The sequence below is a fragment of the Acinetobacter nematophilus genome, assembly GCF_026344175.1.
In the GTDB taxonomy this organism is placed as follows: Bacteria; Pseudomonadota; Gammaproteobacteria; order Pseudomonadales; family Moraxellaceae; genus Acinetobacter; species Acinetobacter nematophilus.
The window spans coordinates 57672-115342 of sequence record NZ_JAPKMY010000006.1 but is presented as its reverse complement, the minus strand read 5'-3'; the positions used below and the strand labels follow the sequence as shown (position 1 = coordinate 115342).

Here is a 57671-nt window from a genome sequence, read left to right as displayed (position 1 = left end):
TTACATCCTTCCAATATCCATGACAACGCCTATGCAATCGGTGCAATAGACTTCACTGGAGATATGCCAATTATCTTGGGACCTGATGGTCCAAGTTTAGGCGGGTTTGTATGTCCCGCAGTCGTGATTCATTCTGAACTTTGGAAAATTGGTCAATTAAAAGCAGGCGATAAAGTAAAATTCATACCTGTAAGTTATGCGCAGGCAAAAATTCTCGATCAAAAATATCATCAAAGTTTAATCGATACAGACACAGCGACTGTTAATTTTAATCCTCTGATTCAGCCTGAGCATGATACTTTAAGCAATGCTGTACTTGCGAAAATAGAAGGGCGAGGCAAGTCACCGAGTGTCTGCTATAGACCCGCAGGCAACAGTTATTTACTGATTGAATATGGTGAACTGGTTTTAGACTTAAATTTACGTTTCCGTATCCATGCTTTGATGCAATGGGTAAAAGCACAAGAAATTCGAGGTATTATTGATCTTACACCGGGTATTCGTTCTTTACAGATCCATTTTGATTCAATTCAAATTGATCAACTTGAATTGTTAAAAAAATTGCAAAGTGCAGAAGCTGAACTCACCGATATTGATCAGATGCAAGTTCCGTCAAGAACAGTTTATTTACCTTTGGCTTGGGAAGATTCACAGACGCAGTTGGCGACTGAACGCTATACCCAAATTGTGCGTCCAGATGCACCTTGGTGTCCTGATAACGTCGAGTTTATCCGTCGTATCAATGGCCTACCGTCCAAGCAGGCAGTGAAGGATGTGGTCTACAGTGCGCACTATTTGGTGATGGGCTTAGGGGATGTATATCTGGGTGCGCCCGTAGCAACGCCACTTGATCCACGTCAGCGTTTGGTCACGACCAAATATAATCCTGCTCGAACTTGGACACCTGAAAATGCAGTAGGGATCGGCGGCGCATACATGTGTGTCTATGGTATGGAAGGTCCGGGTGGGTATCAGTTCGTTGGGCGTACTACCCAAATGTGGAGCCGTTACCGTCAGAATGCTAATTTTGAAGCGGGCAAGCCATGGCTATTGCGTTTCTTCGATCAGGTGAAATTTTACGAAGTTTCGGAGTCTGAACTGCTGAAAATGCGAGAGGACTTTAAAGCAGGCCGTTTACAGCTTAGAATTGAACAAGGCGTGCTGAATCTTAAACAATACAATGATTTCTTAACCGAAAATCAAGACAGTATCCAGGCATTTAAACACACACAACAGACCAATTTTGAAGCCGAACGTCGTCGCTGGCATGCTGCTGGTTTACAAGAATATGTTTCTGAAAGTCTGGATGCTGTTGAAGATGCAGAAGCGGTCATTATTCCCCGAGGTGGTTGCGCAGTTGAATCACATATGCCTGGTTCAATCTGGAAAATTGAATGTGCTTCGGGTGACATTGTGGAGCAAGGCGCGACACTTGCAGTGATTGAAGCCATGAAAATTGAAATTCCAATCATTGCACCCGAGCGAATGAAAGTTGAAACAATTACCATCGAAAAAGGACAGACAGTCAAAACAGGACAAGTATTGTTTACGTTAGCGCCTGTGGCTTGAAAATAAATAGTGCATACAGAACCGCCTTTCAGGGCGGTTTTTATTTAACATTTACTTTAAAATGAGTAGAATTACAAAAATTAACATTTTGTATTTTGGTAAAGAAAAGAGAAAATAATGATTAATCAAATTGATGTAAAGATTTTAGCGGGTTTGAGAAATTGTCAAAAGAGAAGTATTGAAGTAATCGATAAATATATACGCTCACACTCAACTGGATCATGTTTAGTTAGTTTACCCACTGGGGCAGGTAAAAGTGGAGTAATCTGTACGGTTGGACATTATGTTAGTTTAGATAAGATTCTAATCATCACTCATAGGCGCGCAGTATGTGATCAACTATATAAACAGTTAAAAGGTAAATTTTTTGAAAAGATATTATCTGAAAAAACTAATTTAAAACCATATTTAATAAAAAAAGTTTTCAAAGATATAGCTGATCCTTCTGAAAAAGGAATTTATTGCACTACCTTTCAAATGTTAATGAAGTTAAAAGAAAATGAACTTGAGGCATTAAAAAATAATTTTAATTTAATTCTTATTGATGAGGGGCATGCTGAACCTTCACCTAAATGGGGAGCTACAGTAAGGGAATTAAAGGCAAAAAAAGTAATCATAACTGCTACCCCTTATAGAAATGATTTATTCAGTTTTGATATAGATGTAAATCATAGCTATATTTATACATATAAATTTGCGATTTCGGATAAAGTAATTGTTTCTCCAAAGTTTGAAAAAATCAGAGAAGAAGAAGTATTTGCAACACTAGATTTAGTTAAAAAGAATCAACCTAATTCTAAATGTATTATAAAATGTAAAGAATTTAGTGATATTGAAAAATACTTTAAGATTTTTAGTGAAAAATTCAAAACGATAGCTATACATCAACAATTTGAAAAGAAGAATTTAGAACATCGGTTTAGTGATGTACCTTCAAAATTAGCTGAATTAGATTATGAAGTATTGATTCATCAAAGAAAATTAGATGAAGGCATTGATATACCAGAAGCTAAAATACTGATATTAACTTATCCAGTAGGGAGTGGTAAGGAGCTTGTTCAGACTATTGGGAGAGTTGTACGCATTTATGATAATTATGAACCGACAGTTATTGAGTTTGATGGAACGAATAACAAGAACCTATGGAAAAATTATCAGGAATTTGATGAATATATTTCAAATTCACAGTCAGCAAAAAGGTTTTTAAATACATTAAATACGTCTAGTTTAATAGAAAGCTATTTGGAAGCTTTTCCTGAGCATAGTTACTTTGAATCAGGTTATCGTAAAAAGTTTAACTTCCAACAATTTGATCCTTTGGAGTCTTTAGAAATTCCCTTAGCTTCTGTATGTTTTTATTATAAGTTGGATGGATTTAATATTTATGACTGTTTAGATAAATTGAATTGGGAGCTAATGAGAGAGGGAGCTTTAAGTAAAATATCAGAAGACCTTGGTGTAATCACTGCAGTTTGTTTTAATAATTCAAAATTCTTAAAAGATAGCTTATTCTTTGAACCATCGTTAGAAATAATGATAGTTAAAGAGCTAAATGATATTATAGCTATCTATGATAGTCGGGGGAGAAAATTTAATGCTAGAGATGATCTAAAAATTGGACGTGCTATTGATGTTGATAAACTATTTTCAGTAGTATCAAGTAGTAATAATACAGTAGTGACTAAACAGGCAAATACGAGAGCATTACAGTATAGTCCATTAAAAGCAGATGGGGTGCTACTTAAAGGGATAAACTTAGAAAAAATAAACCAAGCACAATCTAATTCATCTTATGCTGTAACAACCGCAGTAGTTTCAGGGGTTGGACAAGATGATAAAGTTAAATGTTCTTATTATTTAGGTGTTGCATCAGGACGCATTTGCGACCAAAAGCATCCACCATTTAGTTATCAACAATTTATTGATTGGTTAGATATTATTAATCTAGCCCTGAATTCTAATCAAAAAACAACAAGCAATTTCTTAAATTCATTTGCACAGGTTATTGATATAGTTCCATCAGATGACCCTATTGCATGTCAATTGGACTTTTCTAATAAAGATTTAGAAAATATAGAAATTCATATTGAGAATGTAGTATATAAAATTGATGATGAAATAATTTATCGAAAATATTATAACAGTGGATTGATGCTTCAAACAGGCTATTGTCCAACTAATCATAATAAAATTTTTCGTATGAATTCCAATTTTTTAATAAAATTTACTTTTGATAAAACAATGAATCTTATCCCCATTATGAATCCTAACGTTAAATTTATGTGTAATGGGATTTATAAGAAGAAAGAGGAAATATTTAATAGTAATACAGTAATATTACTTTATAAAAATGGTACTACATATATGAATGGCAATTTTTATAAAGTTCAAATTCCAACTGACACACAAAAATTAAATCCAAATATCGTAAAAAATTTAATCAGTTTGTCATGTTTGCAACATATTGATTTAGATGAAAAAGATGAGGAAAACTTAACACAGACATATTTTGGTCAGAACTCAATTTTTTATTTGATTGATCAGTTATCGAATATTCATAAATCTAATGTCATTGCCGATCTAGGTGATTTTTATTCTTATATCCCTGACATTGATTTAATTTTATGCACTGATATGGATACTGAACCTGCGGATTTTATTCTTTCATCTCCTTCAAAAGTTGTTTTCGTTCATGTCAAATGTGGAGATGCGAAGGTACAACCTTATTCATCTGCTGGCGCTATATGTGAAGTAGGTGGACAAGCATTAAAAAACTTACATTGGTTAATTCACTCGGGAAGATCAAAATATGCAAATACTGCATATTTGAATCAGCAATGGCCTCGAAAAAGTGGTAGTAAGCCAAATAAAATCCATTTAAATACACGTATTCGTTTGTTTGATAAAAAATTTGACTTAAATCATAACTTAGATGATGTAATTAAAATTATTGATGAAAGAAGATTAAATCCACTTGTAGATAAAGAGATTTGGATAGTAGTTGGAAATGCTTTTTCTAAAGAGCATTTTGTTAATCAGTTTCAAAAAGGTATTACCCCATCTCCAGAATCTGTCCAAGCCTATCAGCTTTTAGATACTTGGTTTAATCAAGCTAGTTCTAATAATGTTGATTTGAGGGTTTTTGTGTCAAAATAATAAACTTAATTTCGCCCCATCACTGCGCATGGGGCATTTTTTTGCCCACAAAATAGTCACAAATTTTGATCAATCGCAGTAAAAGCACGCTTAGAAATTGGCACATTTTCTGCATCTCTATAGGCGTAATACAAAAACTTAATTTGGTAATACTGGGGTCTGTTGACTGTGCAGCTATGTTTGAAAATAGCGAACGGTCATCAGACCATCAAATAGGAGTGGTGCGATGAATCATGTAAAAACAGCAGACAAAAAAGCACATCCGCTCAAAACATTTTTTGTCGAATTATTCAGTGTTCGTGCTGGTCTGTATATCAAACAAACCAACTCAGTTCATAAACCAAAAGGATAGCACTGTGCCTAAACAAAAGTTGGCTAGGATCAGTATTACTGTACCTGAAGCGACACTCAATGCACTTGACCAGAAAATTGTTGATCAACACTATGAAAGTCGATCACAGGCAATCGTGGATATGATCAATAAACATTTGATTGCAGAGCAGGTTCAAGCCAATGAAGTGATGGTGGGGACATTAACCATTCTTTATGATGCAGGGCAGATGCCACTGAGAAATCAATTGATTGATTTACAACAACAGTTTTTAACACAAGTGATCAGTTCACTACATATTCAACTTGATCAGCAAAAAATCTTACAGGTGATGCTGATGCAAGGTGCAAGCTCTGAGCTCAAGCAGATTAGTCAGCAATTTATTGCACTCAAGGGCGTGATCAAAGGGCATTTAGAACTCATGGATGCAGTGATGCCTCCGATTCTACAAAATGATTAAATCAGGAGTATGGTCATGCAAGACTTATGGACAATCCAAGACTGGAAAAATGCCTATTCAAATCAGCAAATCACGATTGATGGTTTAATCGACTATGTTAAAACCATAAAAAATGATGATCATGCTTGGATTGAAATCGCATCTTCAGCACAAATACAGGCACAAATTGACTTTTTAAAAACACAAAATAGCGATGATCTCCCTCTCTTTGGTGTGCCTTTCGCAGTCAAAGACAATATTGATGTCGCCGGTTTTCATACTACTGCTGCGTGTAAAGATGCCGCATACTTGGCAAATAATGATGCTGTTGTTATTGCTAAGCTTAAAAAAGCAGGTGCAGTCGTTGTTGGAAAAACCAATTTAGATCAATTTGCAACGGGGTTGGTGGGGGTGCGTTCACCCTTTGGTGCAGTCAAAAATAGTTTTAACCCGGCATATATCAGTGGTGGTTCTAGTTCTGGGTCATCTGTGACCGTAGCGAATGGAATTGTACCTTTTAGTCTTGGGACCGATACGGCTGGCTCAGGTCGAGTTCCAGCAGGTCATAACAATATAGTTGGACTGAAACCTACAAAGGGATGGTTTTCGACCACAGGTTTGATGCCTGCGTGTAGAACACTGGATGTGATTTCAATTTTTGCACTGACCAGTGATGACGCTTGGTTGGTTGCAACATTGATGCAGGGTGATGATAAAACCGATGCTTATTCGCGTTGTCATCCTGCCAATGTTGCAACGCAATTTTCTAAAGGAAAAATTGCGATACCTGCCCAACTCGAGTTTTATGGGGATGTTGAAACTGAGAAAGCATTTAAAATTGCAGTCGAACGTGTTCAGACACTTGGCTATGAGGTTGAATCTATTGATTTTACGGATTTCAATCTCTTGGCGAAAGCGCTTTATAACGACGCTTGGGTTGCAGAGCGAACGGTTGCTGTCGAAGCGCGAGTCTCGCGGGAACAAGCACATCCTGTGATTGCTGAAATCATCGCACAGGCAGATCAGTTTAAAGCTAAAGATACATTTCAAGCTGAATACCAACGAGCTGAACTCGCACAAAAAATCAATCTTCGTCTACAAGCCTATGATGCCTTGATGGTACCGACTTCACCGACGATTTATCAGATCAGTGAAGTTGAAGCAGATCCTTTCAATAAAAATTCACATATGGGGGCGTATACCAACTTTGTAAATTTTGCTGATCTGTCTGCGATTGCCTTACCCAATACCATTCGTTCAGATGGACTGCCAAGTGGCGTAACCTTCATTGCACCTGCTTGGCATGATCAAGCTTTGGCAAAGTTTGCTCAACAATGGCAGACAATCACAGCACTTCCTCTGGGCACATCATCGCATCATTATCACAAAAGCAATGAAATTGAATCACAAAATTCGGTAAAGCTCGCTGTTGTGGGTGCGCACCTTTCAGGGATGCCTTTGAATTTTCAATTGACCACCCGGAACGCGACATTGCTCGCAAAAAACCGAACTGCAAAAAGCTATAAATTATTTGCTTTAAAAAACACTACACCACCTAAACCGGGGTTGCAATTTGATGTTCATGGATCGGTGATTGAGGTTGAAGTTTGGGATGTTCCCTTAGCGAATTTTGGGGCAATCGTTGCAGAGGTTCCTGCTCCACTGGGTATTGGCAATCTGCAACTTGAAGATGGGACTTGGGTTAAAGGTTTTATCTGTGAAGCATATGCGACTGATGAGGCTGTGGATATCAGTCATTTTGGCGGGTGGCGTGCCTATATGCAGTCACTCAATCAGTCCAATACCAAATTTAAATGTGAGAATGTTGGGGGAGTATCGGTATGATTCGTAAATCTTTTTTGTCCATATCAGTGTTAACTGCGGTTTTAATGTCGGGTTGTGACAATACTGCAAAAGTACCTGATGCCAAAGAAAATAAACAAACGACAGCAAACACGCAGCCGATTACCATTGGCTATAGTGATTGGCCTGGATTTGTTGCATGGCAAGTCGCGATTGAAAAAGGTTGGTTAAAAGAAGCAGGATTAAATGTTGATTTTAAATGGTTTGATTACTCAGCCTCGCTTTCAGCCTTTTCAGCAAATCAATTGGATGCTGTATTTGTCACCAATGGTGATAATTTGGTGACTGCTTCAGGCGGCACGCAAGGCATGATGATTATGGCAACAGATTATTCTGCTGGAAATGATGTCATTATTGCCAAAGAGGGGATTAACCATATACAGGATTTAAAAGGCAAATCAGTCGGTGTTGAGAAGGGACTGGTTGATCATTTACTGCTTGCAACAGCGATGTCAGATCAGAAAATTCCTCTTAATGAAATCAAATTGGTGAATTCTGCGACCAATCAATTACCTCAAGTGTTTTCAAGTCCTGATATTTCAGCAATTGCAGTTTGGCAGCCTGTTGCCAGTCAGGCATTGAAAGCCGTTGCAGGCTCAAAAATCATTTATACATCGCAAGATAAACCGGGGTTAATCTATGACACATTAACTGTCAATATGAGCCATTTAACTGCGCATAAAGAAGAATGGAAAAAAGTTTTGCAAGTGTGGGATAAAACGGTGAAATATATTAACGACCCAGCCACACATGCAGATGCTGTCAAAATCATGGCAAATCGTTCAGGTGTCGATCCGAAACAATATGAATCCATGGTAAATGGCACACATTTACTGGATCTATCTGCCAATAAAAAAGTCTTTAGCAAAGGCAATGGATTCGATTCGATTTATGGTTCGTCTTATCATGTGAATAAATTCAATGTGCAGAATGGCATCTATAAAACTGAGCAGAATGTAGATGGTTTGATTTATCCAACCTTATTACAAGAGTTACCATAAGGGGATATGCGCTAATTGGATTGGTCTGGAGAAATATCTCTACGACCAATCGCAAATTATCTAACTCAACCAATAGCCTAAGCAGTATCATTTTGGAAACTTAAATAAATAAGGAAGCTTCACTGCTTCTTATTTTGTGAAAAGCTTTGATCAAATAGTGCAGACGATGCCTTAGTTTTCTGAGATGAAATGATACTGTTGCGAATATCAAGCCAATACATTCACACTAAGTTAAACACACGTGATTGATTAAGTTAATCATATTGATCCGTATCATCGTCTGACTCAGTTGGGCTTTGAATTGTTTGGATCAAATCAAGCATCATGATATTTAAAATTGCTCATTCAATATTATGTATTTCAATACGAATCCAAATTGACTAAAAAGGAATTAAAAAAGAAGCTTGAGGCAAATGATCAAGCCTCAAAATTGCATCAGCATAAACTTTACTTAAGTGAGTTCGGTACTGTTTGAGAAAAGATGAATAATTAAAATTCCGATAATCATCAGTGAAAGCCCAAGAATAGCTGCTAAATCCAAATGCTGTTTGTAATAAAAAAAACCAACCAGTGAAACTAAAATAATGCCAGCACCTGACCATAAGGCATAGGTAATACCGACTGGGATGGTTTTCATTGTCAGTGATAGGAAATAAATCGCCACAGCATAGCCACAGATCGTGATGATTGATGGCAAGAGTTGGCTAAATCCTTCTGAAGCTTTCATGGCAGAGGTCGCAATGACTTCTGCCACAATCGCAATGAGTAAATAGAGAAAAGACATGGTTAAAATATGCTTCCTAGACACTTATTTCTGCATGATGAAAAAGATGGTTGTGTTCCTGTTCAAACCAAGCAAGGCTGGCGTTTGATGTTGCTGTCTGTGTGGAAAAACAAAAATCTTGATCAAAAACATCGATTGTGAAATATAACTGGCAACGTTGTCCTTGAATAAAGCGTTGTTGTATCAATGTGTTGTGGTCTAATTGACTAAAGTGATCAAGTTCGATGGATTTACCCACCTGCGCTGTCACGGTACTGAGATCAATCATTTGCTGCCCAAAACTCACCGATACTTCATAATCCTGAATGTCTTGAACACTTATATGTTCTTGAGCAAAGGCTTCAGATAAAGATTTATCCATTTCTAAACGTTGTTGGATATCTGGATGGCGTGATCGTGCAAAGGCAATAAAATGATCACAAATAATCAAACCACCATCAGCAGGGTAGCTTATATTCAAATCCATATTTTCAATTTTAAATAAGCGCAAACCCAGAAAAAGCCCATGTTTGGCTTGTTGACGCCAGTCTTCAACATAAGCACGGCTTGGGGAAAACTCTAAAATGGCATTGCCAATGGCATAGAGTTTTGCAGGCTCAGGCCATTGAACATGATTTTGATAATTACTGGTGATTTGCCAAGAAAGTAGTTGCTGCTGTTCATTCCATAGCGTGTTGCCGACCCAGCCTTGTCGCTCCAAAACAGGGGTAGAGTTTTGGCTTTTTAAACGTAAATCGATGGTAAATGATTTAGACTGAAACCAATAGACCAGTGTAGTTTCGTCAGTGAGCCCATTGGCAAAGCTGATACTTTTACGGCGAAAAGCACCCAACAAATAGTCAGGGAGTCGGCCTTTTGAAGCAGCAGATACTTTGAGTTGATTACAAAGAGTCATGAGATTCATCGTGACTCCTCATTTGGGTTTAAGCCAAAGGAGTAAAGTGGTCTGGCATTTTCAAGTTGAATTTCACCACGTGCGACTTTATCTTTGAGATATTGAAAAGTTTGTGCCGTTTGATTAAATAGATGCTCTCCGCCTTTTAATGGTGCATATTGAGCAGATTCAGAATTCACCAAGGGTTGAATGATGTAGTCATAATCACATGAAAAAAAGAAGGGAAAAGAATAACGCTCCTCGGCAACTTTCTTCACACGGTGCTTGGTGGCCAAATAACGCCCATTGGACAAAATCTCCATCATATCGCCAATGTTCATAATCAAGGTGTTTTTAAGCAATGGCACATCTATCCATTGCCCGGCTTTGTTGAGTACCTGTAAGCCAGGCGCAGTAGGGAGAAGTAAAGTAAAACATTCATAATCCGTATGCGCACCGATACCTTCTTTATCCTGAATATCTGCAATATATGGATAATGTATCAAGCGAAGTTGACTGGGGGCTTTTGAAATATGCGCATTAAAATAGTCCTCATCCAAGTCCAATGCCAAGGCAAAACTTTGAAAAATTTGCTGCCCGATTTTTTTGATGTGCTGATAATAATTGGAAACATGTACTTTAAAGCTAGGATCATCAGGCCACTGGGTTGGACCTACAAGCGGGCGTCTATCCTCCAAGCCGAGGTAATCATAATTCACATCATACGCTTCTTTAAGGTCATAGCTGTTTTCGACAAAACGTTCTTCTCCAATCGGGACATAGCCACTGTGATTTTCCGATAGACCAATATAATTCTGCATTTTTAGGGCTGTATCTTGGGCAAAATACTGTTGCGTTGTTTGGTGGAGCTTTTCAAATAATTCAGGCTTAAACTGTTCACCTTTTAAATAAAGAAAGCCAACATCTTTACATGCTTGATCTAAAGCATGAGCGACCTTCAAGCGATCACTACGATCAGGGCTGCACAGTAAAGAAATATCCAAAAGTGGTAAAACATAGCTATTCGTCATGAATATCACCAAAGTTGGTCGTCCAACATAGAACTAAGCGATTTGGGTCGTCCCAAATGCGATAAGAAAGTGTTTATTTACTTGTTTGTACTGACTTGTGTCATACGTGGAATCTTGGGTAAGTCTTGCAGTGATGGATCAAGTTCATCTTCATGAGCATGCACCAATTGATCAACTCGCGCCCTGAGCTGCTTAAATGCAGGGCTTGTGATTAAATCTGTCGAACGTGGGCGAGGCAAATTGACTTCAATGATTTCCTTGATTTCACCGGGATTGGCTTTGAGTGCCACAATACGATCAGCCAGCAAAATCGCTTCATCCATATCATGGGTCACAAAAATAATCGTGATGTCTATGTTTTGCCATAAATCCATCAAATGTTTTTGCATCTTTTGGCGAGTATGAGGATCTAATGCACCGAAAGGTTCATCCATCAATAAAATTTTCGGTTCATTGACCAAAGCACGCGCAATTGCGACCCGTTGTTTCATACCGCCAGATAACTGGTGAGGATATTGATTTTCATATTTTTCTAAACCAATGATATTGATCCATTCACGTGCATGGGATTCAGCCGCGATTTGGCTGATACCTTTCATTCGTGGACCAAACATGACATTTTCTTTGACTGTTTTCCATGGAAACAGCGTATAGCCTTGAAAAACCATCCCACGTTCAGAACTAGGACCTGTAATTCGCTCTCCATCGACCAAGACCTCGCCACTGTGATAAGGATCTAAACCCGCAATCACACGACTTAAGGTTGATTTCCCGCAACCAGAAGGACCAATCACACAAATAAATTCTCGTTTATGGATTTTTAGATCAAGCTGTTTTAAGACCACACGTTCAGTCTTGCCATGTTTAAAGGCTTGGCTCAGTTGTTTGGTTTCTAAAATGACAGGGCGTGCATAGATTTTTTGAAAATACTCATATGGATTAAAAGTTGAATCATTCATTATTTTGCTCCTGTTTTCCATGCAAACATACATTCACCCATCTTCATCAAGATCCAATCACAGACTAAGCCAATCACTCCAATAATTAAGATTGCGGCATACACATTGTCAAAGTTTTGATAGCGGGCTTGTTGGGTGATAAACCAAGTGATGCCTGAGGTTGTACCGATTAATTCAGAGACAATTAAATAAGTCCAAGCCCATCCCAAAAGCACCCTTAAATCGCGGTAAATATCAGGAAATGCCGCAGGAATAACCACATGGAACAAACTTTTTAATTTATTGGTTCCAAGGGTATAACCCGCTTCAATCAATCCTTGATCAACCATGCGTGTGGTATTGGCGATAATCAGGATTTGTTGAAAAAGCGTACCAATGACAATAATTGCAATTTTCGGTGCATCATTGATGCCTAAAATCGCAACAGCCAATGCGCCAAATGCAGGTGCAGGCAAGTAACGAAAGAATTCAACAAAAGGCTCAGTCAGCTGAGATATTTTTTGCGAGAAGCCACAGAGAATTCCCAGTGGAATACCAAAAATTGAGGAAATCAGAAAAGCTGAAAAAACAATTTTAATACTGTGCCACAAACTTTGATGAAACCAAGGCGTATCAGGTTGTTCAGGTGGTGTGGTAAAGGCAGTCACCAAGGCTTTGGCAACTTCATGTGGTGCAGGTAAGTAGATTGGATTAACCAAAATACCTTGTGGTGGTGCAGAATGGTGATCTACAGCATTTTGTGCCTCACTATAGAACACATTTTTATCCACACGGCTGCCGACTTGAAGATAAGAAATACTTCCTGAATCGGTAATTTGGACTTGTGGATGCCAAATAAAAGGTAAATAACTCACAGCACACCAGAGACATATAGGGATTAGAAAAGAACATAAGCTTAAGATCAGCCTGTTCTTTTGACCCATATCCTTTGCGACATAACCCATATTTGTCATCCTCATTTTAGCTTGAGTATTACGATTGTTGGAAAAAGTAATATTGTTTAAGCAAAATAAGTGCCATGAGACAGAGTAGGGGGAGAATTAAATGAGAAAGTAGGTGTGTGTTGAATGCACAGAATAAATTCAATGATCTTGTTTCTGAAAAACAAAAAGATAGAATTCTATTGAATGAAAATATTGAAAATTAAATAGGGAAGGCAATGAAAAACAAAAACGCAGTGTACTTTGTAAACGATGAGTATGAACAAAATACACAGATGTTATTGAATTGATCCATTAAGATGCCGCGCTATTCATCGGAATATGGCGGCATTTTAATCGCACAAAATCTAGATCATGATTCACTAAAGTTGAACATCAAAACATATTCAACTTAGATGGAAAAATTTAGCTTAAAACGGAAGCGGTTCCAACCCTTTGACGATATCATTAAATTCAGAACCGTTGAGCCAAAATGATTTCTTTAAAAAGAGTGTGGTCATGATACTTTCGGCATCATCACTGTTTGTGTTTTCACAGAACAAACCATATTGACTGCCAAGTACATTATTGTCTTCAATTAAGCGAATATAGTACGCATGTTGTTCATCAGCATAACCAAGAATTGCATCACGTTGAGTAGCCATTTTTATGTCTCCACATAGAAAATCAATCAAATAAGTGCATAACGAAGATCAGCGAACTTGCTCAACAAAATCAATAAAATAACATTGTGCTTATACTGTAAATTATTGATTTATGATAAGTATATTGACTGTCTTTGACATCCTTGTTCAAAGAAATGTATCAAAACTGATCGATAGGGCTATTGTTATTCAAAAAAAAGGTGCCGTCAACTTGAATTTGTAACTTTTTCAAGGTATATTGATTTTACTGGTTTTTATGTAGCATACAGGATAAAAAATGACTAAAAAAGTAGAATTTGAACATGGAGGTGCGAGAGCCAATGCAGGACGCAAAGCACAATTCAGTGAGCCTACCAAAGTAATCCGTGTGCCTGAATCCCAAGTTGATTTTATCAAAAATTGGTTACTGAAGAATTTCAAAAATGGTCAGTTGAATGATTTAAGCTCCACCATGAATATTCAAACAGTTCAAGCAAAAAACGATAAGGTTTATCAAATTCCTTTAGCCACTGAACGAGTTGCAGCAGGCGTCCCATTCTCAGTTCAGGACACCATTGAGCAATCTTTGGATATGAATGAGTATCTGATTCGAAATGAAAGCTCAACTTTTATTGTTAAAGCCAATTCTCTTTCAATGTTGGATGTCGGTATAGATATTGAAGATCCATTGATCGTTGATCGTAGTATCACGGCAAAGTCTGGTGATATTGTGATAGCACGTATTGACAATGATTTTACCGTAAAGCGGCTCATGATTGATAAGCATTTTGACCCCCCTAAAGTTTGGTTAAAAGCAGAAAACCCTGAATTTAAGAATATTTATATTGAAGAAGGGCAAGAGTTTGAAATTTGGGGCGTAGTCACCTATAACTTAAAACGAATGCGTTGATTTGGGGCTGTGCTAGTACAATTTACACGGTAATGGACCAGTCTTAATCCATTATTTCCACTAAAATTATCATTATAAAAACGTAGCCTAGTTACATTAGGCTACATTTTGGTCGTCATTGAAAAAAGTATTTTTAGCAGTCTGTCGAAGTATTTTTCAATCTATCGACAATATTCGCAATACAGTAGATTGTATTGAGTTGAACATCATCATTGTCATAACTGCCTGAATGTTCATAACCATTAATCACAAATGTTTCAATTGACTTGCGTCCATCCGCTCGAACATCCTGTCCTGATTGATAACACACTGTACCATCACCTCGTGAAGTTGGTTTTAAGTCCAAATAAAATGTGGCTTTGTGGGTTGCAGAAATTTTTGATTTTTCATCTAATAAAATTTCCCTTACGCCGTCTTCTTTATAAGCATTTGCATTTAAGTTATGCGATTTGGATCCATCGATTTTTAAATCAGCATCATTTGCTGAAAGGGGAGTTTCATCATCTTCTTTGGAATCACTACGATCGGTAATATTGGGTAACTCCACTAAATTTTTTTTACCATATAAGTTCATCAGTTCAACCAATTCATCTTCGGAACTTATATTTAATACTTCCTTGCAACGCCAAACCACTTGACCAAATGACTGGTGCTCTTTATCCGCCCCATAGTGAGCATACGTATTGATATGATAAGAATCTTTAATATGATCATGTAATTCACGTACTGTTTCTATATTTCGTACATAAACATCAAAAATACTATCATATCCCTCTTTATCAACTTGTTTTGCAACCAAGCCTGCTGGATCAATAAAGTCTGGATTGATCATTGCCCACCAACTGTCTTTTCTTTGATAGATTTCAGTATAGGGATCAATAGTTTGGGGAAGTGATGCGGTAATTTCACCGTTAGGTGTTTTGGCTTTGATTAACATCCATGCTTTTGGATTTTTAGGAAAATCTTCAGCATTCGCATAATTCGCAAAAGGAAGCAGTTCTAAACCACCTGGTGCACTGGCTAGGGTTGCTGTGAGCCGTTCAGAGGTATTTCCAAACATAAATTTAGTCGCCCAAGCTTTAATACTGTTTAGCAAGCCAGTTGATGCCTTCCAACCATCCCAACCCACAGTAAGTCGTTGATAGACTGCTGGTGCACCACTCGCAGGCATAACACCATGTATCACACCTGCAATTTTATCTTTGACTTTATCATTTTGAATCAATGCACGAGTGACCAGTCCTCCCATCGAATGTGTCACGATAATGAATTTTTTAAATTTAGCAGTAGGGTATTCCTTTTTAATTTGTGTCATCACTTCATTATTCATACGATCTGCAATATTATCCGCAGACTCCATATTGGTCTGTAGCCAGTTATAGCCACAGGCGAATACAGGAAATGCATAATCCGCTAATTCTTCGTGCTGCTTTAAACTGAGTAATTCAATCACCTTGCTACTCGACCAGTTTTTGAGTATTTTTTGCGTTTCTTTATTGCCTGGTTGGACTATTTTTTCCCATTCTGTGGTGCCGTTAAATTGCTCTTTTTTTTGTTCTTTTAACGGTTTAAATGGATTGTTGAGCTGGCTTTCTAAATAAATTAATACTTTGGCATAACCAATCGGAATGACTGAACCCCAGCCTCTAGCTCTTGCAATCTCTTCCGTAACATGCGGCAATTTCTTTTTACTGATTTTAATATCACCATCATATCCTACCTCAGTCGTTTCAGGATTTAATGCAATTTGTCGCTCACGAGCATCCCGTTTGCTATATGAAACTATTGTTGAAAGAGATATTTTAGGATACCAAACCTCCTTATCATCACCAGTACTTTTGATATTTGACCCCATAATCCCTGGAATAAAGATAATCGGGACAATGTATTTAGTCGGTGCTGGAATTTCACATTCGGTATTGACAGTATTTGGTGTGGTTTGCGAAACATAGGATGTATTTTTAGCACTATGAATAGTTTCATAGGCCTCATGATTATGTATGTTATTGCTCATTATTATTCTCAAAATTTACGAATGGTTTTTAGAATCGACTCATACAGTTTTAAGGCATCAACTTGATGTAAACTGCTACTTTGATTGCTAGAAGGTGAGTGTGCGGTATCTACTTCAAAACTAATTAAAGGATCTTGATTATTCTTGGCAGTGCCGGTATGTTCCCAAAGCGCACTGATTCCATTTTTGCCTTTCATTTTTTCAATGGATATCCATTCTTGCCCATTCAAAGAGTTGGTATTTTTGTCACCTTTACGAATATTATCTTTGTCCATTTGGCGTTGGCTCTGACCCACTTCTTTTAATTTTTTTTCGATTCTTGGAATCATTGCTAATACATTTTCATCACTACTTTCTGCTTCAAAACGTAATACGACTGTTGGATAGTTTTTAAATCTGAAACCAAGTTTTTGAATACTATAACGATACTGTTTAGTTTCATCTTTAATAAATCCTTTATAGATACATTGTCCTGCTTCTTTTGGAATTTCATTTTCAGGACGATAACGTAAGTTTTTAACTAAATTCTGGATGGCTTCATTACTTTTTTTAATTCTTTCAGGAGAATCACTATGTCCCCCCTCGATTAAAAATAAGGTATTTCGATCCCATACAAAACCTGCTACATCATAAGGAAGTATTTTTTTATCAGATAATTTTCCTTTAAAAATCTTTGTTATTCGCCCATCAATTTTTTGTACTTGAGGATCTTCAAAAATCTTTCGATTTCCTTCTGAGTAGTCATCTCGCCATTTTTGTACAGCAGCCTCAAAATCTTGACGTGTCGCCTTATCGACTACTTTAATATTAAATGAATCATATTGATCATATCGTTTTAATGGATTAGCCTCAGCAGGGATATCTACCGCATAGCGCCCGATGCAATATGTTTTTGTTTGTTCTAAGTTAATCATGTTATTTCCCGTATTTTTTATTTCTGATTTTGCAGATGCGCTGCCAACACTGAATACACATGCTGTTAATAATAAAGAAGCGTAAATTTTATTCATTGATATTTCCTTTCTGCTATCACTACATTTCAACATCAATTAAATCATGGATATATTTAAAAACTTTTCACTTTTATTGAGCGACTGGGATTAGCATAGGTCGGTCGTTTTATCTAGCCCTAAAATTTAGCTATCGTTTTGAGAATTGACTCATACAGTTTTAAGGCATCAACTTGATGTAAACTGCTACTTTTACTATATGGAGAGTCATATCCAGTATCTACTTCAAAACTAATTAAAGGATCTTGATTATTCTTGGCAGTGCCGGTATGTTCCCAAAGCGCACTGAGTCCATTTTTACCTTTCATTTTTTCAATGGAGATCCATTCTTGCCCATTGAGTTGAGCAGTATTTTTTTCACCTTTACGAATATTGTCTTTGTCCATTTGGCGTTGGCTCTGACCCACTTCTTTTAATTTTTTTTCAATTCTTGGGATCATTGCTGATACATTTTCATCACTACTTTCAGCTTCAAAACGTAAAACAACTGTTGGGTGGTTTTTAAAATCAAATGCAAGAGTTTGAATACTATATCGATACTGTTTGGTTTCATCTTTAATAAATCCTTTATAGATACATTGTCCTGCTTCTTTGGGAATCTCATTTTCAGGACGATAATGTAAGTTTTTAACTAGATTCTGGATGGCTTCATTACTTTCAGTTGTCAACTGTGGTGTATCACTGTGCATGCCTTCTATCAAAAACAAAGTATTTCGATCCCATACGAAACCTGCTACATCATAAGGAAGTATTTTTTTATCTGATAATTTTCCTTTAAAAATCTTTATCATTCTGCCATCAATTTTTTGTACTTGAGGATCATCAGTGATAAACCAATCATCTTCAGAGTATTCTTTTTTTACTTTTTGAATAGCCGCCTCAAAATCTTGACGAGAAGCATTTTCTTTGACTTTAATATTAAATGAATCATATTTATCATATCGTTTTAATGGATTTGCCTCAGCAGGGATATCTACTACATAGCGCCCGATGCAATATGTTTTGGTTTGTTCTAAGTTAATCATGTTATTTCCCGTTTTTTTTATTTCTGATTTTGCAGATGCACAGCCAACACTGAATACACATGCAGTTAATAATAAAGAAGCGTAAATTTTATTCATCGACATAACCTAATAAGGTAATCACGGCTTTTGTCATCGAAAGAGATGTGACTTTTTCGGTTTTCCCTTCAGCATCGGTTATGCCTTCAATGGTTTTTCCATCTTCTGTTTTGATTTTATATTTCATATTTGGCATTGCTTTGCCAGCTTTGTTTCGCAAGACAAACAGTTCATCATAATCCATCTGAAGTTTTGGCATGGCAGCTAAGTCCATATTTAATGTACTGCCTGACATGGTCTTAATTTGCCCAGCTTTTAAAGAAATCAGTCCAGGGCAAACGATATCTATATTGCCACCTTCGATTTTGATGTAACCACCACCAGCAGCCAATAAAATCCCTTTACCACTTTCAACTTTAACAAAGTCATTGATTGCATAAACATGCATAAGCTCTTGTGAAGCAATTTTCATTGAATCCGCTTGTGCTTCAATCTCTACTGGACCTTGTCCCGCTTTAATTTTAATGCCAGCGGCTTTTGCAAAGAGAGAAATTTTATCTAGCACGTTCGCAAAAAAACCTTTACCAGAAAAAATCTGTACATTTCGCTCAGAGCTGAGATCAATATTTGCTTTCGCTTGAGCAAGGATTCCTCGATCTGCATCTAAGATAATTGAATCTTTAGCATCAATTGCAATATAAGGCGTAGAATCAGACTCGTTCCAGTGCGAAAGTTCTGTTTTTAGAGATTCTTGTAGTTCTAATTCGGGCTCAGTGGTTTGATGTCCTTTCGCTGCATCTTTTATTGCCGAATTTGTGTCTAAAGATTTCTCAATATTGTTTTGTAAATGAGCTCGGTCAAGTTGATGACCACTGGCATTAGATGCCCCTTCAGTCGTGATCAATATCCCTTTTGGCGCACGTATACCACCCCAATCATCCGTCCTTAACTCAAAGCCTTCACCACGCCCCTCACTTTCTGCTGTTTCTTTAGGATGGCTTAGGTTTCCTAGATTGAGTTGTGTCGCACCATGACTCGATTGTAATTGTGTACTAATTTGCTCAGGCGTATCGTCAAAACGGAGTTGCCCAAAGCCACTTCCTGAGACTTCTTTTGAGCGAATACCACTGAGCTTTTTGGTGTCAGGCAATTTGCCTTTAATATCAAACTTGGTTGGATTCCGATGTCCTTCATGAATTCGTCCAGTCACAAATGGACGATCAAGGTTCCCCTCAAAGAAATCTACCGCGACAATCTCTCCAACACGCGGTAAGAATCTTGCGCCATAGCCTTCACCCGCCCAAGGGGTAAGTACATCGACCCAAGCGGAGTCCGTATCATTATCATTAGCTCCTGCACCGCCATCATGGGCATGGTCTTCTGTTCGGGTAAACAAGAAACGGATTTTAATCCGCCCCCATTCATCGACATAGATTTCTTCACCATCACCCACCACGATGGCACGTTGAACATATACAGTTGGACGATGCACCAATGGATCATACTCAGGCACAACTACAACATGACGTCGTACCAAAGTTAACGCGTTGCATTGACGTTCTTGTTGACTGTCATTGTTAATTTGCCAATGGCTTAGGGTAAGTAGTTTTTCGATTTGCCCCTGAATATCTTTAGGAAAGTTGTTCTGATTGTAGAAATGCTTGCTCAATATCAGCATCTCATTATTTTCACGATGATTTCTGTCCAGCTCTGGATGACCTGTTAACTTAAACCAATAGCCAACCTGTAGGTCACGAACACTACTTTGAGCCTTGAAATATTTGGCTTGCAAGGCTTGATATTGATTCAGTTGGGTACTGAGTTTATCCAGTTGATGATTGCCTGATGTTGTAGCTTGATCTTCGCCTTTAAGATCACGGATCCAGGCAGGGGAGAGACTCCATGCCTGTTCTAAACTTAAACTTTCATTATCACGGTGTGCACTATGCTTATGAGAACTTAGAACTGTACCAGCACCATCTTCCTGCATTAAACTGTCTGCTTGCCAACGTTGTACATGGATCGCTGTTGACTGTAAATTTCGTTGAGCAATTAAACTGACGATACTGTCATAGGCTTCAGTTGCATTTGATCGATGGTAGCGAATGTTTCGCCGTTCGAGCACTTTAAACTGCCCATTGCTATCAATTAAGCGTAATTTTTGTGGTTCGATATTCTGATTATAGTTTAAAGTAATATAATTAGATTCATCAATTAGCCAACTAATTGATTCCTCACGTAAAATCCGAGTCAAATATGTGTGGTCAGATTCGTTAAATTGCATTGAAAATGGGCGTACATCGTAGGTCTTGCTGAGGCCACTCAGGTCCAGTTTTAAACTGGAGGCAAACAAAGCACTTTTAGAGACCCATTCATTGAAAATAATCTCTAAAATCTCAGGAACACTTTTATCTAAAAATACCCGACTATTGCGTCGTTTATGCCATAAGCTTGTTGGATCTTGCATAGTCAAGCGATACAAGCTCAAAGCCCCGTCAGATTGTCCTTGCGATGCACCCGTAATAATACCCGAAGTTCTAAACAGCTTGCCTGAATCTGTGACTTGATCCACTGACACTAGACAACCCATAAACTGTTTCAGTTCTATAAATGGGTTGGTTGAAAGGCAGATTAGTTCTGCTGACAATCCTTCATTGATGGCATGATAGCCATTAATACGTTGCAACATCACTTGGGCATTGAGTTGTGAGTTTGAGAATTGAACACTAATGGCACGTTTTTGTGTTGTATATCCCAATTTATCTAAAAAAGTAAAAATATTATTAAGCATTATTATGACCTTATTTTTAATATAGAAAAACTTAACAGAATGATTAATAAAACTCAAACGAAATGAGTATCATTTTGTTTCAGTTCGAATAAAAGCTTTTGAGAATTTTGTTTTGCAAATCATCAGATTTAATATTTTGTTCAATTGAACTCTAAGTTTTTAGCTAAACAGCGAATCTCGATTAAATTCTTGGACAATGTATTTCATCATCATGCCTGTTCATCCTCCCTCAACCTGATCATTATGCAACCACAGTTTTTCTATTTTTAAAGCTTAGAGAAATTAGAAAAATAGAAATTTAAATACCTACTATATGCGACAATTTTTGTCGCATAGGGCATTTTTATATCTAGTAATAGTTTTCCCAGTTTATATAATAGAACCTGTAAGCACGATGAGATTTAAAATATGAATGATTTAATTAAAGTACGCGAAGTTTTAAAGAATATTCAAAATCAACATAATAAGAATCGAGCCATTTCTTTAGTCGGTATGGTTGATTTAAATGAACTCGATATTACATGGCTGATTGAAGAAAATTATATTGAAATTGATGATGCTATTTCATATTTGGATAATAAAAATATTGTTTTTATTAAGGATTTAACTTTTAAGGGTAAAAAACTGCTCTATCAGCTTAGTGTCTAGTGAGGTTGTATAAAAATAAAAAAGATATTTATAAGAACTCGATAAAATAATAAGAATATTTTTATTATGATGTTCTATAGAATAACGATGAAGAAAAATAAATAACAATAAAATAAGATAATTAATAATTTTAGATCCAAATCAATAGATTCATATTGATTTGGATTTTTTATATTCGTTCTATGTGCGTATATACTTAAACTCGCCATTCACGAATTTAAACTTGTGAAGTGGCAAACACTGATTAAAAATGAATGAAGATTCACTGATACTAAACGGATTTTAGCATGAAACGGCCAAAGTATATTCAAAAAGTAGAGTGGGAAGCGCGTTGTCAGTTGGCAGCATTGTATCGCTTAATTGCACATTTCAAAATGACAGACTTGATTGATACCCATATAAGTTTACGGGTTCCCAATGAACCTGATCATTTTCTCATTAATCGTTATGGTGTGACTTTTGATCAAATGACCGCTTCTGATTTGGTTAAGATTGATCATCAAGGCAATATCGTAGCTAAAGGTGATCAAGGCAAGATGGTCAATGTTGCAGGGTTTGTGATTCATTCAGCCTTGCATCATGCCAATGAACAGATTAACTGCGTGATTCATACTCATACAGCAGATGGTATTGCTGTTTCTGCACAAGAAAAAGGCCTGTTGCCTTTGTCCCAACATGCGCTGAAGTTTTATAACAATATTGCCTATCATGAGTACGAAGGGATTGCTTTTTCTACTGAAGAACGTGAGCGTTTAGTTAAAGACCTTGCTGACCATCGTTGTATGATCTTGCGCAATCATGGTTTATTGGCAACAGGGAATAGCATAGCTCGAGCATTTCATGAAATTTATTTTCTTGAACGTGCTTGCCAGATTCAGATTAAAGCTTTGAGCAGTTCAAAACTACATTATCCGAGCAAAGAGGTTTCAGAATATACTGTGAAGCAATTTGAAAGTGATGCTGCTGAGCCGATTATTGATGCAGCTTGGAACGCTGCTTTATCATTGATTAAAGATCAGAAAAAGGACTATTGCCGTTGAGTAGTGGCAATAGTCATATTGGACTAAGATCGATCAGCGTTGATGAAATCGCATAAAAAAACCTCCATAATCATATATGGAGGTTTTTATCTCGATAGGTTTAGCTGTTTAAGTCAAACCAAATAAATTGGCTATCTTCATGTGCTGTAAGTGTTGAATCTTCATCAAATAAGTAAGCATCGCCTGCTTTAAGTACTTGACCGGCAATATCAATCTCACCTTCGATCACATGCACATAGTTAAATTTTTGAGTCGCTTTAACTTCCAGGCTGTGATCTTTTTCCAAATATGCTGCTTTAATTTCAGCATTTTGACGAATATGCATGGGAGCATCGTCATTTGGACCAACAATCAATTGCCATTCATTTGGTGATTTTTTTGGATCACGTTCGATTTGTTGATAATTTGGCTCGGCATCACGAACATTTGGAATTACCCAGATTTGGAGCATATGAACCGCTTCATCTCCTTGGTTCATTTCGCTATGTTGTACACCGGTACCAGCACTCATCAATTGCCATTCACCTGCATTGATATGACGTTCATTTCCCATACTGTCTTTATGTGAAATAGTACCTTTCAATACACAGGTCAAGATTTCCATGTTGTCGTGAGGATGAGTACCAAAGCCATTGTGTGCGGCAATCGTATCATCATTGATCACACGCAAAGAGCCTACACCCATATATTTTGGATCATACCAGCTACCAAACGAGAAGCTGTGCTTGGTGTCCAACCAACCCATTTTGACGTGACCACGATTTTCGCTGTGATGTAAAAAAGTATTCATCTCAAATCTCCAATTCTTTATTTTTTAACATGAGTTGATTTTAATATTTAAATATTTGAGATGAAATAATGAAATTACAACACATTGTTTCGTTTTTGCAACGATATTTAAGGACGCTGTAAATAAAAAACCAGTGCAAAAGCACTGGCTCTCAATGGTTAAAGCCTTTGATTATTCAAGGAACTTAACAGTAACACCAGATTTTACTTTTTTACCGAGATCATTCGCATCCCAGTTGGTCAAACGAATACAACCGTGCGATGCAGTTTTAGAAATCGCAGATGGGTTTGGTGTGCCGTGAATACCGAATGATTTTTTGCTTAAACCAATCCAGATATTACCTACGGGAGCATTTGGACCAGGTGGTAATGACAGGGGTTTCAAGTTTTTGCCTTGAACAAAGTTACTTGGTGAATAGCTGTACCACGGGTTACGTGCAACACCAGTCACTTTATAAGTACCTTTCGGTGATGGCGTATCTGAGCTACCAATAGTTGCAGGGAATGAGCCAACCATTTGATTCTGTGCATTAAACAAATACAATTGTTTTGCACCTTTATGCGCAACGATCAAGTGAATGTTTTCAGGTAATTCGTTACGGATATTGGTCACAACAATTTTTTCGCCAACTTTGTTAAAGTTTGCTTTTGGATTCAATTTCTTTAAGAAATCTTCATCCATATGGAATTTTTCACCCAACATTTCGGTGACACGTGTGTAGTACAAACCTGGCATTTTTGCCTGTAAGGCATAATCATGAGGAATTGATTTTGCATATGGACCTTTTAAGTCTTCAGCAGTGATGGTGTATTCAACAAAAGCAGGCTTATTGCCTTGTTGAGCCACTAGTGCATCCCAAGTTTCTTTGGTTAATTCACCCGTTGGTTTAATACCATTCATTTGTTGGAATGAGGCAATGGCTTTCAGGGTGTTCATACCACTCGAACCATCAATAGCACCAGGAGAAGCATGGGAATTATTTAACATCACATGCGCACGCGCATAAACAGGAAATTGTCCTCTGCCGATATTTTCATACCATTCTGCATTGTTAATACCGTCTAAAGTCCAAGATGCTTTAGGTGCATTTGGATTTGCTGATACTTTTGCTGGCGTCGTTTGTGGTGCAGAAGGTGCGATAGCCGTACCTGAAGTTTTATCTTCAGTTTTTTCTAAATTCTGTAGCGTATTTGCTGCTTTGTCTAAATCTTGTTGCTCTTGCGGACTGATCTGTGCTTCTACACTTGAAGCAGAACTGTCAATGGCAAGTGGATCGATAGGATCTTCAACAGGAGCAGCAACTTTTTTAGGCGTTAGCGGTTGCTCAGCTGTAGATGCAGCAAATGCTGTACCTGTTAATACACAGCTTAAACTCAAAGCAAGAATTGAGCGAACGAACATGTAGATCAACCTTAAGAATTATTCATAATTTATGACTAAAAATCTGCTTAAGTATTACAGAATTTATAATGTGTTGCAGTATTTGTTTTGTGTTAATCATTTTTTTCTATAGACATTTTTGTCCCAGATGAGTTTTGTTTTGTTTTCGTATACAAAAATGTTGTCCTAATCAATAAGCTCAAAACTTTATTGAGAAAAATTTTCAAGAAATGAATATCGGCGGAACCTTTTTGTTATGATGGAGCGAATTTAATATTTGATTGGGAAAGTAAATGACGACCTTAAAAAATGATCGTTTTCTACGTGCCTTATTGCGTGAACCAGTAGATACCACACCAGTTTGGATGATGCGTCAAGCGGGAAGATATTTACCTGAATATCGTGAAACACGTGCTAAAGCAGGCGATTTTCTTTCTCTTTGTAAAAATACTGAATTTGCTTGTGAAGTGACGTTGCAACCGTTACGGCGTTATGCATTGGATGCTGCAATTTTATTTTCAGATATTTTGACAGTACCTGATGCTTTAGGTCTAGGTCTTTATTTTGAAACAGGCGAAGGACCTAAATTTCATAAAACTGTACGCACAGAACAAGATGTCGCAAACCTACCAAAATTCAATGCTAAGTCTGATTTGGCTTATGTGATGAACGCAGTTTCAACGATTCGTTCTGCATTGGCGGGTCAAGTGCCTTTAATTGGTTTTTCAGGCAGTCCTTGGACATTGGCAACCTATATGGTTGAAGGTGGTTCAAGCAAAGACTTTCGCTTCACCAAACAGATGATGTATGCGCAACCCGAAGTCTTACATGCATTATTAGACCGTCTCGCTGACGCCGTGATTGAATATTTAAACGCACAAATCGAGGCAGGCGCTCAGGCTGTTCAAATTTTTGACAGTTGGGGGGGAGCATTGGCACATCGCGAATATTTAGAATTTTCACTCAAATATATGCACAAAATAGTCGCAGGTTTAAAACGTGAAAATGAAGGGCGTAAAGTGCCTGTAATTTTATTTACCAAAGGTGGCGGTCAATGGTTGGAACCAATGATTGCGACTGGTGCAGATGCGTTCGGTTTAGATTGGACAACACCTTTGAATGTCGCGCGTCAAACCGTCAATGGGCGAGCAGCACTACAGGGTAATTTAGATCCTGCGACCCTCTATGGTTCGGCAGCGACGATTGAAAAAGCAACGCAAGCGATGTTGGATGATGCCTATGCGAATGCTGAAAAAACAGGTTATATCGCCAATTTAGGCCATGGCATTACCCAGTGGGTCGATCCTGACCATCCAAAAGTATTTATTGATACTGTACATGAGTATAGTGCGAAATATTTAGGTTAAGTGTTTGTTATTGCTCATATGATGAATTACTTTAAAGCATTGTTTGAATTTCTCCATAAGGCAGCTTCCGCTGCCTTATTTGGTATCTTGTTGCTGATTGCATTTATGGTCACAGCGAGAATGGGAAGCCAAGAGTTTTACGGTTTTTTCCGTTATGATTATCTACTGTTTTATGCACTGATGATTCAAGTCTGTTTGCTGTATTTAAAATTGGAATCATGGGCGGAAGCTAAAGTCATTGCATTGTTCCATATTATGGCAATGGGCATGGAGATTTTCTTGACTCATCCGCAAATTGCTTCTTGGCAATATCCACAACCTGCCGTATTTAAAATTTTAACTGTGCCTTTGTTTGCAGGGTTTATGTACTCAGCAGTGGGAAGTTTTTTTGCTCGTTCACTTCGTCTTTATCAGGTTTCTTTTTTTAATCTGCCACGTTTTGGCACAATGTTGGGTTTGGCGGTATTGTCATATCTCAATTTTATGAGCAAATTCTTTATTCCAGATTTTCGGAATGTACTTTTCATCTGGAGCATTGTGATTTTTTGGAAAACCAAAATTTGTTTTAAATTACAAAAGCATGAAGTACAACTACCTGTGTTGCCTGTATTGATTGTCTTGGCATTTATTATTTGGATTGCTGAAAATATTAGTACTTTTAACAAAATATGGTTATATCCGAGTCAAGTGGATGCTTGGCATATGGTGGGGTGGGGCAAGCTGGGTTCTTGGTATTTGCTGCTCCTTCTCAGTTTAGTGTTGGTACTTAAAATTCTTGGAGATCGAAATAAAAATGGGCGCTGGGTGCTCAAAAATACAATAAATAATTTCTAAGTTGTCGAATTTTGATTTGCTTATCTGAATTTATGTGATAAATCTACGTGGGTGTAACAGTAGTTACATAAATTTGAAAATAACAATTTGCATATGTTGCATCTAAAATAATACATATGACAATTCTGGAGAATTATATGTTAAAAAAAATCGCTTTAGCTGCTGTGTTGGCTGCGGGTTCAAGTGTTGCGATGGCTGATCCAGACGTCGGTTGTGGTGTGGGTTCTCAAGTTTGGGCGGGTCAATCGGGTAAAGTACCTAAAATTCTCGCAGCAACGACCAATGGACTGTTTACTAACCAGTTACTCGGTATTACTTTTGGTACTTTAGGTTGTAATGGTAATGGCAAAGTGACTGCGCAAGTGGTTACTTTCACGAATGAAAACGCTGAATCACTGGCACGTGATATGGCTGTAGGACAAGGTGAAAGCTTAACTGTACTCGCATCTTTGTTAAATGTTAAAGATGCTGATAAGGCACATTTCTATGCTGTGGCAAAATCTAATTTTGCCAATATCTATTCTGTAGAAAATCAAAACTCTTTACAGGTATTGGCGTCACTTCAACAAGTGATGGCAAACGATGCTGTATTAAAAGCTTATGTATAAGTAAGAAAAACCCTGCCTTGGTGCAGGGTTTTTTTATTTAAATTTTATTGAAAAGTGCATATTTAAGAATATTCTTTTGACGCGATACAGAGGAAAGTCTGGTGCGACTATGAATGTTTTTTCATTACAGTATTGATAACCATGATAAATTGATGATTGAATGAAATATTTAGCTTTTAGTTTTGGTGTATTGAGTACTTTATTCACCGTTTATTCTTATGCTGAAGCACTTTCAGTCGAACCGCCAGCATTAGAAAATTATCTACAACAAGCACAACAAAAACAATTGGCTGAACAGGTAATATGGAAACGTTTACTTTATGCTGAGGGCACTGCTGAACATGGATCAAATCAAAAAAAGCGCTATCAAAGTGAAGTCAGCTATTCAGGATATTTTTTTGCGCCAGATGGGCGAACCAATATTCAACATGAGTTGGATGCCGATATCAAAGCATTGTTCCAAAAGGCTGAACCGAATCAATCCATTCGCTGTAAATTTCCAGCACGTAGCCAGTGGTTAATGCAACAGTTAGGAATTAACCAACGACAATTGCCTGTTGTTGCATGTCCGGAATTTGATCAGTGGTTTGGAGAGATTAAACCTTATAAAGCCACGCTGATTTATGCAACGGATTTTATGGGAAATCCAAGTTCTATGTTTGGGCACACTTTACTTCGGTTGGATCCAAAAGATCAGAAGCAATTGAATTTGGTATCCTATGCAATTAACTATGCTGCCACCGTCAATAGCGATGACAACTGGTCATATGCGTGGAAAGGTCTGGTTGGAAAATATCCAGGTGAATATTCATTAATGCCATATTATCGAAAAGTAAAAGAATACGGTGATTTTGAAAGCAGAGATCTTTGGGAATATGAACTGAATTTAAATCCGGATGAAACTGCATTTCTAGTCAAACATATTTGGGAAATGCAGAAAGTCAGTTTTCCTTATTATTTTGTCAGCGACAATTGCGCTTATAGATTACTGGGTTTACTTGATCTTGTTCGTCCCGATTCAGATTTGAGGAAAAAATTTACCTATGCTGCCATCCCGATTGAAACCATCAAGGCAATTGATCAACAAGGATTGATTCGAGAAACCGTATATCGTCCTGCATTAGAAACACAATTAAATTCGCAAGCCAAGCAGCATGGCCATAGCCTAGCTAAGATCGCACATGAAGTTGCATCGCTAGCGCCGCAACAGATGCCTCAAGCAATAGCTTCCTATAGTGATGCAGATCAGGCTAAAATTTTAGAAATGGCGTATGACGATTTATATTTGCAGTTTGTGGCGCGACAAGTCGATGCAAGTTTTACCCAGCCACGCTTTAGACAACTGCTTGGTTTACGCAGTCAGATTTCAATTGCAAAGCAACGTCAAGCGCCCTCTGAACCTAAGATAAATCCAGTCAAAGGACATGATGCACGTAAATGGTCGGTTGCTCTAGGTGAGGTGCAAGGGGACAAATATGCCGAGATTGGTCATCGACAAGCTTATCATGAATTAACCGATCCGCAAGGTGGTTTCCGGACAGGTACGCAGTTACTGTTCTTGGATGGTGCGGTACAGTGGCGAAATGATCGTTTCAAGCTTGAACATCTTGATTTACTCACGGTGAACTCCTATAACCCGATTACCCCTTTTAAAACACCGATAACATGGGGCTTTACTCTGGGTTGGCAACAAGAAGCAATTCAAAATGGGCGGTTTACAGACCAACAACAACACGGCGTAATAAGTACAAAAGCGCAGTCAGGTTATACCATTGCAGATGATGATCGGAAGCATTTGTGTTATGCAGAGCTGCAAACTCAGTTGCAAGCAGGAAAATCATTGGATAATGGGTGGCGGGTAGGTTTAGGTCCGACTTTAGGCTGTCAAAATATTTGGTCAGAACGGCTGAACAGTGTGGTTCAAGTTGAGTTGCCGTACTGGCAAGACTCCAGTCAGTGGAATTTACGGGTGAACAGCATGTTTCAGTACGCACTGGATTCACAAAATAGTGTAAACCTAAAATGGGAATATCAGCAGCAAAATCAAATAGACTGGCAAAAGATCGGTTTGGGTTATGTTCATTATTTTTAAGCGATTAAAACCTTCGAAATAATTAGCCCAGTAGGTTTTGGATTCGAATTCGAAGAATCTGTTGCCAGTTGCGTAAAAAAGGACTTCTGCACTTTGTAAAATAATCGCCTTGATCAAGCGCTCGGATTGTATCGAGATAACCCGCATCAAGGGCTTCCTCAAACTGTTTAAAGTCCGCAAAAACTTGAGCCTGAATTTGATAAGTTCTTGCGCAGATCAATTCACCAACTTTATTTTTTAAATACGAAATTTCAGATTTTAGTGTATTGAGGCTGATATTTTCATCTTCATACAAGTAAAAGTGTAATTGCTCTAAGCTTAGTCCCATTGGATTGAGAATTAAAATACAGATGATTTCAAATTGTCGAGGTGTTAAAAGTACGGGATGATGATTGATTTTTATTTCATATTGGTTTGAATAGGCATGAATGGATAAACACCGTTTAGGTTCATCATTTATTTTCTGTGAGATCATCTCTGCACACTGTGTTGCTGCCAACTGTCCAAATATATTTTCTTGTTTAAAACGGTTAAATAAAATCACCTCCCCATAGATGTGATTAGTCTTTAAATCGAGAATAGCAGCTTTATAAACATATTCATTTCGTGATTCAAAAGGATAGTCTATGCGTTGGTGTGTCGGCAATTGACTGGGACATGAAGTACACCAGTACAAATCTTTATCTACATCCCAAATTTGTATGGTGATTAAAGCCAATGAGGCGGTATTGAGCAAGTCATTTTTACACGCAATTAAAGCAAATCTCAGATTTTGATGTGCCAGTGAATTTCTCTTTATCGGATTCAGATTTTGGTTGATCGCATCATTTTTTTCATCCATGGTTAGATCACATCATATTTTTGTGTATAAATTCTAAATACTATATTAATTTTAACAAATAAATGGCAAATCTGTATTTTTTATATTTCTGATTGAGCATGCTTTTATCCAAACTCTATTTCTCAATGCGCTTCAACTTTTTTCCTACCTTTGTTTGTTAGATTGAAATTGAATCTGTTTTAACGGAAGAAACAGACCAGTGATTAAAACAAATGAATAAAAATGGATGTAATCCAAGGAAAGGCACTTTTTTTGCTTATACAAGAAAAGGCAATCAAAAAAGGAACAAAGATGAACAATGACAACGAACCATTATCTGTCGGTAAGGCGGACGATTCCAAAGATTATTTTGCGCAACGGGAACTTAAAAAAGGTGCAGTCGGGTGGCTGTTACTGGTTGGTTTAGGGATTGCCTATGTCATTTCAGGAGATTTTGCAGGTTGGAATTTCGGGATTGCGCAAGGTGGTTGGGGAGGGATGTTTGTCGCGGTTGTTCTTGCGGCGATTATGTATCTATGCATCTGCCTTTCCATGTCTGAAATGTCAACCATGATGCCTACCGCAGGTGGTGGGTATAGTTTTGCTCGTATGGCATTTGGTCCATTTGGGGGCTATCTGACTGGAACTGCAATTTTGATTGAATATGCGATTGCACCGGCAGCAATTGCGACATTTATTGGTGCATATTGTGAGTCCCTATTCGGTATAGGGGGATGGATCATTTATTTGATATGTTATTTGGTCTTTATGGGGCTTCATCTAAAAGGTGCAGGCGAAGCACTAAAAATCATGTTTGTGATTACAGCAATCGCCGTGGTTGCAGTTGTGGTGTTCTTGGTTGCCATGGTTCCACATTTCAAAAGTGCAAATTTATTTGATATTGCAATAGATTCATCAAAAGCTGGTGCAAGTCATTTTTTACCGCAAGGCTATTTAGGCATTTGGGCAGCAGTTCCTTATGCGATTTGGTTTTTTCTTGCTGTTGAGGGCGTTCCTTTGGCTGCGGAAGAAGCTAAAAATCCAGCCCAATCTCTGCCTCGTGGTTTGATTGGAGCCATGCTGATTTTAGCTGCATTTGCTATTTTAATCTTGATTCTTAGTGCTGGCGCAGCAGGTGCCAGTGTATTGAAAGATTCAGGCGCGCCGTTGGTGGATGCAATTGTTAAAGTTTATGGACAGGGTGTGTTGGCAAACTTTGTCAACTTTGTCGGTTTGGCAGGTCTAATCGCAAGTTTTTTTTCCATTATCTATGCTTATTCACGACAAATTTTTGCGCTTTCTCGGGCAGGCTATTTACCCACCTCGTTGTCTTTGACCAATAAAAACAAATCGCCTTATTTAGCCGTAATTATACCGGGCATCATCGGTTTCTTATTGTCACTGACCAAACAGGGTGATCTGCTGATCTTAATCGCAGTATTTGGTGCAACAATCTCATATGTATTGATGATGATGGCACATATCAAGTTGCGCATTTCACAACCTGATGTACACCGTCCCTATAGAACTCCGGGAGGAATTGCAACTTCAAGCATTGCTTTGATTTTATCGGTTATTGCTGTCGTTGCAGGTTTTCTTGTTGATCCTAAAGTGTGGTTTATTGCTTTGGGAATTTATGTGGTCTTTATTCTCTATTTTCTGGTGTATAGCCGTTACCATTTGATCTCAGGGACACCCGAAGAAGAGTTTGCCAGTATTAAGGCAGCAGAACAGGAATTATAATTATGGCTTATCGGCACAATGTTGCGCAGCAACACTATATTTTCCACGATTTGAAAACTTTAATGGCAAAGGCGACACCGTTACGCTCAGGAGATGAACTGGCAGGTATCGCTGCCAACAATGCAACAGAACGAGTAGCTGCACAAATGGCACTTGCTGAAGTGCCGTTAAAAACTTTTTTAAATGAAGCGGTCATTGATTATGACAAAGATGACATCACACGTTTAATCATGGATGAGCATCGTACAGATTTGTTCGCACCAATTTCACATTTTACTGTAGGTGACTTCAGAAACTGGTTGTTAAGTGAAGAAGCAACGGCTGAGACACTGGCAAATTTAGCCAAAGGGCTTACACCTGAGATGGTGGCTGCTGTCAGTAAAATCATGCGCAATCAAGATCTGATTCTGGTGTCCAGTAAATGCGAAGTGGTGACTCAGTTTCGCAATACGATTGGCTTAAAAGGTCATTTATCTACACGCTTACAACCCAACCATCCTACCGATGATGTATTGGGGATTTCTGCAAGTTTATTGGATGGGTTGATGTATGGTAATGGAGATGCGGTGATTGGCATTAACCCTGCGACAGATAACCTCCATAATCTTTCTGAGTTGCTCAAACTGCTCGACCACATTATCCAGGAGTATGAAATTCCAACCCAATCGTGTGTATTGACGCACATCAGTTCAGGGATTCAACTTGCAGAGCAAAATATTCCCATTGATCTGATGTTTCAATCCATTGCAGGAACACAGTTAGCAAATGATGGTTTTGGAGTAACGCTTGAGTTGCTCCAAGAGGGCTATGAAGCGACTTTAGCACTGAATCGAGGAACAATTGGTCAAAATGTGATGTATTTTGAAACAGGACAGGGCAGTGCCTTATCGAGTAATGCTCATCATGGTGTGGATCAACAAACGATTGAAGCACGGGCTTATGCGGTAGCGCGCAAATATAATCCTTTATTGGTCAATACCGTGGTTGGATTTATTGGTCCTGAATATTTATATGATGGCAAACAAATTATTCGAGCAGGTTTGGAGGATCATTTCTGCGGCAAGTTACTCGGTGTACCGATGGGTTGCGATATTTGTTATACCAACCATGCCGATGCAGATCAAAATGACATGGATGTACTGTTGACCCTTTTTGGAGCGGCAGGTATTAATTTTATTATGGGCATTCCTGGTTCAGATGATGTGATGTTGAATTATCAAACCACATCTTTCCATGATGCACTGTATTTACGTCAGTTAATGGGATTAAAACCAGCCCCGGAATTCTCAGCTTGGCTAGAACATCAGGGCATTTTTCATCAAGAACAACGACAGATTCAATGGCCGAAAAGTATGCCTAAAAATTTTGCAAAATTATTATCTTAAAAGGAGCATCAACCATGAAGCTCTCCAAATTTGAAACGTTCACGAATGGTCTGTATGAAGATCCATGGCACAAACTCAAGCAATATACCGATGCACGAATTGCAATGGGGCGCGTCGGCTGTAGTATTCCTACGCAGGCTTTGCTTAACTTTCAGCTGTCGCATGCTCAAGCCAAAGATGCTGTTTTCCATCAATTAAATGTTGAAGACATGCAGCGCAAGCTGACGGATTTAAAATTTCCAAGCCTGGTGGTAAAAAGCAAGGCGCTAAACAAAGAAATTTATTTGAAACGTCCCGATTATGGACGTCAGTTATCTCAACAATCTCAGACACAGCTAACGGAGTATGTTGCTGACCATCCGCAACCATACGATGTATGTATTGTTGCGGGTGATGGGCTTTCTGCGCGTGCCATCGAAGAGAATGCAATTGCTTATATCAATGCGTTGCGTGAACATATTCTCGCCGAGGGATGGACACTTGCGCCAATTGTGATTGCGACGGGAAGTCGAGTTGCATTGGGAGATGAGGTTGCCCAAACGTTCAATGCGGCTATGTTGATTATGCTGATTGGTGAACGTCCCGGTTTGAGTTCGCCTGATAGTATGGGTGTTTATTATACATGGAAAGCCCGTAAAGGTTGCCTGGATTCAAGTCGAAACTGTATTTCCAATGTTCGACCTGCGGGATTAAGCATTCAAATTGCGACTCAGCGTTTAATGGCACTCATGCGGAATTCATTCAGACTACAACGTTCAGGAGTGGATTTAAAAGATGATCATGTCGTGCCTTTACACAGTAATGAAAACCCGCCCAAATTATTATTCTAATCTTAAACATTAAATTTCGTAGATCAAGCAATGCCCGAGCGTGTTATTGGGTATTGTTTTTTTATTTCATCAGGTCTTACCGTGAGCTTTTAATATGATCATTGAATGATTTACGGTGAACTTCGGCTCTGGTACAAAGTCCGCCTAAATCTTTAAAGTGATCTTTTGTTTAAAGTTTATTTAATCACCATGATCGATATACCATAACAGCTTAGCCAAAAAATCAGGGATGTAAGGGTAAGGCATGTATTGCTGAGAATACGGAATGATTTCTTGCTTAAAAACGATAAAAAGAGATGCAATGACATATAAATGAGTCTAAATGACCTATGGAATTGTATTCAATTGGGTAAAATTCTAAAGACAGCACCAGCTCAATTAAAAAAATGATAATCAGCCAGAGGCAGGATGAACCATGGGAATATTAACGAAATTTATTAAGTCTGCGGAATATCATGAGCCATTACCGATTCGCCGTGATGTAAGATTTAACTTGCCGGCAGAACGGATTGCGGATTGGCATACCCCCGCAGGACCAATTTTTACGGCATTATTAAATACTTTTTCCATTGTTTTGCCTATTGGAGAGCGTTTCTTTATTGATGCTGTTCGAGCACATCGTGATTTAGTTCAGGATCCTGAATTGCAAAAAGCAGTCACCGCATTTATTGGACAAGAGGCGATGCATGGTCGAGAGCATGAGGAGTATAACAATGCGCTATTTACTCGATCTCCCATTGCACCGAAATTTGAAGCGCTGGTACTCGATATTTTTGGGTTGATCAAACAGCATTTACCTGCTTATTTTTGGTTGAGTGGGACGATAGCACTAGAACATTTTACGGCATTATTGGCAGATTCAGTATTGCGTACACCTGAATTATTTGAAGGTGCAGAACAACATTATGCCAATATTTGGCGTTGGCATGCTTATGAAGAAACAGAACATAAAGCAGTTGCTTTTGATGTATGGAACACTGCGATGGGACAGGGACCTTATGCATATGCAATTCGTAGTTTTGGTTTGGTGATCGCAACCATTGTATTCTGGGGATTGGTGATTCCTGTGTTTCTTAATATAGTCAAAGGTGAAGGCAAGCTCAGCGATATATCAAGTTGGAAAAAAGCGTATCGTTATACTTTTGGCGAGATAGGCGCACTGAGAAAACAATTGGGAAATTATATGGATTACTTCCGTCCAAGCTTTCACCCTTGGGATCACGATAATCGTGCGCATATGCAACAAATGGAGCAATTGATCTATCAATTGACTGAAAAGAAATCATAATCCTTCAATTCATATTCATTTATGTCAATTTTTTCGATGAGATTGTTGGTAAATTTTTGATATAAAATGATTTTTTTATTCCGCTGTTGAGATGACTTTTAGACAGCCAAAACAGATTGAAGTGGCGATGAATTTCGTGCCACTTCCAATCCGGGTTGATCTAGATCATTTGACTGAATCAAACATTATCCGCATTAAACCCATTTTTTAAAGTAGAAGTCCTACCTGAGAAAGCACAGTTTTGCCTTTTTGGGTGATAATTAACTCTACATCTGGTATTTCACTTGCACCTAACAGATTGCGATAAATGATGTATTGATAACTGCCATTGTTAAAAATATAGTGATGATTACCCCCTGAACCATCCATAACCACTTTGCCTTGGTTCAAAATCAAATCGGGTTTTTCAATTTGTGATTGTTTTACTCCCCATGCAGCATAACGATACAGACCATTTGGCATTTCATCGATACGTATTTGAAATTTGGCTGTTTTGAATTGTAAAGCGGCTTTGTCAAAATTTCTCAGTGATGGATGCAATTGCTGTTTTTGTGTGGAAATTAATTGTGCCTTTAATTTTTGTTCCGCATCACTGCTAGAGTTGACAGCCTTAATCTGATGACCCTCTAGCCAAACTGTACCACGATCGAGCATGACGCCACGCCATCCCACACTTTGCCACTGCGACGGCTTCGAATTGGCAATTGCCTGAATGAGTTTTTGATCAAACACTTGATTAAAGCGCTGCTTCATTTCAGTGGGATTTTGAATACTTGAGAGGGGATGTTCACGTGCTAATGGGTAGACAATATTGTTTGAAATCGCCGTGATATTTTTATTTTTAAATAGCTTAATTACGACCTGAACATCTTTGAGTTCATGACTATTCAGATTGTCGGCAAATGCTGTAGAAGTGGCTAATGCTGTGATAAAAATCAATAAATTTTTCATTTAAAGAGTAAATAAGTACTGGTATTTTTAATCATACAATTAAATAAATAATCAGTGAATCTTATTACAAATCATAGCTATAAAAACTTACACATATCCAAAGTATCTGTTTGAATTTTCCAACCATACAACCAGTTGATCTGTAAGAGCATATACTCAGACTTCAACCACAACGAAGTATTTTTTTACTGTTTCTACGACTTCAAATGTACCTGAAAATCCTGGGGGAATAATACCAGCTTGTCCTGCTTTGATTTCTATAAATGTTTGGGTCAGTGGATCATGTAAACGGACCACACCTTCAATAATCTGGAAAAATTCTTGTTTATTGTCTGCAAACTGAATATGCCAAGCACCTATTTCACATTGCCAAATACCACAGTTCATATTGGGGTGTTCGTATAGACTTTCAGTAAGGCGTTTTGGATTTCCTTGAACCAAACGATCTGCACGAGGGTAGTCTATACTCATTTTACCCTGTGTCAGACCATAGCCAGCCAACCAAATTGAAGACATGTTAAAAACCTGCTGAAAATAAAGCCCCAGTAGAATGAGGCTTCAAGAGTAATATGAAGATGTACGTCGCTTGCAGTTTAGTGCGCTTCTGGCACCGCAGAAAGAAACTCACGGCGTGCTTCTTTATCCGTTTTAAAGTCACCTACAAATGAGACAGTACGTGTGGTTGACTCTTGTTTACTCACACCACGCATCATCATACACATATGTGCTGAATCAATCACTACAGCAACGCCACGTGCTTGAGTCACTTCAGCAACTGCATCAGCGATTTGTTTGGTCAGTTGTTCCTGAATCTGCAGGCGACGGGCAAACATTTCAGTAATTCGTGCAAATTTGGACAAACCGAGTACATTCCCCGACGGAAGATAGGCAATATGTACACGGCCATGGAATGGCAGCAAATGGTGTTCACATAAAGAATAAAATTCAATATTTTTAACCAACACCATTTCGTCATTATCCGAAGGGAAGACTGCATTATTGGTGACTTCTTCGAGCGTTTTGCTATAACCAGACGTCAAGTACGAAAAAGCTTTAGCCGCACGCATAGGCGTATCTTTCAGACCAGGACGGTCTAAGTCCTCGCCAACGGCAGTTAAAATATTTGCGTAGGATTGCTGCATAGACATAAAACGTGTTCACTTATACGGTTTGAACAAGGACGGCATTGTAGCAGAAAAATCGATAAATTTTTTCAATTACAAGATAAACCGCCACTGTGGGAGATTTTGGATTAGATCAAATAAAGAATTATGGGTTACGATTAAACTTTGGGTTTTTTTCACTACGTTTAAGCAGTACTAAAACAGCACCTGTACCCCCTTGTTTTTCAGGAGCACTCACAAATGCTAAAACATCACGATGCTGTCGAAGCCATCCATTGACATAGGTTTTGAGAATGGCTTCAGGACCTTTGCCATGCACGATTTTAATGACATTCTGATTTTCGTCTTTTGCCATTTGTATTATTTGTAATACTGCTGCACGGGCTTCTTCAACAGTGCATCCATGTAAATCTACAGCTTCGAACCAACGTAGATTGCCTGCTTTTAAATCTTCAAAAACCTTATGTTGCAATGTTGCAATGCGATAACTTAGAGCAGCTTGACTAGCCACAGGGTTGAGAATAGCTTGAGTATCCGATAACTCAGCATCATCAATTTCAAAAGCACCTTCAGCTGCAGCACGTTTTGCGAGCATTTTTGCATCTGGCTTTTTTCTGACATCCTTACGCTCAATTTTAGCAATATTGCTGTTATCCAGCTTAGTCACGCCTTTTAAAGCAGTTTTAAACAAATCAGCATCGTTGATATCATCTTCATGGGGTGAAAGCACATGTTTCGATTCAGGTTGTGCCGCAACTTTTGAAGTATGTGGGTGAGTGATTTGTTTTTTGAACTGCTTTAATAAATCCAGTTGAGACTTGGAAAATGTAGAATCAGACTTACTCATAATTGCAAAAAACAATAGACGGCGATATTTGCTGATGATTATAGTCTGAAAGCGATTAAATTTGAACTGAATTGCATTCACAAGATACTGGATAATTTTATGTCGCTCTGAAGTTTATGGTTTATTGAGATATGAATCGATTAATTTTAGCGCGCGCCTGTTTTTATACAGTTTTGCAATGTCTAATGCTGATTGTTGTTCATTAAATTTTGAAATACAGACTTTTTCAATTGAAGCACCTTTGTTGAGTAAAAGGGCAACAGTTTGAAATTGATTGAGTCGTATTGCTTTACCCAATGGCGAACACATGCTGAAATAATATGTATGGGGTTCAATTTCATCTATCACGATTTGGTTAAGCTGTCTAAGCCTCATCTTATTCAAAAAATCCAGATCATGATGTTCAATGGATGCCATAATTAAATCAATATCTTGAAACTCAGCATCATCTTTTAAATATTGAAGATATAAAATTTGGGCTTTTTTATAATCATCAATGCTTTGGTTTTGTGTGAGATTTTTGATTAAATTTTGCATAAATTCATGCATATCACTGAAATGATGGGTTGCTGCGTAAAACATGAATGCATTCAACATATATTGATCTGTTGATAAATGATGTTCCAGCTCAAGAGCTGGTATCTCATTAAAATTGTGTTCGAACTGATCGAGTATTTCAAATAAAATCAGTTGAGATTGAATGTTGATTGCTGTCAGCAATGTACGCTCTTGTCCTTTATATACAAGATGGTAAGTTGATTTTTGGACTTTTTTATTATCTGGGGTGATTGTAAAGTCAATATGAATAGATGGTCCTTGATAACTGATAATTTGGATTTGGTTTTTTTTAAACAGATAGTTTTTTTGCTTAAGAAATTCTATCTCTATATTTGGAAAAATTTGCCCAAGATCAAGTTGAGCAGCAATGACACCTTCAGATTGCTGGGGAATATTAAAATAGAGTATCCGTTTTGAATCAATATAATAGGGTGAACCAGCGTAAATGGATATTTCTTTTGCCCAGGTCATGTTTTGGAATAAATAAAACAGCGCTAAAAGTAAAAAAACAAAACTCTGTGTTATCGATTTAGATTTCATTATTCTCAATTCTCAATTCTCAATTCTCAATTCTCAATTCTCAATTAAAAGCAGACTTAAAATAAATTATATTGCTGTTATCTGTGAGAATAATCTATATAAACATTATTCATAATAAAATGGAAAAGTATAACTCAACAACCAGTAAATAATGAAACACAAAATAGACTCGTATTCCATCATTAAAAAACTTTCTATTCAACCAAGGCTGAATATGCGGGTGTAAAGGGTGAGCAATCTCACCCTTTACACACGATTTATATATTTTGAGGTGTGCCAAACAGTGCTGAAAAAGCATGATCAGGACGAGATTGCTTCATAAAACTTTCACCCACCAAGAATGAGTGAATATCATGTTCCTGCATCATTTGAACATCATTTGGTGTAGCTATACCACTTTCAGTAACCAATAAGCGTGTAGGTTCAAGTAATTTTTTCAAACGCAGAGAAGTATTTAAATCGACATCAAAGGTTTTTAAATTACGATTGTTCACACCTAACAGACATTGATCTGAGAGTTTCAAAGCACGTTCAAGTTCGTCTTCATCGTGCACTTCTACTAAAACATCCAGCTTGTGTTCGAAAGCAGTTTTGGACATTTCTTCAAGTTGCTGATCGGACAAGCATGCCACAATCAACAGGATACAATCTGCATGTAAGGCACGCGCTTCAATTACGCCGTAGGGATCAATTAAAAAATCTTTACGAAGGGCAGGTAAATCGCAGTGATTACGTGCAATCTGAATATTTTCATCAGCCCCCTGAAAGAAATCAACATCTGTTAAAACGGACAAACATGCAGCGCCTGCTTGTTGGTATTGTTGAGCGATTTCAGCAGGATTAAAATTTTCACGAATAATGCCTTTTGACGGTGAGGCTTTCTTAATTTCTGCAATCACACCGGGGCGTTTACTGTTTAGTGCTTGAGCGAAATGACGGACAGGCGTTGCTGAACGAGCAAGTTCCTCAACATCCTTTAAACTACGTTGCTTTAAACGGATGTTAAACTCTTCATGTTTACGATCAACGATTTTACCTAAAATTGTATTGGCAATGTCTAGCATGGTTAATTCCTTCTATCCTTAAGCTTCGTATTCTTTGAGCGTTTTGGTAAATTCCGACAAAATCCCCATTTTTTCCAAAGCTTGTCCGCCATAGATAATATCATGTGCTAAAGCGACACCCTGTTTATAGGTATTGGTTAAACCTGAAACGTAGATGCCTGCACCAGCATTTAAAGCAATCATATTTGCCGCTTTTTCACCTTTGGCTGATTTTTTCTTGCCCAGCGCATCTTTAATCAAAGCAAGACTTTCAGCTGAACTCTCGACTGAAAGCCCGGTTAAGGTTTGAGATTCGATATCGACATCTTCTGGCTGAATAGTCCACTCCGTCACTTCACCATCTTTCAACTCAGCCACATAGGTTGAGGAAGCTAGGGTGATTTCATCTAGACCATCTTTAGAATGGACCACCATGGCATGTTCAGCACCCAACTGTTTTAAAACCTCAGCTAAAGGACGGCATAATTCTGTAGAGAAGACACCAATTACATAGCGTTTTACCCCAGCCGGATTCGTAAGCGGGCCAAGGAGGTTGAAAATACTGCGGAAACCGAGTTCTTTACGAGGGCCTGCTGCATATTTCATTGCTTTGTGATGATTGGGTGCGAATAAAAAACCAACCCCCATTTCACGTATGCAACGTTCAGTTTGTTGCATATTGAGGTCAAGGTTGATACCAGCTTGTTCTAAAAGATCAGATGAACCAGACTTTGATGACACACCACGATTGCCATGTTTTGCTATAGTTGCACCAGCAGCAGCAATGACGAATGAGGATGCTGTCGATACATTAAATAGATTTTGTCCGTCACCACCTGTACCCACAATATCGACTAAATGAGGAATGTCACTGACTTCAAGTTTAATCGCAAACTCACGCATGACACGCGCGGCAGCCGTAATCTCGTCAATACTTTCACCCTTTAAACGTAAACCCATCATGAGTGCGCCTATTTGGGCATCAGTCGCTTCACCTTGCATAATGGTGCGCATCACTTCTTCCATTTGTGGTTGAGTGAGTTCAATATTTTTGGTGATGTTATTTAAAGCTTGTTGAATATTCATGATTTGCTACTACACTTATTTCGCATAAATTTCTAAAAAGTTTTTAAAGATTTGATGACCATGCTGGCTCAGAATTGATTCAGGATGGAACTGCACACCTTCTATCGGTAGTGTCTTATGTTTTACACCCATAATTTCTTCCATTGAGCCATCTGTTTCATTGGTCCAGCAGGTAACTTCAAGGCATTCAGGAACTGTTGCTTGATCAATCACGAGGGAGTGATAGCGTGTCGCTGAAAAAGGTGAAGGTAAATTGCTGAAAATCCCTTGATCGCTGTGGTACATGTCAGATAAACGACCATGCATCACGGTTTTGGCACGAATAATATCGCCACCAAAAGCTTGACCAATCGCTTGGTGTCCTAAACAAACACCAAGTGTAGGAATTTTTCCAGCAAAATGTTGAATTGCTGGAATAGAAATCCCTGCCTCAGTTGGGGAGCAAGGACCAGGACCAATGACCAGATACTTTGGTTGCCATCGTTCAATATCCTCTAAAGTCACGGCATCATTGCGAACAACTTTTACTTCTTGGTTTAACTCGCCAAAGTACTGGACAATGTTATACGTAAAGCTGTCGTAATTATCGATCATTAGAAGCATATCAAACTTAACCTATTGAAATATATTGCTTAATGTGTAGACTGTTCGTGAGGTTACTCACAATGTTACTCACTTTGCTAAGTGTCTATTTAAACAACGACTTTTACAAAAAAAGCCGATATCTAAGCGGCTACTTTAGCAGATTTTTTACATTTTGTGGCTACTGCTTCATTCACATAGCTATTTTGCCAGAAACTTAGCACGCCATCCTTGTGAGGTGGAATGATGACTCCATTATTTATTCGGTCCCAAAGAGTGGGTTCTGAGTATCCCAAGCGTTGAGCAAACTCCTTTACGTTTACGCTATACAAGATCCAACACGACTGGACCATGGAAACTGGTCTAACTCGCAAAGAGCAGGAGAATGCGCGAAAAAACTTAAAGACCTTGGATTTTTATCGGAAAATAAACGAGGTGTATCGTGCAAGGTTTATTTCAATGTTGAGCGCGGAAATCTATACAAAGCGCTAATAAAATACTTTGAAAGCCTTGATTCTTCACAGTATGCACCAACCCGATCGCCTAGCGGATGTGTAAACCTGAGCTTTGCGCAGGCAATAAAAAAACTGCCTTTTGGTGGCATTCTGTAATTTGAGATTAAATACATTTATTCTCTGGATTGTTTATTTTTTCATTTAAATATTTTAAATTGTCTCGCCACTCATCTTTACTAGCATTAATATAAAATGATTTCTCTTTTGCAGCCTCATACTCTTTAAAGTTATTTAAAATATGTAAAAATCTCTTTCTACTTTCCATGTTAAACACTCTCTAGAGGCTTGAATTTTCATTTTATCCTCAACCTTGGTAACCATACTCCCGTCAGGATACCTATAACATCATTACTATTAGTTTGAGCCTCAATAAACTTAGTTTGCAGCCTGTAGTATTTATCTTCAAATGACTGAAATGACCCAGCAAAACTGTTAGTAATAAATAAAAAAAACAAAGTGTTAATTTAATTTAAGTTTTGTCAATTTTTTAAAAAATATTTAGCAACATTATACTTAAATCCCTAAATGATTTTTCATCCATTTATTTTAACTACTTCAACGTATATTTCCGATCAGTTAAGTGAGAACCTAAATATGCATGTTGATAAAGTTATGAATAAATGATCGGAAAGCAAGCCGTTAAGAATTTTGACTTACCTGATTGTTACTTCAATCATTATTGGAATATTCGTATGGTTTTTCATAGAATAGATTTTTGAATAGTGGTTTTAATACTGAAAGGGTCGTTTTGATAGACATTATTCCAATCTTTTTAACTGTATTTGATGAATCACCTTCGAGTGGCTTTACTAACGTTAAAATGTTAAGTTTTATCCACTTATGAAAAATAGTTTATGTGGACGTTGAATGAATGTTTTAAATATAATTTTAATTGCACTTCTTTCCTGTTCTGTATCAAGCTTACAAGCGAAAGAAATGGATATCTCGAATTATAATTCAACAGGAGGAATATGGCTACAGAAGCCAAAGTTTTCAATCAAAAATGAAGAATTAAAAGGCTATGATCGCGAAGCGGAAATTAATTTTAATTTTGATGCAAATGGGCAGATTACTTCTACTGAGATAATTAAAAGTACTGGGTTGATTGAGTTAGATAATAAACTTATTGCGGTCGTGAAAACTGGTAAATTCAAGCCACCAAAAGAAAATGGTGTGAATATTCCTTCTCAATTACCATATCGATTCAGGTTTGAAATTTCAAGAGATGCTAAATTTGCAACTGAACCAAGTATTGTCGTAAAAAAATCCGATTTGGAGGGGAAAGATAGATCATTAAATATTTATTTAGAAGCAGATGATAGTGGAAAACTGACTAAGGCCAAGATCACTAAAAGTAGTGGGTTAACTAAATTGAATAATTATGTATTAAAAGAATATCTTGAAAAAGCAAGATTTCAACCATTAAGTATTAATGGAAAACCTTATCCAATTAAAATGACAAAAGAATTTAATTTTTCTTTAAATTTTGCTGAATAAGGATAGCTTACTTAGTTTCTTCAACATTTAATAGACTGTATCCATACTGAAATTGGTGATACGGTAATCCCCCCGAAAAATAAAAGGATGTAAAAGTAGTATTTTCTCTTAAGATAAAAGCAGGAAATTCTGCATGAAAACATCTAAATTTACTACAGTCAGATCATGTCTATTTTGAAACAGGCGGAGTCTGGCACGCCTGTTGCCACTCTTTGTCGTGAACATGGCATGAGTAATGCCACTTTCTACAAGTGGCGTGCTAAATATGGTGGTATGGATGCCTCATTAATTGCTCGGTTGAAAGAACTTGAAGCAGAAAATGCCAAGCTGAAAAAGATGTATGCTGAAGAGCGGCTCAAAGCCGAAATCATTCAGGAGGCAATGTCAAAAAAGTGGTAAAGCCATCTTGTCGTCGTCAGATGGCACAACAAACTGTTGTCGATCATGCCGTCAGCATTCGTTTGGCCTGTAAGGCATTTAGTATCAGTGAAACTTGCTACCGTTATCAGTCCAAATTGAATGATGACAATGCATTAATTGCAGAGCAGCTGATTCAGCTCACTGAAGAAAATACAGATTGGGGTTTTGGTCTGTGTTTCTCTTATCTACGCCATGTTGAAAATTACGGTTGGAATCATAAGCGCGTTTACCGTATTTACTGTGAGCTGGCACTGAATCTACGTATTAAGCCAAGAAGAAGGCTGAAACGACATTTACCTGAACCACGTAAGGAGCCGATCCGAGCAAATCAGGTTTGGTCATTAGATTTTATGCATGATCAGCTCATCAATGGTCGCAAGTTTCGCCTATTGAATATTATTGATAATTACCGTCGCGAAGGCTTAGCTATTGAAGTTGGATTCTCATTACCTACAATCCGAGTGATTCGTACACTCAATCAATTACTGGAATATCGAGAGAAACCATCAGTGATTCGATGCGACAATGGTCCAGAGTTTATGAGTCACAAATTCATACGTTGGGCACCTGAGCATGATATTCGTATTGAATATATTCAACCAGGCAAGCCACAACAAAATGCGTATATTGAACACTATAATCGTACAATGCGTTATAGTTGGGTGAGCAAACATTTGTTCGAGACATTGGAGCAAGTGCAAGCTTATGCAACACAATGGTTGTGGCATTACAATTATAAAAGACCGCATCAAGCCAATGGAGGAAAACCACCTCTGATGGCTGCTTAGCTTCTACTTTTAACTTCGGTTATTTATGGGAGGATTACCCTATATTGCAAGCAATAGCAAAAATTATAGAAATACTGAAATAAAGTGATTTATAAATGAACGACGAGTAAATTTTAACTTTTATCGGATTTCACACCCATCGAATATTTTTTGTTCTATATTTTAGCTTCACAATTATAAGGAAATTAGAATGAAAAAATTAACAATAGCTTTGCTAACAGGGTTAATGAGTGCAAGTGGATGGAGTGCTTGTAGTTATAATTTTGATGCAACACAAGCTCAGATCAGTGCAGTGTTACCAACATTAAATCCAATAAAAATGGTGAATTTAAGCAATTCTAAAACTCAAATACTGTTATCCAGCTCTCAAAACACGCAATACTATTTGGCCTTGAGTAGTGATATAGCAAATAAGAAAATAGCCTTGATGAATAGCAATTCTTATTTATTACCCAAAGGTGATTTGAACATTCCAACAACAGGAACTTTAGCTTATGAACTTGAGATTAAAACACCGTTGAATCTACTTTATGGGGAACAGATTACAATTGGACCTTTGTTGGCAGTAGGCACAAGCGGCTCTTCAAATAGTTCAGGAATTATAGCATCTCAATATGATTCCAATAATCTTGGGGTTGTTGGATATAATAATTTTCAGACATCTAGTAGTCAAAATTATGCTACTAACGTATCTGGGAAAAACCGGATAGGGGTATATTTTAACCAATCTACAAAAAATTGGGGTGTGATAATAAATGGTGTGAATAAAGGATATGTAGGACATTTCGACTATGCAGTTGATAATTATGGTTTTCAATTCTCCGTTGGCACATCTGGTTTTACCCAATCTTCTCCATCAATAGGGAAAGCAGTAACCGTAGAATTAATTACTGATAAAAATTTATTTGAATTCGTTTATCCATCAGGCGCCAAAGACATCTGTGGTAATACAATCTAAAACCTAAAATCCATTTAACCACCTTCGGGTGGTTTTTTACATCAAATGCCCGTCTTTCCTGGGGCTTTTTTTCCATCCCTAGGAAAACGAAATGACAGAATAAACAAACTGTTGAATCAACATCAATCGATTGTAGAAGACGAAATTGACGGTTTCTAATACTTTTCGAATATGGATAATGCATTCTTAATCGCTGCATATAAAGTCAGTAAAATGCTTTTTTTGAGTGATGAGCAGATATCACTACTTAACCTACATCAACATATTTGTTATCTTACCGACTCTAAAAAAGAGTTGATAATCATGAAAAATATTTTATACGTTTCTTTAATTTCCTTGATTCTTATTGGATGTTCTACTGAAATAGAAAAACTTGAAAGTAAAAGAGATCGTTTGACGGAAAAAGCTGACAAACTTACAGAAGAGCATCTTGGTTTAATGTTCGAGTGTGCTTCGATTCAAAACCAACTTATACCAACAGGTGATCTAAACTTAAGTAAAGAAAAGATGGAAAAGCATAGACAAGAAGTGTGTTCAAAAGCAGAAGAGGTTCACCGAGAGTATTTACCAATGCGATTTGAAATTGCTGAATTGGATGAGAAAATTAAAACACTTAAAGCTAAAGAACCTAAATAGCGAAAAACCCACTGCGGTGGGTTTTTTTATGGATGAAATGTATAACGGGATGATTTGATTCTATATCATTTATTTGAAATAATTCATACCGATCTGTACATAACAGGCTGATCAATTCATCATAAGTGATTTTACACAAAAGATACTTTTTGATTGAGTTGTTTATTTGATTTTATATGAGTAGAAATCATATTTTTTAACATAACTAAAAAATAAACATTGTATTACTGTTCCATTAAGCGTATAACGGTGTTTCATTGATGCGGGATGGAGCAGTCTGGTAGCTCGTCGGGCTCATAACCCGAAGGTCGTTGGTTCAAATCCAGCTCCCGCTACCAATGAAAAATTTTAAAGTTTATAGCCTAGTTCGCTTTATGCTTACTAGGTTTTTTTTATTTAATTCTGTATTTATCACGAATGGCTGACAAAATCGGTTGAGCTATTTCTGTTAGATATTGAAAAATAGATTTTTCTATTGAATAAAATATAAATGAGGGTTGGCTACTGGTTCAACTCATATACGTATTACCCTAAAAAATATGCTGATGTAAAAATTGAAAGTTAAATTTCAGGCGAAATTGCCTCTCACAATTGGATTTTAAAATATTCCTCTCAAATAGTGAGTGACTGAACTGTTTTGCAAAAGCACAATGAAATGAGAAAAAATGAATTTAATAAATGGATGGACGATTGCTAAAGCAGTCAATGGAGATCAAATTCAAGTCAGAATTATTCCACTGAAGCGTAAACAAAATAATGTTGACGGTATTTCTTGGGTTGAAGTAGGTAAGCAAATTCAACTTGAAACAGGGCAGAAGTGTAATTTTAATCTCGATGGACGATCTTTCTATATTGGATTAAACAGGCTTTATCGAATAACACTCTAAGGTGCTCCATGCGCTTTTGTTTTGATTTAAATTATCTTAGGGCTTGCTTTGGCTTCTTGATGATTTAAATATTCTTGCATTGTTCAGTTGAAGATTAACTTGGAAAATTTACAATTTCTTGATAACGAAAAGGTCATAAGGGAATAGGATGATTTGAATCAATACTTCGTTTATGGTCTATAGAGATTATTGAATGATGAGCTTTTCTATATTCGTCATATACATTAAAATTGAATCATGAAAAGAATCCAGAAAAAGCCCAAATGTCCTATATCGAATTGGACTACAGATCAAGACTGTTATTTGATAGAGAATAGTACATTACCTATTGAAAGCTTAGTTGATCACTTACCTTTTAGCGATGAAGAAATCCGTAAAAGAAAAGAAATTCTTGGCTTGGTCAGAAGACAAAGACAAATGATGAAAGCAATTTAATTAGAATAATTTTTTAATTCAAATTTTTATCTTTGAAAAATAAAAAGTTGTTGATATTTAATTTTATTGTAAATGATAATGATTTATGTTTTTGATTCCCTAGCTTGAGTTTCTCCTCAAACTTGGCTTTATTTAAACTCTCGATTCGCATATCAAAAATCGAGATGAGTTTTAGACTAGATAGCGGCTCTCAAATTTAAGCATTTACAATGCATCATGGGTTATAGAAAAATAATCTCTTTCATTTTTTAATGGAAAAATCTTTAAATAATGATGCAGTTCGTATAACCTAATTAAAACAAAGTAAATGAAAATATTTATAATTTTTATATTTAATTTATATAAATTAATAGTTTAGATTGTATGTTCCAAGATTGTTGTAATTTCATTATTTATACTGAATCAGGTGTAGCATCCGCCATAATCATTGATTGTGTTTTTTAATATGAGATTTTTGCCATGTTTACTCCTGCAATGAATGAAACAAAGATGCATCAGAATCAATCACAATATTTTTCAATTGAACAACTAAAACGTTTTTTGAAGAGACAAATTCGGTTAAAAGCAGATCAAGGCGAATTATTCGTGAGCGAATGCCTTGCAAAAGATTTTGCGCGTCATGAACTTGAAAAATTAAGTGATGAATTTAAGAAAGCTGGATATAAGGTAAAGCTTAAAATAATAGGAGAAGAAAAAATTTTTTCTGTTTTCTGGAACTGATTGGCGCTGAATTTTAATATTTTATGTCAAAGTACAAAGAAACTTGGTGTGTTTCACGAATTCAACAATTTGGTGGTTATTTTCTGCTATGGTTTAATTTTTAAGCAATATTAGGCTAGATATGAAAATCATTTCGATCGTAAGTTTAGTTTTACTATTCGGTTTGACTGCGTGTCAAAAAAGAGATTCAGATACGCAAAAACAAGACCAAACGACAACCCCACATTCGGTAGATAAAGACGGCTAGATCATCAGACTGTTTACTTTTTTATAAGAAAAGCGCTACACCATTTGATTGGTGTTAGGTTATTAGTGTTGATAAATTTAGCCTCGATTTGTGGGGCTTTGTGTTCTTATTAGATATCATCAAATATTTGATATTACAAAATAAAAATAGTTAAGAATTTATATCTTAATAAGCAATTATATCCACACTTAAACAATTCAATATATGCTTATAAAAAAGCCTTGAGACTAAAGCGTATATCATAGATGTAGAAACAGTTAGTCATATAGTCATAGCAAATCTGAAAACGATTTTATGAAATCTTTTATTATAAGAAATAATGGATTTCTCTATCTGATGCTTAACTTTAGAATGAATTAATATACAAATGTTATTAATATTTTTAAATAAAAATTTAAGTTTAATTTATTGATTAATATGAGTCATGAGTAAAGTATGTTGTGAATGAAATTTATAGATTATAATTAAGGTATTGAAATAAAATATTTTTATAATAAATTTTAGTAAATTTTTATTTTAAAGAAAATATTTTATTTAAAGTTCAACTATTATATTCTTGTATTTGAAATATTAAATTGTATATTAACTTTGCTACAATTTTTTCACACTAAAGATAGTGTTTTTTGTTTTATTTTTTGATAAAAATGATAAACTGGTCACACTCTATATGAGGCCGTGGGGGCTAAATGAAAGAAGAAGTAAAAATTGCGATATTTGGCTTGAGCTTAAATGTACTTGATGCAATAAAGCAGAAAATACGATTAATGTATGATGACTCACTTCAAGTAAGTTGGGCGAACATTGCTGATCCGCATTTAGATATTCTTCTTGTGAATGATATGTTTTTTAGTTCTCCTACAATTCAAAATTTGGTAGGCGTAAAAAAAGTTCCTTATTTAAGATTAATCAATAAAAATGAAAAATCAGGTCAAATCGAAGGAGATAAGCTATATTTACCTTTTTCTGCCACTGATGACATAAGAAAATGGTTTAAAGATCGTTATTTTCAAGTGCCAGTTAGCCATAAAACAGTGCATATTGTGAATCAAATTTCAAAGACTTTAGACCTCACAAAAATCGTTCCAGAATTTTTTAATGAAAGAAATGGTAATGTGCAAGTTTTTGATGCGAAGGGTAATATCGCATTAGTGAATATTCGAACTCAGCAAGTTTGGGTAGATCCATTACGTAAAATTCAAGGCACTGATGTTTCTTTAAATTTTACCTATGCCACCATGCAAATGGCCCAATCAGTAAATTCAAATCAAGGTATAGAGCTTAAGTCTTGGCTGTGGAATCTATTGTGGTATTCGAATGATATTAATACTACGATTCACAAAGGGGACTATTATCAACTTGTCGATTGGCCACAGCCTAATCATCAAAATGAAAGACAAATGATTTTTAAAATAGCAGCTTGTTTTGAGCAAGGAGCAAGTATTGCTCAAGTGGTGCAAAAAACTGGCTATAGTCACGATCAGATTTATAAATTTGTTTCAATCGCTTTATTAAGCAATATACTTAAAAATATACCTGAAGAAGAAGCAAAGTTAATTGTTGAGGAAAAACAGTCAGCTGGTGTTCTTCGTGGTTTCTTTGGTAAATTACGGAAAAAACTAGGGCTGTGATTTGTTACTTGATTTGTTAATTTGAAAAATGAGTACATAACCATGGCTTGTTTAAAAGTTGAAAATAAATACAGTAATTTAATCAATATCTTATAAGAACTTGAATAAAGGTGATGATGTGATTTTACAACAGTATAAAATAGTATTTGGCGGCAAGATGGGAGCAGGTAAAACGGAAGCGATTAAGTCTTTGTCTGAAATCTCAGTTTTATCTACAGAAGCACAAAATACCGATGAACAATCACACAGTAAAGCCTTGACTACAGTTGGGATTGATTATGGTGAAATTCGTTTAGACGACGGTGTTGTTGTTGGCTTATATGGGACACCAGGGCAAGACCGATTTGATTTTGTCTGGTCAGTAATCTGTAAAGGTGCAATAGGTGCCATAGTATTGATTGATCACTCTCAAAAAGATGCAATTGATGATTTGAAGTTTTATTTTCAAAGTTTTAAAGAATATGTAAATAACATTGTTGTCGGAGTTACACATGTCGATGAAAATCCACAGCAACTGTTAAAACAATATAAAGATTGGATGAATATCAATCAGATCAATATGCCTATTTTCGCTGTAGATGCGAGAAAACAGGATGATGTATTGCTAATGGTTGAGGCATTGATTGCTCGCGCAGAAGTTGAATTCGGATAAAACCATCTCTCCTATACAATATAAATATGATCGTATTCGGTATGACAGTACAGCGTATCGATTCTATGTATAAGATTTTTAATGTGCTTGAAATAATTGGATGTGATCATTGTAAATCATTTCAAAATAAGCACCAAGATAAAACATTTTGACAAATATGCACAAAAATAGTGCGTTAAAATGGTGCTGTGTGATTTTAAAATAAGAAGTGTGTCTGAATATGGTGCAATTCTCTTTGCACTCAGTATAATAGAAACGAATTAATGGTTGCTAAGCTTATTTTCTGATAAGAAATTCAACAAATTAGCAATTATTTTAAAAGTTGGTATGCTAATTGCTTTATAAATACCAACTACTAACACGCACTTCACAAGTGCAACAAAAATTCATTGGAGCAAAATGAGCATGGCGAACAAGGTCCTTCAACTCATACAAGAAAGTGGCGCAAAATGGGTCGATTTTCGCTTTACTGATACTAAGGGTAAAGAGCAACATGTAAGTTACCCTTCAGATACTATCGATGAAGATACTTTCGAAGATGGTAAAATGTTTGATGGTTCTTCAATCGCTGGTTGGAAAGGCATTGAAGCATCTGACATGATTTTACGTCCAGATCCTGAAACTGCTTTCCTTGATCCGTTCTTTGCTGAAGCGACAATTGTCGTGACTTGTGATGTTATTGAGCCTTCGACTGGTCAAGGTTATGACCGTGACCCTCGTTCAATTGCTCGTCGTGCTGAAGAGTATTTAAAATCTACAGGTATCGGTGATACTGCATTCTTTGGTCCAGAACCAGAATTCTTTGTTTTTGACGAAGTTAAATGGGACATTGATATGTCTGGCGCTCGCCATACATTGATCGCTGAAGAAGCTGCATGGTCGACTGGTAATTCTTACGAATCTGGTAACTCCGGTCACCGTCCACGTGTAAAAGGTGGTTACTTCCCAGTTCCTCCAGTGGATTCTCATCAAGATATGCGTGCTGAAATGTGTGCACGTATTGAAGACATCATGGGTCCTGGTCGTGTAGAAGTACATCACCATGAAGTTGCATCTTGCCAATTAGAAATCGGTGTGAGCTTCAACACAATGGTGCGTAAAGCAGACGAAGTCCAACAGTTTAAATATGCAGTTTGGAATGTTGCACACCAGTATGCTAAAACAGCAACCTTTATGCCTAAACCAATGGTAGGTGATAACGGTTCTGGTATGCACGTTCATATGTCAATCTCTAAAGATGGCAAGAACCTGTTTGCGGGTGATGAATACGCTGGACTTTCAGAGATGGCACTCTACTTCATCGGTGGTATTATCAAACATGCTCGTGCATTGAATGCGATTACTAACCCATCTACAAACTCTTATAAGCGTTTGGTGCCACACTTTGAAGCACCGATCATGCTTGCTTACTCAGCGCGTAACCGTTCTGCTTCTATCCGTATTCCTTACGTTTCTAGCCCTAAAGGCAAACGTATTGAAGCACGTTTCCCAGATCCAATGATGAACCCGTACTTAGGTTTCGCGGCATTGTTGATGGCTGGTCTTGACGGTATTCAAAACAAGATTCACCCAGGTGAAGCTGCTGATAAAAACTTATATGATCTTCCTCCTGAAGAAGAAGCAAAAATCCCAACAGTTGCTCATAGCTTGGATATGGCGCTTGAAGCACTTAAAGCGGATCATGACTTCCTTCTTAAAGGCGGTGTGTTCACAAAAGAGATGTTGGATGCATATATCGAACTTAAAACTGAAGATGTGCGTCGTTTAAATACAACAACTCACCCAGTTGAATTTGATATGTACTACAGCTTGTAATTCATATTTGAATTTAAGCGAAAAAAACCTGCTTCATGCAGGTTTTTTTATTTTTATGGATTTGATGACTCAAATGAATCAGATTGATTGACTTGAATGATGAAATTCTAACTTCACTGTACGCTGGGTATTTATCAAAAGATTATTTGCTCAAGGCATAGTCCACGTTTAAAAAAATACAGTAAAACACAATTTCCCTTGACCAATAAAATAAATATAAAAACATGTTGTTTGATGAGATCCAGTCTTCAATGCCACCCTCTATATCTAAAGTTTCAATAGATTTGCTAAGGCGATGCCTATAGAAAACGACCTATGGCTGAAAAGTACAAAAATAAATTAATCAAGAAAGACTTTGAATAGTTTGTATAAAAGCGTCAAGTTGACTGACTATAAAACGTAGAAATAAAATCACTTTTATAAGTGGTCAAAAGTTTTAGCTATGGTTTCGTAAGAAAAAGTTGATTACAAAAAAAGCCAGTACAATGGCTGGCTTTAGTAAACATCAATACATGATGCTAATGCGATGCAACGCTACTTGGTTGGTATTTTTGAATATATTTTTCTCGGATTTCATTGCGTTCATCTGATGTAGATGCTTTTTGCATTTTTTTCCGCATTTCATTGCGTTCAGATGTACTCATTTGTTGCCAGGCTTCACGCATTTTTTGCTTTTCTTGTTCAGGAAGTTGAGTAAACCAATCCATACGCTGTTGTAAAGCAGCGCTTTGCTCTGTAGGAAGTTCTTTTAAATTTTGGTAGCGCTTGATCAATGCTTTTTGTTCATCTTCAGACAGGGCATCCCATGTTTCATTGACTTGCGTATTGGCATCTTTGGAAAAAATCCAAAAACGTTCAAATCCAGCAAAACTTGTTTGTAGAAAACTAAAAGCACAAAATGCCAATACTAATTTTCTAGCTACCATGAGAATTTTTATCCTCACCAAAAACAGATAACATATCTAAATCTTCCATCATCTGAGGTGAAAGTTTAGGGCTAATCACCACTTGTTGTGGTGCATGAGCTTCATTGGAAACATCAAAAGCATTGGGTACAACAACAAAGCCTGTAATTGCTGCTGCAAGTGCGAAGCCAGTCATTTTCCAGTTACTAAAGCGTGATGTTGGCCGATCTTGGATACGATCCAGCACATTATTCATCACTACAGCTTTATTGCGGTGATGACGTGCAAGTTCATCCAGTTTTGCCGTCACTTGTTTGGTGAAATCATCATTATTCATGTGATGAACCTCCATACGGATTTAAATGTGATAGCGCAGTTCTCAATCCTTGAATTGCTCTATGGTAATGGGTTTTTACACTACCTTCGCTACAGTTCATAATCGATGCCGTTGTCTGTGTGTCAAAACCTTCCCATGCCCGTAACATAAATGCTTGTTGCTGGCGTACAGGTAACTTACTAATCGCGTCTTGAATTTCTTCGACAGTAACATCTTGATCTAAAAACTGAAGCGGGTTTGGCGTAGATTCATCAACAATTTCCATTGCTTCTTCATCATCAGAATCTAAATCAATTTTTCGAAACAATGAAAAGGGAGATGCTCTACGTGCTTCTTTACGGCGCCAATCCTGTAATTTGTTGTTTAAAATGGTGTAGAACAATGGATACCATTCTTCTGTGGATTTATCTGCATAAGACTTATGTAGGGAAATAAAAGCTTCCTGTACCAAATCCATTGCAATTCCATTATGACCTTGTGTTGCATTCTCCATCATGACCAAGGCACGACCAGTCACATCCTGCATAAAAAAACGCAGGCGCTGTTCACTGGTACTCGTTTGAGTACTGGCTGTTTCAGTCTGTGACTTCTTTGGTGCTAAGTCCATAGAGATGGAAAATCCCGTCATTGGGCACCCACCATTATTTTAAATTCATATCACTATAACGTTTAAAAAATGGTTTGGGTTGACACGTAAATCAATTATTTTTTTCAGTTTAAATGATTTTCTTCAATAACGGGCGATATTTAAAATAATTTAACCTTAAAGTCGTTGGCGAACCATTTCAAAGAAACAGATTGAGCCTGCAACAGCAACATTGAGTGATTCTTGACCACCTGGTTGTGGAATAGATACGGCTTCTGCACGTTTCAGTGCAAATTCTGAAACGCCTTGACCTTCATTGCCCAAAATCCACACACATTGTTTACGTAAATTTTTCGAGTAAAGACTTTCTGCTTGGTGTGAGCTGGTCACATAAACAGGAATTTTGAATTGCTTTAAAATATCTTCGATTACAACATTTTCATAAGTTTGTAAAGAGAAATGCGCACCCATACCCGCACGGAGAACACGGGGTGACCATAAAGAAGCGGAACCTTTGGTACAGACGATTTGTTCGATACCTGCGGCAGCGGCAGAACGCAGTAAAGTTCCAACATTTCCAGGGTCCTGGACATTTTCAAGAATTAAAGTATCTTCGCTAAAATTCAATGCTTGTGTTGAAGTCGGCAAATCAACGATTGCAAGACAGGCAAGGCTTGTCCCTAATGTGCTTAGGTCCTTATATAACGCTTCACTGATGACAAACACAGCACCTTGGTATTGGTCAATGATTTCAGCCAGATCTTCATGATCCAACGCATGTTCAGTGGTGAAAATTGAATTAATTTTGCGTCCTTTTTCCAACCATGCAAGGCTTAAATGTGTCCCTTCGAGTACAGTTTGCCCTTGTTTTTTACGGTAAGTATTTTGCTCAATCAAACCTCTTAAGTGTTTAATTTTTGGATTGTCTTTTGATTCAAGGAAAATAGTAGGCATGGGAGAATAGATCCAAAAAAGAAGTAGGATCTGTTGTTTATCCTTAAGGGAATTTTCAACAGATCCTTACTGGTATCACGCTTTCAATGAGAGCGTAATATTAAAAGAATTAGTGGTGATAGCGAGTAACAAGTTCAACTTCATTTTTAGAGCCAATCACAACAGGAACACGTTGATGCAATTCAGTAGGTTGAATATCTAAGATGCGCACACGACCTGTTGTTGATGCTCCACCTGCCTGTTCTATTAACATACTCATTGGATTGGCTTCATACATTAAACGAAGACGACCTGCTTTTTGAGGGTCTTTGGTATCATATGGGTATAGGAAAATCCCGCTGCGGCATAGAATGCGGTGAATATCACCCACCATACATGCAACCCAACGCATATTAAAGTCTTTTTCGCGGACAGAAGTTTTACCAGCTTGAAGCTCATCAATATAGCGTTTTACAGGAGCTTCCCAGTGACGTTGATTAGAAGCATTGATTGCGTACTCTTTAGTATCCGCAGCCACTTGAACATTTTCAGAAGTCAGCAAGAATTGTTGCGTTTCCGGGTCAAAGGTAAAGAATACAACACCTGCACCAACAGTAAGTGCCATCATCGTGGATGGACCGTACAGAACATAACCCGCAGCAGCCTGTTGTGAACCAGCTTGCATGAAATCTTCAGCTTGAGTAATGCTATTTTGAGCTGGGAGAATTGAAAAAATTGTACCAACACACATATTAATATCAATATTGCTTGAACCATCTAAAGGATCAAATAGAACTAA

At 37.2% G+C, this 57671-nt stretch carries 54 protein-coding genes, 1 tRNA gene and 1 pseudogene (2 of these 56 cut by a window edge); 29 read left to right on the top strand and 27 right to left on the bottom strand.

All coding sequences use genetic code 11. The features are described 5' to 3' along the window. From uca to OSH00_RS12580, 6 genes are all read left to right on the top strand, one after another. Positions 1-1569, top strand: partial view of an urea carboxylase gene (uca, locus tag OSH00_RS12605; protein WP_266130693.1) — the 3' portion only. The gene continues 2037 nt to the left of window position 1, outside the view; the window shows 1569 of its 3606 coding nt (coding positions 2038-3606); the start codon falls outside the window, past its left edge; it ends in the stop codon at positions 1567-1569. Between the two features lie 117 nt (positions 1570-1686). After that, complete coding sequence (locus tag OSH00_RS12600) at positions 1687-4725, top strand: DEAD/DEAH box helicase (protein ID WP_266130692.1); 3039 nt, start codon at positions 1687-1689, stop codon at positions 4723-4725. A 226-nt stretch (positions 4726-4951) separates the two neighbouring features. Continuing rightward, on the top strand, positions 4952-5077 hold the full coding sequence (locus tag OSH00_RS12595) for a hypothetical protein (protein WP_266130691.1): 126 nt from the start codon (positions 4952-4954) through the stop codon (positions 5075-5077). Between the two features lie 4 nt (positions 5078-5081). Next, complete coding sequence (locus OSH00_RS12590; RefSeq protein ID WP_196076251.1) at positions 5082-5516, top strand: CopG family ribbon-helix-helix protein; 435 nt, start codon at positions 5082-5084, stop codon at positions 5514-5516. A gap of 9 nt (positions 5517-5525) precedes the next feature. Further along, positions 5526-7340 carry an allophanate hydrolase gene (atzF, locus tag OSH00_RS12585; RefSeq protein ID WP_266130690.1) on the top strand — a complete coding sequence of 605 codons (1815 nt, stop codon included), beginning with the start codon at positions 5526-5528 and terminating at the stop codon, positions 7338-7340. Further along, positions 7337-8359: an ABC transporter substrate-binding protein gene (locus tag OSH00_RS12580; protein ID WP_266130689.1), complete on the top strand. Its 1023-nt coding sequence runs from the start codon at positions 7337-7339 to the stop codon at positions 8357-8359. The genes atzF and OSH00_RS12580 overlap by 4 nt, the downstream gene beginning before the upstream one ends. 451 nt (positions 8360-8810) lie before the next feature. Here OSH00_RS12580 and OSH00_RS12575 read toward each other — a convergent pair whose 3' ends face one another. The 6 genes from OSH00_RS12575 to OSH00_RS12550 form a co-directional block, all read right to left on the bottom strand. Beyond that, positions 8811-9143 carry a DMT family transporter gene (locus OSH00_RS12575; protein ID WP_266130688.1) on the bottom strand — a complete coding sequence of 111 codons (333 nt, stop codon included), beginning with the start codon at positions 9141-9143 and terminating at the stop codon, positions 8811-8813. Between the two features lie 16 nt (positions 9144-9159). Beyond that, positions 9160-10047, bottom strand: coding sequence for a hypothetical protein (locus tag OSH00_RS12570; protein WP_266130687.1), 888 nt, complete (start codon positions 10045-10047; stop codon positions 9160-9162). Continuing rightward, on the bottom strand, positions 10044-11048 hold the full coding sequence (locus tag OSH00_RS12565; RefSeq protein ID WP_266130686.1) for an isopenicillin N synthase family dioxygenase: 1005 nt from the start codon (positions 11046-11048) through the stop codon (positions 10044-10046). The genes OSH00_RS12570 and OSH00_RS12565 overlap by 4 nt, the downstream gene beginning before the upstream one ends. Before the next feature lie 77 nt (positions 11049-11125). Then, the gene (locus tag OSH00_RS12560) at positions 11126-12007 is read right to left on the bottom strand and encodes an ABC transporter ATP-binding protein (protein ID WP_266130685.1); all 882 of its coding nucleotides are present in this window, start codon (positions 12005-12007) and stop codon (positions 11126-11128) included. Continuing rightward, entirely contained in the window at positions 12007-12951 is a 945-nt protein-coding gene (locus tag OSH00_RS12555; protein ID WP_266130684.1) for an ABC transporter permease, read from the bottom strand. The genes OSH00_RS12560 and OSH00_RS12555 overlap by 1 nt, the downstream gene beginning before the upstream one ends. 407 nt (positions 12952-13358) lie before the next feature. Continuing rightward, positions 13359-13592, bottom strand: a complete 234-nt coding sequence (locus OSH00_RS12550; protein ID WP_004828949.1) for a hypothetical protein — start codon at positions 13590-13592, stop codon at positions 13359-13361. A 277-nt stretch (positions 13593-13869) separates the two neighbouring features. Here OSH00_RS12550 and OSH00_RS12545 point away from each other — a divergent pair, with 277 nt between their 5' ends. Next, entirely contained in the window at positions 13870-14481 is a 612-nt protein-coding gene (locus OSH00_RS12545) for a LexA family protein (protein WP_196076258.1), read from the top strand. Between the two features lie 133 nt (positions 14482-14614). On the opposite strand, the gene OSH00_RS12540 is transcribed toward OSH00_RS12545, so the two are convergent. The 4 genes from OSH00_RS12540 to OSH00_RS12525 all read right to left on the bottom strand — a co-directional run bounded on the left by OSH00_RS12540 (position 14615) and on the right by OSH00_RS12525 (position 21357). After that, the gene (locus tag OSH00_RS12540; RefSeq protein WP_266130683.1) at positions 14615-16495 is read right to left on the bottom strand and encodes an esterase/lipase family protein; all 1881 of its coding nucleotides are present in this window, start codon (positions 16493-16495) and stop codon (positions 14615-14617) included. 8 nt (positions 16496-16503) lie between these two features. Beyond that, positions 16504-17505, bottom strand: coding sequence for a T6SS immunity protein Tli4 family protein (locus tag OSH00_RS12535; protein WP_266130788.1), 1002 nt, complete (start codon positions 17503-17505; stop codon positions 16504-16506). A gap of 119 nt (positions 17506-17624) precedes the next feature. Further along, the gene (locus OSH00_RS12530; protein WP_266130682.1) at positions 17625-18626 is read right to left on the bottom strand and encodes a T6SS immunity protein Tli4 family protein; all 1002 of its coding nucleotides are present in this window, start codon (positions 18624-18626) and stop codon (positions 17625-17627) included. Next, positions 18619-21357: a type VI secretion system Vgr family protein gene (locus OSH00_RS12525; protein WP_266130681.1), complete on the bottom strand. Its 2739-nt coding sequence runs from the start codon at positions 21355-21357 to the stop codon at positions 18619-18621. Before OSH00_RS12525 ends, OSH00_RS12530 begins: the two co-directional genes overlap by 8 nt. A gap of 408 nt (positions 21358-21765) precedes the next feature. On the opposite strand from OSH00_RS12525, the gene OSH00_RS12520 reads away from it, so the two are divergent. Both OSH00_RS12520 and OSH00_RS12515 read left to right on the top strand, forming a co-directional pair. Continuing rightward, the gene (locus OSH00_RS12520) at positions 21766-22005 is read left to right on the top strand and encodes a hypothetical protein (RefSeq protein WP_005032456.1); all 240 of its coding nucleotides are present in this window, start codon (positions 21766-21768) and stop codon (positions 22003-22005) included. 287 nt (positions 22006-22292) lie between these two features. After that, positions 22293-23045, top strand: a complete 753-nt coding sequence (locus OSH00_RS12515) for a class II aldolase/adducin family protein (protein WP_266130680.1) — start codon at positions 22293-22295, stop codon at positions 23043-23045. Positions 23046-23145: 100 nt separating this feature from the next. Here the strand turns inward: OSH00_RS12515 and OSH00_RS12510 are convergent, their stop codons facing one another. Both OSH00_RS12510 and OSH00_RS12505 read right to left on the bottom strand, forming a co-directional pair. Continuing rightward, positions 23146-23835 (bottom strand): pirin family protein, encoded by a 690-nt coding sequence (locus tag OSH00_RS12510; protein ID WP_266130679.1) that lies wholly within the window; start codon positions 23833-23835, stop codon positions 23146-23148. A 171-nt stretch (positions 23836-24006) separates the two neighbouring features. Further along, positions 24007-25236 (bottom strand): L,D-transpeptidase family protein, encoded by a 1230-nt coding sequence (locus OSH00_RS12505; protein WP_266130678.1) that lies wholly within the window; start codon positions 25234-25236, stop codon positions 24007-24009. 272 nt (positions 25237-25508) lie between these two features. Between OSH00_RS12505 and hemE the strand changes: the two genes are divergently transcribed. From hemE to OSH00_RS12485, 4 genes are all read left to right on the top strand, one after another. After that, positions 25509-26582 carry a uroporphyrinogen decarboxylase gene (hemE, locus tag OSH00_RS12500; RefSeq protein ID WP_196077170.1) on the top strand — a complete coding sequence of 358 codons (1074 nt, stop codon included), beginning with the start codon at positions 25509-25511 and terminating at the stop codon, positions 26580-26582. A gap of 21 nt (positions 26583-26603) precedes the next feature. Then, positions 26604-27416: a DUF817 family protein gene (locus OSH00_RS12495; protein ID WP_266130677.1), complete on the top strand. Its 813-nt coding sequence runs from the start codon at positions 26604-26606 to the stop codon at positions 27414-27416. Between the two features lie 137 nt (positions 27417-27553). Next, positions 27554-28024 (top strand): DUF3015 family protein, encoded by a 471-nt coding sequence (locus OSH00_RS12490; RefSeq protein WP_266130676.1) that lies wholly within the window; start codon positions 27554-27556, stop codon positions 28022-28024. A gap of 160 nt (positions 28025-28184) precedes the next feature. After that, entirely contained in the window at positions 28185-30116 is a 1932-nt protein-coding gene (locus OSH00_RS12485) for an Lnb N-terminal periplasmic domain-containing protein (RefSeq protein ID WP_266130675.1), read from the top strand. A 22-nt stretch (positions 30117-30138) separates the two neighbouring features. Here the strand turns inward: OSH00_RS12485 and OSH00_RS12480 are convergent, their stop codons facing one another. Then, entirely contained in the window at positions 30139-30957 is an 819-nt protein-coding gene (locus OSH00_RS12480; protein WP_266130674.1) for a helix-turn-helix domain-containing protein, read from the bottom strand. A 291-nt stretch (positions 30958-31248) separates the two neighbouring features. Between OSH00_RS12480 and eat the strand changes: the two genes are divergently transcribed. The 4 genes from eat (at position 31249) to OSH00_RS12460 (ending at position 36182) form a co-directional block, all read left to right on the top strand. Then, positions 31249-32679, top strand: a complete 1431-nt coding sequence (gene eat, locus OSH00_RS12475; RefSeq protein WP_266130673.1) for an ethanolamine permease — start codon at positions 31249-31251, stop codon at positions 32677-32679. A gap of 2 nt (positions 32680-32681) precedes the next feature. Beyond that, positions 32682-34064 carry an ethanolamine ammonia-lyase subunit EutB gene (locus tag OSH00_RS12470; RefSeq protein ID WP_266130672.1) on the top strand — a complete coding sequence of 461 codons (1383 nt, stop codon included), beginning with the start codon at positions 32682-32684 and terminating at the stop codon, positions 34062-34064. Between the two features lie 14 nt (positions 34065-34078). Further along, a complete protein-coding gene (gene eutC / locus OSH00_RS12465) occupies positions 34079-34894 on the top strand; it encodes an ethanolamine ammonia-lyase subunit EutC (RefSeq protein ID WP_266130671.1) in 816 nt (271 codons plus the stop codon). Positions 34895-35309: 415 nt separating this feature from the next. Then, positions 35310-36182, top strand: coding sequence for a metal-dependent hydrolase (locus tag OSH00_RS12460; RefSeq protein WP_266130670.1), 873 nt, complete (start codon positions 35310-35312; stop codon positions 36180-36182). Between the two features lie 207 nt (positions 36183-36389). Here the strand turns inward: OSH00_RS12460 and OSH00_RS12455 are convergent, their stop codons facing one another. The 9 genes from OSH00_RS12455 to OSH00_RS12415 all read right to left on the bottom strand — a co-directional run bounded on the left by OSH00_RS12455 (position 36390) and on the right by OSH00_RS12415 (position 43693). Then, complete coding sequence (locus tag OSH00_RS12455) at positions 36390-37133, bottom strand: hypothetical protein (RefSeq protein WP_266130669.1); 744 nt, start codon at positions 37131-37133, stop codon at positions 36390-36392. Positions 37134-37289: 156 nt separating this feature from the next. Beyond that, a complete protein-coding gene (locus OSH00_RS12450; protein WP_266130668.1) occupies positions 37290-37649 on the bottom strand; it encodes a cupin domain-containing protein in 360 nt (119 codons plus the stop codon). Positions 37650-37726: 77 nt separating this feature from the next. Continuing rightward, entirely contained in the window at positions 37727-38275 is a 549-nt protein-coding gene (gene folE / locus OSH00_RS12445; RefSeq protein ID WP_171064926.1) for a GTP cyclohydrolase I FolE, read from the bottom strand. A gap of 127 nt (positions 38276-38402) precedes the next feature. Continuing rightward, positions 38403-39104 carry a Smr/MutS family protein gene (locus OSH00_RS12440; protein ID WP_266130667.1) on the bottom strand — a complete coding sequence of 234 codons (702 nt, stop codon included), beginning with the start codon at positions 39102-39104 and terminating at the stop codon, positions 38403-38405. A 114-nt stretch (positions 39105-39218) separates the two neighbouring features. Further along, positions 39219-40202, bottom strand: coding sequence for a hypothetical protein (locus OSH00_RS12435; RefSeq protein ID WP_266130666.1), 984 nt, complete (start codon positions 40200-40202; stop codon positions 39219-39221). Positions 40203-40459: 257 nt separating this feature from the next. Continuing rightward, positions 40460-41266 (bottom strand): indole-3-glycerol phosphate synthase TrpC, encoded by an 807-nt coding sequence (trpC, locus tag OSH00_RS12430; RefSeq protein WP_266130665.1) that lies wholly within the window; start codon positions 41264-41266, stop codon positions 40460-40462. An 18-nt stretch (positions 41267-41284) separates the two neighbouring features. Next, complete coding sequence (gene trpD / locus OSH00_RS12425) at positions 41285-42331, bottom strand: anthranilate phosphoribosyltransferase (protein WP_266130664.1); 1047 nt, start codon at positions 42329-42331, stop codon at positions 41285-41287. A gap of 15 nt (positions 42332-42346) precedes the next feature. Further along, the gene (locus OSH00_RS12420) at positions 42347-42934 is read right to left on the bottom strand and encodes an anthranilate synthase component II (protein ID WP_266130663.1); all 588 of its coding nucleotides are present in this window, start codon (positions 42932-42934) and stop codon (positions 42347-42349) included. 597 nt (positions 42935-43531) lie between these two features. Continuing rightward, positions 43532-43693, bottom strand: a complete 162-nt coding sequence (locus tag OSH00_RS12415; RefSeq protein WP_266130662.1) for a hypothetical protein — start codon at positions 43691-43693, stop codon at positions 43532-43534. A gap of 602 nt (positions 43694-44295) precedes the next feature. Between OSH00_RS12415 and OSH00_RS12410 the strand changes: the two genes are divergently transcribed. The 12 genes and pseudogenes from OSH00_RS12410 to glnA all read left to right on the top strand — a co-directional run bounded on the left by OSH00_RS12410 (position 44296) and on the right by glnA (position 54111). Beyond that, positions 44296-44925 (top strand): TonB family protein, encoded by a 630-nt coding sequence (locus tag OSH00_RS12410; RefSeq protein WP_266130661.1) that lies wholly within the window; start codon positions 44296-44298, stop codon positions 44923-44925. Between the two features lie 133 nt (positions 44926-45058). Further along, positions 45059-46133: pseudogene (locus tag OSH00_RS12405) on the top strand (IS3 family transposase). Positions 46134-46323: 190 nt separating this feature from the next. Continuing rightward, positions 46324-47091 carry a DUF4882 family protein gene (locus OSH00_RS12400; RefSeq protein ID WP_266130660.1) on the top strand — a complete coding sequence of 256 codons (768 nt, stop codon included), beginning with the start codon at positions 46324-46326 and terminating at the stop codon, positions 47089-47091. A 303-nt stretch (positions 47092-47394) separates the two neighbouring features. Continuing rightward, positions 47395-47727: a hypothetical protein gene (locus tag OSH00_RS12395; RefSeq protein WP_266130659.1), complete on the top strand. Its 333-nt coding sequence runs from the start codon at positions 47395-47397 to the stop codon at positions 47725-47727. 261 nt (positions 47728-47988) lie between these two features. Next, positions 47989-48065 (top strand) — tRNA-Met (locus tag OSH00_RS12390). Positions 48066-48392: 327 nt separating this feature from the next. Further along, a complete protein-coding gene (locus OSH00_RS12385; RefSeq protein ID WP_266130658.1) occupies positions 48393-48614 on the top strand; it encodes a transposase in 222 nt (73 codons plus the stop codon). A 237-nt stretch (positions 48615-48851) separates the two neighbouring features. Next, a complete protein-coding gene (locus OSH00_RS12380) occupies positions 48852-49049 on the top strand; it encodes an acyl-CoA thioesterase (protein WP_266130657.1) in 198 nt (65 codons plus the stop codon). 459 nt (positions 49050-49508) lie between these two features. Beyond that, positions 49509-49769 carry a hypothetical protein gene (locus OSH00_RS12375; protein WP_266130656.1) on the top strand — a complete coding sequence of 87 codons (261 nt, stop codon included), beginning with the start codon at positions 49509-49511 and terminating at the stop codon, positions 49767-49769. Positions 49770-49890: 121 nt separating this feature from the next. Next, positions 49891-50016 (top strand): hypothetical protein, encoded by a 126-nt coding sequence (locus OSH00_RS12370; RefSeq protein WP_266130655.1) that lies wholly within the window; start codon positions 49891-49893, stop codon positions 50014-50016. Positions 50017-50702: 686 nt separating this feature from the next. Next, complete coding sequence (locus OSH00_RS12365) at positions 50703-51644, top strand: hypothetical protein (RefSeq protein WP_266130654.1); 942 nt, start codon at positions 50703-50705, stop codon at positions 51642-51644. 118 nt (positions 51645-51762) lie between these two features. Next, positions 51763-52296 carry a GTP-binding protein gene (locus OSH00_RS12360; RefSeq protein WP_266130653.1) on the top strand — a complete coding sequence of 178 codons (534 nt, stop codon included), beginning with the start codon at positions 51763-51765 and terminating at the stop codon, positions 52294-52296. 399 nt (positions 52297-52695) lie between these two features. Further along, the gene (gene glnA, locus OSH00_RS12355; protein ID WP_009586679.1) at positions 52696-54111 is read left to right on the top strand and encodes a type I glutamate--ammonia ligase; all 1416 of its coding nucleotides are present in this window, start codon (positions 52696-52698) and stop codon (positions 54109-54111) included. Positions 54112-54629: 518 nt separating this feature from the next. Here the strand turns inward: glnA and OSH00_RS12350 are convergent. The 5 genes from OSH00_RS12350 to OSH00_RS12330 form a co-directional block, all read right to left on the bottom strand. Then, a complete protein-coding gene (locus OSH00_RS12350; RefSeq protein ID WP_266130652.1) occupies positions 54630-55037 on the bottom strand; it encodes a DUF3106 domain-containing protein in 408 nt (135 codons plus the stop codon). After that, positions 55027-55353, bottom strand: coding sequence for a hypothetical protein (locus OSH00_RS12345; protein ID WP_266130651.1), 327 nt, complete (start codon positions 55351-55353; stop codon positions 55027-55029). The genes OSH00_RS12350 and OSH00_RS12345 overlap by 11 nt, the downstream gene beginning before the upstream one ends. Then, entirely contained in the window at positions 55346-55960 is a 615-nt protein-coding gene (locus OSH00_RS12340; RefSeq protein ID WP_266130787.1) for an RNA polymerase sigma factor, read from the bottom strand. The genes OSH00_RS12345 and OSH00_RS12340 overlap by 8 nt, the downstream gene beginning before the upstream one ends. Before the next feature lie 156 nt (positions 55961-56116). Next, complete coding sequence (locus OSH00_RS12335; RefSeq protein ID WP_266130650.1) at positions 56117-56893, bottom strand: TrmH family RNA methyltransferase; 777 nt, start codon at positions 56891-56893, stop codon at positions 56117-56119. A 109-nt stretch (positions 56894-57002) separates the two neighbouring features. Next, positions 57003-57671, bottom strand: partial view of a class 1 fructose-bisphosphatase gene (locus OSH00_RS12330; protein ID WP_266130649.1) — the 3' portion only. 306 nt of this gene lie beyond the right edge of the window; only the last 669 of its 975 coding nucleotides appear in the window; its start codon lies beyond the right edge, outside the window; the stop codon is at positions 57003-57005.

Bases quoted from the DNA above. Each gene is read 5' to 3' on its own strand.
- OSH00_RS12600 (WP_266130692.1), top strand. From the start codon at position 1,687: ATGATTAATCAAATTGATGTAAAGATTTTAGCGGGTTTGAGAAATTGT.
- OSH00_RS12595 (WP_266130691.1), top strand. From the start codon at position 4,952: ATGAATCATGTAAAAACAGCAGACAAAAAAGCACATCCGCTCAAAACA.
- atzF (WP_266130690.1), top strand. From the start codon at position 5,526: ATGGTCATGCAAGACTTATGGACAATCCAAGACTGGAAAAATGCCTAT.
- OSH00_RS12580 (WP_266130689.1), top strand. From the start codon at position 7,337: ATGATTCGTAAATCTTTTTTGTCCATATCAGTGTTAACTGCGGTTTTA.
- OSH00_RS12575 (WP_266130688.1), bottom strand. From the start codon at position 9,143: ATGTCTTTTCTCTATTTACTCATTGCGATTGTGGCAGAAGTCATTGCG.
- OSH00_RS12570 (WP_266130687.1), bottom strand. From the start codon at position 10,047: ATGAATCTCATGACTCTTTGTAATCAACTCAAAGTATCTGCTGCTTCA.
- OSH00_RS12565 (WP_266130686.1), bottom strand. From the start codon at position 11,048: ATGACGAATAGCTATGTTTTACCACTTTTGGATATTTCTTTACTGTGC.
- OSH00_RS12560 (WP_266130685.1), bottom strand. From the start codon at position 12,007: ATGAATGATTCAACTTTTAATCCATATGAGTATTTTCAAAAAATCTAT.
- OSH00_RS12555 (WP_266130684.1), bottom strand. From the start codon at position 12,951: ATGGGTTATGTCGCAAAGGATATGGGTCAAAAGAACAGGCTGATCTTA.
- OSH00_RS12550 (WP_004828949.1), bottom strand. From the start codon at position 13,592: ATGGCTACTCAACGTGATGCAATTCTTGGTTATGCTGATGAACAACAT.
- OSH00_RS12545 (WP_196076258.1), top strand. From the start codon at position 13,870: ATGACTAAAAAAGTAGAATTTGAACATGGAGGTGCGAGAGCCAATGCA.
- OSH00_RS12540 (WP_266130683.1), bottom strand. From the start codon at position 16,495: ATGAGCAATAACATACATAATCATGAGGCCTATGAAACTATTCATAGT.
- OSH00_RS12535 (WP_266130788.1), bottom strand. From the start codon at position 17,505: ATGAATAAAATTTACGCTTCTTTATTATTAACAGCATGTGTATTCAGT.
- OSH00_RS12530 (WP_266130682.1), bottom strand. From the start codon at position 18,626: ATGAATAAAATTTACGCTTCTTTATTATTAACTGCATGTGTATTCAGT.
- OSH00_RS12525 (WP_266130681.1), bottom strand. From the start codon at position 21,357: ATGCTTAATAATATTTTTACTTTTTTAGATAAATTGGGATATACAACA.
- OSH00_RS12520 (WP_005032456.1), top strand. From the start codon at position 21,766: ATGAATGATTTAATTAAAGTACGCGAAGTTTTAAAGAATATTCAAAAT.
- OSH00_RS12515 (WP_266130680.1), top strand. From the start codon at position 22,293: ATGAAACGGCCAAAGTATATTCAAAAAGTAGAGTGGGAAGCGCGTTGT.
- OSH00_RS12510 (WP_266130679.1), bottom strand. From the start codon at position 23,835: ATGAATACTTTTTTACATCACAGCGAAAATCGTGGTCACGTCAAAATG.
- OSH00_RS12505 (WP_266130678.1), bottom strand. From the start codon at position 25,236: ATGTTCGTTCGCTCAATTCTTGCTTTGAGTTTAAGCTGTGTATTAACA.
- hemE (WP_196077170.1), top strand. From the start codon at position 25,509: ATGACGACCTTAAAAAATGATCGTTTTCTACGTGCCTTATTGCGTGAA.
- OSH00_RS12495 (WP_266130677.1), top strand. From the start codon at position 26,604: ATGAATTACTTTAAAGCATTGTTTGAATTTCTCCATAAGGCAGCTTCC.
- OSH00_RS12490 (WP_266130676.1), top strand. From the start codon at position 27,554: ATGTTAAAAAAAATCGCTTTAGCTGCTGTGTTGGCTGCGGGTTCAAGT.
- OSH00_RS12485 (WP_266130675.1), top strand. From the start codon at position 28,185: ATGAAATATTTAGCTTTTAGTTTTGGTGTATTGAGTACTTTATTCACC.
- OSH00_RS12480 (WP_266130674.1), bottom strand. From the start codon at position 30,957: ATGGATGAAAAAAATGATGCGATCAACCAAAATCTGAATCCGATAAAG.
- eat (WP_266130673.1), top strand. From the start codon at position 31,249: ATGAACAATGACAACGAACCATTATCTGTCGGTAAGGCGGACGATTCC.
- OSH00_RS12470 (WP_266130672.1), top strand. From the start codon at position 32,682: ATGGCTTATCGGCACAATGTTGCGCAGCAACACTATATTTTCCACGAT.
- eutC (WP_266130671.1), top strand. From the start codon at position 34,079: ATGAAGCTCTCCAAATTTGAAACGTTCACGAATGGTCTGTATGAAGAT.
- OSH00_RS12460 (WP_266130670.1), top strand. From the start codon at position 35,310: ATGGGAATATTAACGAAATTTATTAAGTCTGCGGAATATCATGAGCCA.
- OSH00_RS12455 (WP_266130669.1), bottom strand. From the start codon at position 37,133: ATGAAAAATTTATTGATTTTTATCACAGCATTAGCCACTTCTACAGCA.
- OSH00_RS12450 (WP_266130668.1), bottom strand. From the start codon at position 37,649: ATGTCTTCAATTTGGTTGGCTGGCTATGGTCTGACACAGGGTAAAATG.
- folE (WP_171064926.1), bottom strand. From the start codon at position 38,275: ATGCAGCAATCCTACGCAAATATTTTAACTGCCGTTGGCGAGGACTTA.
- OSH00_RS12440 (WP_266130667.1), bottom strand. From the start codon at position 39,104: ATGAGTAAGTCTGATTCTACATTTTCCAAGTCTCAACTGGATTTATTA.
- OSH00_RS12435 (WP_266130666.1), bottom strand. From the start codon at position 40,202: ATGAAATCTAAATCGATAACACAGAGTTTTGTTTTTTTACTTTTAGCG.
- trpC (WP_266130665.1), bottom strand. From the start codon at position 41,266: ATGCTAGACATTGCCAATACAATTTTAGGTAAAATCGTTGATCGTAAA.
- trpD (WP_266130664.1), bottom strand. From the start codon at position 42,331: ATGAATATTCAACAAGCTTTAAATAACATCACCAAAAATATTGAACTC.
- OSH00_RS12420 (WP_266130663.1), bottom strand. From the start codon at position 42,934: ATGCTTCTAATGATCGATAATTACGACAGCTTTACGTATAACATTGTC.
- OSH00_RS12415 (WP_266130662.1), bottom strand. From the start codon at position 43,693: ATGGAAAGTAGAAAGAGATTTTTACATATTTTAAATAACTTTAAAGAG.
- OSH00_RS12410 (WP_266130661.1), top strand. From the start codon at position 44,296: ATGAATGTTTTAAATATAATTTTAATTGCACTTCTTTCCTGTTCTGTA.
- OSH00_RS12400 (WP_266130660.1), top strand. From the start codon at position 46,324: ATGAAAAAATTAACAATAGCTTTGCTAACAGGGTTAATGAGTGCAAGT.
- OSH00_RS12395 (WP_266130659.1), top strand. From the start codon at position 47,395: ATGAAAAATATTTTATACGTTTCTTTAATTTCCTTGATTCTTATTGGA.
- OSH00_RS12385 (WP_266130658.1), top strand. From the start codon at position 48,393: ATGAATTTAATAAATGGATGGACGATTGCTAAAGCAGTCAATGGAGAT.
- OSH00_RS12380 (WP_266130657.1), top strand. From the start codon at position 48,852: ATGAAAAGAATCCAGAAAAAGCCCAAATGTCCTATATCGAATTGGACT.
- OSH00_RS12375 (WP_266130656.1), top strand. From the start codon at position 49,509: ATGTTTACTCCTGCAATGAATGAAACAAAGATGCATCAGAATCAATCA.
- OSH00_RS12370 (WP_266130655.1), top strand. From the start codon at position 49,891: ATGAAAATCATTTCGATCGTAAGTTTAGTTTTACTATTCGGTTTGACT.
- OSH00_RS12365 (WP_266130654.1), top strand. From the start codon at position 50,703: ATGAAAGAAGAAGTAAAAATTGCGATATTTGGCTTGAGCTTAAATGTA.
- glnA (WP_009586679.1), top strand. From the start codon at position 52,696: ATGAGCATGGCGAACAAGGTCCTTCAACTCATACAAGAAAGTGGCGCA.
- OSH00_RS12350 (WP_266130652.1), bottom strand. From the start codon at position 55,037: ATGGTAGCTAGAAAATTAGTATTGGCATTTTGTGCTTTTAGTTTTCTA.
- OSH00_RS12345 (WP_266130651.1), bottom strand. From the start codon at position 55,353: ATGAATAATGATGATTTCACCAAACAAGTGACGGCAAAACTGGATGAA.
- OSH00_RS12340 (WP_266130787.1), bottom strand. From the start codon at position 55,960: ATGGACTTAGCACCAAAGAAGTCACAGACTGAAACAGCCAGTACTCAA.
- OSH00_RS12335 (WP_266130650.1), bottom strand. From the start codon at position 56,893: ATGCCTACTATTTTCCTTGAATCAAAAGACAATCCAAAAATTAAACAC.